Origin of the sequence: Bacillus sp. RC251 (genome assembly GCF_044908765.1) — a bacterium.
Classification (GTDB): Bacteria; Bacillota; Bacilli; order Bacillales; family Bacillaceae_G; genus Bacillus_A; species Bacillus_A wiedmannii.
The window spans coordinates 346028-403698 of sequence record NZ_JBIYDP010000001.1 but is presented as its reverse complement, the minus strand read 5'-3'; the positions used below and the strand labels follow the sequence as shown (position 1 = coordinate 403698).

The following is a 57671-nucleotide window of genomic DNA, read 5'->3' as shown; positions in this document are numbered from 1 at the left end:
GCGACCGTAGTTGCAGTAAGGATCAATTGAAATCCCTCCACGTGGTGTGAATTTCCCCCATACCTCAATGTAACGCGGATCCATTAATTTAATTAAATCATTCATAATAACGTTCATGCAATCTTCGTGGAAGTCACCATGATTGCGGAAACTAAATAAATATAGCTTTAAAGATTTACTCTCTACCATTCTTTGTTCTGGAATGTAGCTAATATAAATTGTTGCAAAATCTGGTTGACCTGTTTTCGGACATAAGCTTGTAAATTCAGGGCAATTAAATTTTACAAAATAATCACGGTTTGGATGATTGTTATCAAATACCTCTAAAATTTCTGGGCTATATTCAAATAAATATTTTGTATTTTGATTTCCTAATAAAGTTACATCTTTTAAATCTTCATCTAATCTTCCTGCCATTTTAAACATCCCTTCTCATTATACTCCGCGTTTATTTCCCCATACTAACGCATGAAGCTGTGGCAATACTTTTGCATTATTCATTTCTTTACAGTTAACCGCTTTTTCAATAAGCCACTCGTATTTATCTAATAATTTTTTAATCAACATCGTATCATCCACAGTTTTTGTATCATCATTCCCTACTTGTAAGAAGAATGGAACATCTGGATAACGTTCGTGCATCTTAACTGCATACTCAAAGTCATAATCGTCAAATACTACTACCTTTAAACTAATATCTTTTCCTGCTAGTTTCTGAATAACAGCATCTAACTTCTGAAAATCAGTATTCATCGTCGAACTTGGTGGTTTTGGAGAAATCGTTATCTCATCAATTTGAAGTAACCAATCTTGCCATTTACTCCCTTGCGTTTCGATTGCCGTCCGCATTCCATTCTCTTTTAATATAGAAAGAAGAAACTCAATATTTTTCAACAATGCTGGATTTCCACCTGAAATCGTAACATGAGAAAAATTTTCGCCACCAATTTCTACAAGCTCGTTCCAAACGTCCTCTGCTGTCATCTGTCTAATTTGTTCCTTAGCCGATCCATCCCACGTAAAAGCAGAATCACACCATGCGCAACTATAATCACAGCCAGCTGTACGGATAAACATCGTCTTTTGTCCCACAACCATTCCTTCACCTTGAATGGTCGGACCAAATATTTCTAAGACAGGGATTTTACTCATCGAGCATCCACTCCCGTCTTACTTCCGCATAACTAGTTGGCGTCTCAAAAAGACGAACAAATTCAACACGAGCTCCTTTATATTCGTTCGCACGATTATCTTTTAGTAATGCTTCTGCCATCTTTTCATAAATCCAAACGACCATGTTTTCAGCAGTCGTATTCATTGCTGGTAACGTTTCGTTTAAATAACGATGGTCTAAATAAATTTCTATTTCATTCTTCCAAATTTCTTTTATATCTCCAAAGTCAATCGCAAGACCTATTTCATTTACATATCCACTAATCCCAAATACAACTTTATATGTGTGACCATGTAAGTTTTTACATTTCCCCTCATAACAGTGTAAATGGTGTGCTGCATCAAATGTAAATTCCTTGCTGACCATTACTCTTTTATTATGATATTTGAGCTGTTTACGCTGAATATCCTTGTCCATTTTTTGCAAATTTTCTACGATGCGAAATCCAAAGAAATTATCCATTAGTTATTTGCTCCTTCGCGTTCTTGTAGGTACGTATCTAATCCTGCTTTACGAAGCTGACATGCTGGACATTCACCGCAACCATCACCAATGATTCCGTTATAACATGTTAATGTTTTTTCTCGAACAAACTCGAATGCTCCAAGTTCATCTGATAATTTCCATGTTTCCGCTTTATCAATCCACATAAGTGGTGTATGAATTACGAACGGATAATCCATGGATAAATTTAAAGTAACGTTTAACGATTTCACAAACACGTCACGGCAATCTGGATAACCACTGAAATCAGTTTCACATACACCCGTTACAATATGACGTGCTCCAACTTGTTTTGCTAATACAGCAGCAAATGATAGGAATAGTAAATTTCGTCCATCTACAAACGTCGATGGCAATTCACCTTCTTCATGTGTAATCTCCATATCCGTTCTCGTTAACGCATTTGGAGCAAGTTGATTTAATAGACTCATATCTAGCACCGTATGTTTAATTCCTAGCTCTTTCGCAATTTCCGCTGCACAATCAATTTCTAGTTTATGACGTTGATTGTAATTAAACGTTACAGCTTCTACTTCTGCAAACTGCTCTATTGCCCAAAATAAGCATGTCGTACTATCTTGTCCTCCACTAAAAACAACAACTGCCTTTTCTTTTTTCATTTCACTCATTCTCCTTCTCTACTACGAATAAGAAGAAAGAACGTTCTTGAACTGTCACAATAAAAAAACAAAACAATACCTAAAGATATTGTTGTTTCCATAGTTTTTTATAGAGGGAGTTCGCGAACCTCTCCCGTGCAATGCACGGAATTCCTTCTTTCATTGACAAAGCTTATTGTAACATATTGTATACTACCAGAAAAAATTTCTGATTTTTCCGCTATTTTTCATTTCATTTCTTTCATTTTATAGTATGATGAATTTAATGTGAGAAGAGAGGAGGCACCCCACTGAAACCCTTTATTATTTATCTCTTTCTAAATATATTATTCATCCTTGTTACAATGCTCGTATACCATTTATTTTGGAATCAAAAAGGGAAACGTTCTCCTAAATTAAATTCAGCTATATTTATTGCATTATGTTGCCTCGCTACCATACTATGTATTACTTTCGGAGCAAAAACAAATTATGGATTTCAATTTGATATGCGCCATATCGTATTAATTGTCGGTACATTAACAGGGGGCCCTATTGCTGGTGCTTCCATCTTAACTGTATTAAACATATACCGCTTCTTATTAGGGGGAATAGGTGTTTTTCCATCCCTTATCGCCTCGGTTCTACTGTTTATTGTTCTACTATTAACATACAAACTATTTAACCGAAGTTCTAATCGAATAAAAATAGCACTCGCTATCTTTTACAGTCTCATATTTGGCTTGGGCTGGGTACCTTCTTTCCTCTCAGAGGTTACAAATAGCGCCGATTACATACCCCATATTATCGTGTACGAAATATGTACAATAATTGGAACAATCCTTATTTTATATTTGCTACACATACTACAAATGCAAGTTCGTCTTCAAAACGAACTTATGAATGCCGAAAAATTCCATTTAATTGGAGAAATGGCAGCGTCCATCTCTCATGAGATTCGCAATCCATTAACTTCAACAAAAGGATTTTTACAACTCTTGCAGTCAAATACATGCACTGAGCAAGAGCGAAAATTATATATCGACATAGCCATCAACGGAATCGAACAAGCAAATCATGTTCTTACAGATTATTTAACCTTTGCAAAACCAAGTATTGAAAAAGAACAAAGATTACAGTTAGAAGAAGAACTACTACATGCATTATCGTTAATTACACCACTTGCTAATTTAGCAAATGTGCGTACACATTATATAAAGCAAAGCTCTTCTTTTTTTATCGCGGGAGAAAAACAAAAACTAAATCAATGCTTGTTAAATATTTTAAAAAACTGCATTGAGGCCATGCCAAAAGGCGGTGATCTTTATTTCACATTAGTTCCTGATCATAAGCATATTCAGTTGTATATAAAAGATACAGGAATCGGTATGGATACTGAACAAGTGAAACGTCTTGGCTCTCCTTTCTACTCAACGAAAGAAAAAGGAACTGGACTTGGAATGATGGTCGTGTTCAGTGTTGTTCAAGCTATGAACGGAAAAATCGATATTATAAGCGAAAAAGGTACAGGTACAACCTTCTTATTAACTTTTCCACTCATACAAAAAACGTGATGAAATAATCATCACGTTTTTTCTGTTCCTTCAACTAATTCAGCAAAGGCTTTCACTTTACCATGTGGTTTTTGATTTTCTTTACGTGCTTTCCACGCGCGCTCTTCTTCTTTCTTTTTCTTGGACATACTTTTCAACTCCTTCTGTTCTTTCTCCATGTAGTATTCCAAAATAAGAAAGAAAACTATGCACGTATCAAAAAAGAAGTGGTCTCCCACTTCCTTCTGATTATCGTTGCAAAATTGCGTGTTTCGCCTCTTTTAACTGCGTAAGATGTCTTTGTTCATGCAAATCAAGAAATTGAACCCACTGATACAAATTCAACTCATTAAAAATAGGATGCTTTAATCCATTTTCAAATAAATCTTTTTCATCTACCACACTATGAAGCGCGTGTAATAGTTCTTGTCGTGAATGTTCTAGTAATTGAATTCCTTGCTGTTTTTTCATTAACGTTTCTGTTGGTTCCATTTGCTGAGGAGCTTCTCGTTTATGTGTGCGATCAAGCGTAAGTTGGAGGTCTTTAAATGGAGTCGTGTTTCTTTCATTTTTTTGTAAAGCATATACAAGGGCAGATGTAACTGATTGTTCAACTAAATGCAAGTGATGCAAAATTTGAATAATACTCCATTTATCACGGCGTGGCTTTACATTCACTTCTGTATCATTTAACATTTCAATTTCTGATAATAGCGTGCTTCGAGTAGACTGTAATGAGTTCACCAAACTTTCTAAACTCACATCCATATTAGATTGAAGCATACTTCTTTCCCCCCTTTTTGTTGGTGAAAAGAGGTGCTCCTTATTAGAAACACCTCTTTAGTATTCTGAATTTTCTTTTCTTTTATTATCTCATCATTTTCTCTTTATGTCGATGTTAAACATGTGAAAAAAAGCGCATGTTTTTTACAATTTTGTGTCGTCAATCGCACGTAGCCATGCTTCAATTTCTGTAATGACACTTTTCACACAGCCTTCAGCAAATGGTGATGTTAAATTTGCAACTTCTACTAATTCCAAAAATGATTTACTTCCACCTTGTTGACACAGATTCACATAATCTTCCCATGCCTCTTGTCTATTATCTCTTGCACGTTTCCAAAATTGCAGTGCGCAAATTTGTGCTAATGTGTAGTCGATATAGTAGAACGGCGAGCTATAAATATGTCCTTGACGTTGCCAGAATCCACCGCGCTCTAAATAATCATTATCTTCATAATCACGATGCGGCAAATACTTTTTCTCTATATTACGCCATGCTGTCTTTCGCTCTTCTGGTGATGCTTCTGGATTTTCATATACATAATGTTGGTATTCATCAACAGATACACCATACGGTAAAAACAGAAGTGCTGAACTTAAGTGAGAGAAATAATATTTATCTGCATCTTCTTCAAAGAATGACTTCATCCATGGCCATGTAAAGAATTCCATACTCATAGAATGAATTTCACATGCTTCATACGTTGGCCAATTGTATTCTGGAATTTCAAACTTACGACTTTCATATACTTGGAAAGCATGACCAGCTTCATGTGTTAATACATCAATGTCGCCAGATGTTCCGTTGAAGTTTGAGAAAATAAATGGCGCTTTATAATTCTCAATATATGTACAATATCCGCCACCAGCTTTTCCTTTTTTCGCAACTAAATCTAATAAATCATTATCTAGCATGAAATTGAAAAATTCATCCGTTTCAGCCGATAACTCTTTATACATCGTTTTCCCATGATTAACAATCCAATCCGCATCTCCTTTTGGAGTTGGATTACCAGTAGCAAACTCAAAGTTTTCGTCGTAATATGCTAACTTCTCTACACCGATACGTGCTTGTTGTCGCTTTCTTAATTCCGTTGTAACGGGAACGATATAATCAAGTACTTGCTGACGATAATTCGCCACCATTTCCGCATTATAATCTGTACGGTACATTCTTGCATATCCAAGTTCAACAAAGTTTTTGAAACCTAAAGATTTGGCGATTTTCGTTCTCACTTTAACAAGCTCATCATAAATACGATCTAACTCTTCCTCATTCTCAGCTAAAAATCCGTAATATGCCTCACTTGCTACTTTACGTTCATTTCTTTCTTTCCCTTGCATAAATGGAATCAGTTGCGATAACGTTCTTTCTTCTCCTGCAAAGTCAATTTTTGCAGATGCTAATAACTGCGTATATTGTGAAGACAATTTATTCTCTAATTGTAAATCTTTCACAACTTCATCAGAGTATGTTTTCAAATCACACTCCGCTAAAGCAAATAATTGCTTTCCATAATACGCTTCTAATTCTTCACGGAATGGAGAATGAATTAACGCATTATAATACTTTGTACCATATCCTTGTACAACTGGAGAGAATTCATCAAAGAAATCTTGCTCTTCCTTATAAAAAGCATCTGTCGTATCAACAGAATGACGAATGTAACAAAGATTCCCCATTGTACCGAAGTCGTTGCGAATTTCGTTAATTGAATTGATGACTTGTTTTTGTTCTTCTACAGTTTTTACATTATCAAACTTCTCTAAAGCAACAGTAAACTTTTCTTTTAATTCTTCAATATTTGGCCGTTTATATTCATAGTCTTTAAATGACATGAACTAGCCTCCTCTCCATTATGTGCATCCTTACTATAATTCAATGCTTACTTACAAATCTCCTCTTATTCTTCAACAAAATACGGCAGATGCTGTCATAATTACATGTAAACAAAAGAGCCTTGGATTTCTTTATCCAAAGCTCTTTTGGAACATACTATTATTTTTCATATTTTCCAATCTTTTTTAATAGAGCAAGTAATTCATCCTTTTCCTCTTTCGTTAACATTTCAAAAGACTGATGTATAACTTGCTCATGCCCTGGAAAAATAGAAGCAATAAAGCTCTCTCCAGATTCAGTTAGTTGTGCATAAATAACACGTCTGTCATTCGGGCACGGAATTCTCTTTACTAGCCCCTTTTTCTCTAGCTTATCTACAACATATGTAATGCTGCCACTAGCTATTAAAATACGCTCACCAATTTGCTGAAGTGGTTGACCGCCTTTATGATATAACAGTTCTAATACAGCAAATTCAGTTGGATTTAGCCCGTTACTTTGTATAGATTTATTTGTAGTATCCATAACAGAACGATGTACACGAGATAATGCAATAAATACTTTTAAAGATTGAGAAATATCTTCTCGTTCATTATTTGATGTCATACAACTTTCAACCCTTCACTTAAATTCTCAGTAATAAAAAGAAAAAACAACTTAGTACTTCATGTAAATTCCGAATGAGTATTTACTCATTCATTTCCTCTCCCCAAATATATTATGAATGATTCTTGAATAAAAACATGACAATTTTAACATAGTTTATATATAATGATAATAAAAAAGAAGGAGTACCAAATTTGAAAGTCAAATTCCACAGCATAGTTTTATATATAGTGCTTGTTATCCTACCAACGATAGGAATTGGTGCTACATTTTATTCATATCATTCGTATAAAATGAAGCAGGAAAACAAACTATCTGCTCACACGGTTCTCTTTTTATATAGAGACTATTTAGATCATCACCTTGGTGAAGCAATTTCCGCATTAGAAATGCTCTCAAAGGTCGTAGGAACCGAGACTGGAAATATAAATGGAGTTAAACAAATTGTACATGATACAGATGGAAACGATACACGTTTTTCTGGTTTATATTACGCTACATCAGAAGGCATCATTACAATCGCATCCGAAGGCGACCGACCGCCTGTTGATGTCTCAGATCGCAAATATATTCAAGACGTATTGCAAACGAAGAAAACAACTGTATCATCAGCCATTACAGATCGTGTTCTTGGACATCAAGCTATTATGATTGCTTCTCCCATTTTCAATAAACAGAAGGAAATCTCAGGCTTATTGTTAGCAAGTTTACGCTTTGACTACATTTCAGCATCTTTAAATGCCATTAAGCCACAATATCATTTTGAAGTAACTGATAAACATGATGTAGTTTTTCTCACCGATGATAATAACGAAACAAGTGATGCGCATTCTAATATGCTTACTACCCCACTCCAAAGATTAAATTGGAAGGTCTCTGTTTCTCCATTACCTATCCATCAAAAAACTTTATATCAGTGGGTTGCAATAGAGTGTATAGCTACTTTATTTTTAATGTCTATTTTATTTTTACTTGCTCAATATATGTTGTTAAAACGTCAATCAAAACTGGAAAGACAACAAAATGAACTACAAAAAATTGAATTGGTTGGAACTTTTGCAGCTAGTACAGCCCACGAAATCCGTAATCCTCTTACCGGAATTAAAGGGCTCGTCGCTCTATTAAAAGAGAAATATAAAGATGAACAAGATCAGTTTTATTTTTCCGTCATCGAACAAGAGATAGAACGGATTAATGAAATTGTAAGCGAATTTCTTATTCTTGGAAAGCCAACTGCTATCATTGAACAAACATATGATGTGAGAACCATTCTAAATGAGGTAGCATTAATTATTCAATCTGAGGCGAATCTACATAACATTGTATTCCATTTACATTTGCCAGACCATCCTGTTCATATCCGTTGCTCAAAAGACCATATGAAACAAGTGGTTTTAAACATTACAAAAAATGCAATTGAAGCCATGAATTCTGGTGACACACTGACCATTTCCGTAACAAACAATGAAACACACGCACAATTGAAAATCACAGATACTGGAAAGGGAATTCCGAAACATATTCAAAAACACCTCTTTCATCCGTTCTTTACTAATAAAGATACTGGAACCGGTCTTGGACTTGTCATATGTAAACGAATTGTAGAGATGTACAATGGGCATATTTTTATTGATAGTATAGAAAATGAAGGAACGACAGTTCATATCGAAATTCCGTTACACCTAGTATAATTATCCTTATCCCAAAAGGGTAATTATACTTATTTCATAAAACCAGCCACAAGCATTCGCCAAAAATTACTTGATTTCCCTTCATACCCAATTTGAAAAATAGGTACCTTTATAATTGATAACCATTTTGGTGTTTGTTTTTCTTTATAACACTGGTACTGTAAAATAAGCTTGTCCAATTCTTGACTCACTTGAATTGTCTCCATACTATTTAACCCACTTGTTAAACCTAATTGAATCATTTCTTCACGTTTCATATGAATATCACGTGAAAGCTTTTCTAATGTGTACTTCCTTTTTACAGTAAACATCCATATCCCCCTTATTATACTTCCGTGCTCTCGACTTTACTTCTCCATCGGCCTTTTAACTACTTAATCATATTTGAATTTGAAGAATCAGAAATTTTAACATTTTCTCCCTGTAATTTACAAATCTTTACCCTCACTTTGAGAATTATTACAAATTATTCTATCTTTGTAAATACATTCGCAATAATAGACATTTTTTTCATCTTCTTTTTTTACAAATACCAATTAAATAGCGGATTCTCTATTTTCCATATACTTTTCTTCGACATTTTTTGTTTAATTTATATAAAAACGCAAAACATAATGATGATTGATAAAGTGAAATTTAATCATTGGGGATTTTGTCCATTCCTCACTGCTCGCAAATAGCGGGATAAAATAGAAAGGAAATATTTATATGCGCAAATATACGATTGCATTACTTATATTTACTATGTTTTTACCATCCTTCTTGTTTCCTGTTCAAGCAAAGGCCCATACAAACAAAGTCGCTATTGTCATTGATGACTTCGGCAATAATATGAAGGGGACTGATAAAATGTTATCACTTCCTATTCCACTGACTGTTGCCGTTATGCCTTTTCTCCCTTCCACAAAGGAAGATGCGATAGCCGCTCATAAGAAAGGGCACGAAGTTATTATACATATGCCAATGGAACCTATTAAAGGTAAAAAAGAATGGCTTGGACCAAAAGCAATTACAACTGATTTAAGCGACGAAGAAATAAATAACCGACTCGAACAAGCGATTCAAGAAGTACCGCATGCAATTGGCATGAACAATCATATGGGATCAAAAGTGACCGCGGACGAAAGAATTGTACGACTTATACTTGCAGCTTGTAAAAAACACGGTTTATTTTATTTAGATAGCAAAACAAATCCTAAGAGTGTTGTCCCAAAAATCGGGAAAGAATTAGGAGTGCCTATTATTGAAAATCAATTATTTTTTGATGATGTGTATACAGCGGCACATATTTCAAAACAAGCCCAATTACTTATTAAAAAACTTCAAGAAAAACCGATTATGGTAGCTATTGGACACGTTGGACCTCCAGGTGAAATTACATCACGTGTTATAGAAACTTCTATTCCTAACATTCGCGCGCATGCAGATTTTATTTTTTTATCTGATTTAGCACTATCTCCACCTCCTGTTTCAAAATAAGATTCATTACTCACACTAAAAAGGTACCAATCTGCATATAGCAAATTGGTACCTTTCCTTTTCACCTTAAATATAATCTACATGACTCACCCTGAATCCTTTTTTCTCTATTTTTTCGATTAATTGCTTTAATCTTTTTTCATTTAACTCATCTGCTATATTTACGATAACGCGGCGAATATATTGATCACCGTTATCTAGTGTAAATAATCCACCGATATTAAATGCTTTCAACAATGTCCCAAGTTCTTTAATCGTTCCCTTACAATCTTGTGTTGCAATTGTTAATATATAACCACCCGTCCGCATACCGAATGAATCTTCAATAACATCAAATATATTGGAATGCGTTAAGATACCGACAAATTCATTATAGTCATTTAGCACAGCTAAAAATGGAAGTCGACGAATAACATAAAATGCTCTAAAAAAAGAATCCTTTTCAAAAATAAATGCGGAGGAATCCCCCAGCATATGTTCCGCACTTAATTTCTCTAATCCGCTATTACACTTCTTTTCTAAAAGATCTACTTTATAAATAATCCCTATGAATTTCTTTTCATCTTCTGCTAATACAGGGATTGCTCGAAATCCCGTTTCATTCATAATGTGCAAAGCCTCTTCACCTGAATCGTTCATTTTGCAAAATGTTACTTGCTGTTTTGGCAGAAAATGATATTTAACTCGCAAAATATGTTCCTCCTTACATGTCAACATGTAATCTATATATAATAAGGAGACCTATATTTTATGAGTGAAATTATTTTTAAAACGCTTTCATTTTTTATTGACTTGTAACGACATCACAAACATTTTATATAACAGAGCTCTTTGCACCTTTTATCATTAACAACTTTACATGATAATTCATTAAATATTCTATACCCTCTAGCCATTTTTTCGCTTCTTCTGGAGTTTTCCCCCACACAATCATGCCATAATTATGAACAAGAACTACTCCTCCACCTTCAATAAAATTCGGTACATTATTTTCTAATAAATCAGCAAATTTCTTCTCATCTTCTACAATGGGAATTGTCATTTCTGTTATACCTTCTTTTCCAAAAACACGTTCCACACTACGTTTATCGAATGTTACTTCCCCTTCTTCTCCATATAACTCTGATATTAAATGACTATCTACAGTCTGCACTTGTAAAATACATTCTGCACTACTTTTTTTATAAATATCCGCATGCATAAACGATTCTGCAGCTGGTTTTTCTTCATTTTCAAATACTGGCTCACACATACAATTAACAACAATAAAGTCTTCTTCTGAAAATAACCCTTTATCTCTTCCCTCAACGTTTATTAAAAAAGTTAATGGCTCTTTTGACGTACAGAGTGATAAACTAATTTTTGTACCATAAAACCAATCACGAAGTGCCAATTCAGATTTCACATCTTTTAATTCATTCCATTTTTTTAGAAAAAATAACATTTCGTCACCCCCGGCATAATATTTATATAATGTTCGAATCCTTTCTATGTAAAAGGAGTATTTTTTGATTATTCTAAAAATTTAATTGAATTATCACATGATAACGCCTTTTTGTCAATATAGTTTCATAGCTCTTCTTTAAAATGGGCCATCCATATATCTATACTTCTGTCTATTCCCTATTTCATTTTGTACATAAAAATGCGTTATTCTTTTTAAATCAAAGAATAACGTATTTTCTCATCTTTTATTTCTTTATTGCATTATATAAAAACTGTGCATATTGTTCACGTGTTACGAAATCATCACCTAAAAAGTTTCCTTTTCCATCACCTTTTGATATATTATTATCCGCTAAAGCTTTCACATAGCCTTCTGCCCAATGATCTTTTGGTACATCTTTAAACTCTATTACTTCTTCAGCTACTTTTTCATTTACAACCTTTTGAATCACAGAACCAGTGAAGAAAATACCTGTATCATTAAATGGATCTTTCACTCCAAATTCATATACTTTCTCACCTGGTGTACTCCATTTCACTACACCATTACTATGCGTACCACCATCACTCTTCAGACGGATTTTTGTAGATACCTCACCGTCTTTTTCGTATATAGGTACTTTTACTTCTTTATTTACTTCTGTATCCTCTAAAAAGACTTTTTGGTTTTGAACATTAATATAAGCTTTCTTACTTAGTTCTATCACTGGTCTAACATCACGGATTTCATTTGCAACAAAACTTAAATATACTAACTTATTCAACCTACTAACTGGCGATAAGTCTGAAATATAATTTGCTTCTAAATCAAGTTTTTGTAAGTTTACTAGATTTGATAATGGAGTAATATCCTTTAACTCATTATTAGGTAAATCTACTTCTGTAAGCTGAGTCATTTTAGCAAGTGGTGTCACATCTTCAATTTGATTTTTCCCGATAAATAATTTATTTAATTGCTTCATTTGATCAATACCCGATAAATCTTTAACTTTATTACGCGTTAATACTAAGTCTTTTAAAGGTAATGAATATAACGGTTTAATATCTTCAATTTGATTACCTGCTGAAGTTAAGTATGTTACATTTTTTAACGCGCTTAATGGAGCAACATTCGTAATTTTATTATTTGCTAAATTCAAGTAATCTAGTTGTTCCATTTTCGCTAATGCTGTTACGTCTTCTATTTGGTTGCCTGATAGATATAAACTTTTTACATTTTTCATTTCAATGAGTGGTGCAACGTTTGTAATTTTATTATTACTCAAATCAAGCGATGCTAAATTATCCATCTTAACAAGTAGTGTTACATCTGAAAATTCATTACCACGTAAAACTAAATGATTTAATTGCTTTAAATGCGCAAAGAACAACGGATCTGTTATCTTCGCATTCGCAACTGTTAAAGATTTTAAATTTGGCATATATTTTAATCTCAGTATCGTATGTACGTTCACTAGCTGTTGCCACCGACTGGTTTGCTTCAGCTTTTAGTGCTGCTAATGTTGGAGTAGAGTATATAGCAAATGGAATTGCTAATGTTGTGGCTACTACTAGCGCCTTAATATAACTTTTTTCAAAATAATATCCTCTATCATACATAATTTTTACAATTGATAAATGTTATCAATTGTAAAAATAAATGATAATATTACATTAGGTTTATATTTCCAAAGATAAAATATAAAAAAACCCTTTAATCAAAGGGCCTTTTTACCTAGCGTATGAAGAATTTCACTTTTTTCTTTTTCATTAATAAAACCAATTTTTTGCAAAATATTTGCATACAATACAAGTTTATTATATATCCGTTCTGACATGCTTCTCCCTTCTTTCCTTCGACCAACTTTTTTTGTATTGGTAAATTATATGAAAGAGATGAGAAAATGTGTCCACTTTTTGCATACATACAAATCTTTTATCCCGCTATTTGCGGACAGTAAAACTCCCACCTCCAAAACAGGTGGGAGTTCAATTTATTTAGCAAATTGTCCATTGAATATTATGCTTTTTGACTTCCTCTTCAAAACTATAGGGCATTTTCTTATCACAAATTACATGTTGAATACGTGAAAATGCTGCTATTCGGTAATTTCCTTTTACCCCTACTTTTGTATGATCACATAAAATATATGTTTTCTCCGCTAATTTCAGCATCGTTTCTGACAGTTTCGCCTTTTCTAATTCAAAACTAGAAACCCCAAAACCAGGTAACAATCCATCAATCGAAACGAATGCTTTATGAAAATGAAATTGCTGGATTACTTGCTGCGAAATAGACCCTGACACACGTGAATGCTTTGGAGAGACTTTTCCACCAATAAATAAAACTTCACCGTGAAACATCTTTTTATTAATAGAAGAAATTAATTGTGTAGCTACTGGAAATGAACTTGTTACAATCGTTAAATTTTTACGATGAACAAGATATGGCACCATTTGAAGTGGTGTACTTCCATCATCAATCGCAATCACATCTCCATCTTCCACAAACGTTGCTGCTTTATACCCAATTCTCTTCTTCTCTTCTATATGCAGCATCTCTCGTTCTAACATTGGTGCCTCTATTCCAGCTCCCGGAAGTTGGACGGCTCCGCCATACACTTTCTTCAACTTCTTTTCACGATCCAATTCTTCTAAATAACGACGAATCGTCTCTGTTGATACAGCAAACTCTCTCGCTAACTCTGAAACTTTTACTTTCCCTTTAAACTCTACCTTCTCAAGAATGGTTCGCTTTCTTTCTTCACCTACTACAGACATAGATTCACCCCATTGATTTCTACCTCATACACTGCCTTACTTATACAAAGTTATAACTTTCTTTTTCAGTGAAAACTTCTTCATGAATATGAATACCACGCTTTTTTAGTTCATCAAAAATAATTTGTGGATTTACAAAAGCTTCCTCCGGTGTCACAACACCAACTTTGTTTACACTCCCTTTTGCGATTAACTCTGTAGCAATCCCAAATGGAATACCGACGTTTCTCGTATAAGCTCTTAATTTTTCCCATCCTACAACAGAACCATCAGATAACGGGTGTGTATGATATAATACGTGCCTTTGTTTCTCATTATTTTTCATACCTATTACTTCTACATGAAGCGCATAACCGTAAATTTCTGTTTCTTGCCCTTCTTTCGATTGCAATAAATACTTCGAAATACAATCCATAATGCCAATTTCTTTCCCATTTATGTCAACTCGATCATTACGCAATATACCATAATCATATAAAGCACGTACGAGCTGCATATTTTGCTTTGGCCAAGTTCCTCTCGTCTCTATCAGTTTGACCCCTTTATTTTCTAGTGCTTTTGCTAACGTAATCGTTTCAGAATGCGGTATTATATACTGCGTTTCCTTACCATAAGGCGCCGGTAAATCAATTTCTCTCGGACGCGCAAACGGCGGTACTTGCTTAAACTCACCATCTTCATATACTGTACGCGATGGTAAATGTGGATCATATTCATATGTCGTTGTTTCTGTAATTGATGCAGAAAAAGCAATTGGACGGTACGAGCCATGACTTACACGTACTGACTCTACAGTATCTAGCTGATTTGCTGCATGCATTGCCATCATTTGCGTTACACCTGGCGTCATACCAAAACCAGGTAAACACGTTTTTTCATTTTGAGCAAATATAGAATGAAATTCATTTTCTTCACCAAATCCATTCAAATTCACACCGTGACAACCTGCTTCTGCAATACATCGAGTAGACAATCCATTTAACTTAATTGTCGTACCGTCCATTACAATGTCATAACCTTTCATTTTTGCAACCGTATCCTCGTGATTCGTTACATCTACTTTCACAAAATCAACACGAGGATCGTTGAGCCATTCTACTACTTTCAGGCCCTCTTCTTCATTAAAATCAGCTACTGTAATCGCCTCAAAAGATGAAAATTGCACTAAATCTAAAATTGCTTCACGACAAATTTTACCTGCTCCACCTAAGCAAAATACTTTCAACCTATAACAACTCCTTTAGCGATACTATCAACTAAGCGATTGATATCTGCCTCATGTACATCACCGATATTTCCAATGCGGAATGTATCTACTTTTGAAATTTTACCTGGATAAATAACAAACCCATCACACTTTAATTCATTATATAACTGCCCAAAATCGAACCCCTCTTCTGGATAAATGAAGGATGTAATAATAGGCGATTGATATTTTTCATCTACTAGTGGCTTAAATCCGATTTCTCTCATTCTATTCACTAATATTTTTTGATTGTTATAATATCGATTGTAACGTGCTTCTACTCCGCCCTCTTTTTCTAATTCAAGTAGTGCTTGATAAAAAGCGTGTACAACATGTGTAGGTGACGTAAAACGCCATTTCCCATTTTGATGTTCCATCGTTTCCCACTGATCAAATAAGTCTAATGATAATGAACGTGCCTGCCCTTTACATTTCACCAATTCATCGCGCTTCGCAATAACAAAGCCAAATCCAGGAACCCCTTGAATACATTTATTCGCACTACTAATTAGAAAGTCAATTTGCAACTCAGCGATATCTATTTCAATACCACCAAAACTACTCATTGCATCAACCAGTGTTACTTTTCCGTATTGCTTCCCTAATTTACATACATCTACAATTGGATTGATAATACCTGTTGTTGTTTCACAATGAACAACTGCAATATGTGTAATCTCTTTATCTCGTTGCAATATCTTTTCTACTGCTGCAATATTAGTGGGCTCCCACTCTTCTGTTTGACTGACCACCACATCTATATGTAACATCTCTGCCATTTGTACAATTCGCTTACCATACGCACCATTTGTACATACGAGCAGCTTTCCATTTTTAGGAACGACAGATCCAATCACTGCTTCAACTGAAAACGTACCGCTTCCTTGCATGAGAACAGTTGTATATGTCTCTTTTTCCTTCGTTGCTAACGATACAAGCTTAGCTCTTACCTCTTGTACCATTTTGTTATATTCAGCATCCCACGTACACCAATCGTATAACATAACTTCTTTTACTGTTTTGGTTGTTGTTAATGGTCCAGGCGTTAATAATAAATAGTGATTTTCAGTCATGATCCTATTCCCCTTTTATGAAATAATAAGTTCTTGTTTCTCGATATGTTCCATTACGTTTTCGAGTTCCTGCATCGTTTCTATCGTAAAGTGCGCCCCATTTTCAACGAAACGATTGCGAACTACTTCTATTTTTTCACGAAGTTCTACCGGATCCATATTCTCCACTTCCTCTTCAGTTAAGCCGAGTTCGCTACTGCCGAGAATTACACCCACTGTCCACATACCAGCATTTCTTCCCTCTTTCATATCTGATACTGTGTCTCCAACTTTTATCATATGATTCATTGGATATACACCAAGCTCCATCGCATTTTTATAGCACATCCACGGATACGGACGACCTGCTGGAACATCATCTGGTGTTACAAGAAAATCAGGTTTATACCCTTGTAGTGCTGCTTCTTTTGCTACAATATCCATCATTTCTCTCGTATAACCAGTCGTTGAACCAATTTTAATTCCTCTTTCACGTAAAGAAGCAATCACTTCTTTTACTCCATTAATCGGCGACGCATAGCGCGGTAAAATAGCGAAGAGAATCTTTTCGAATTCTTCATACATCTCCTGAATGTCTGCTTCTGTTGGTAATTGTCCGAAAATACGATTCCACTCACTCGCAATACGAGGCATCTCTGTTAATGCCCTAACATGATCAATTTTCAATAATCCCATTGGCTTACGGGCTTCTTCTGCAGTAATTGCCACACCACGTTTATGGAAAATCTCCATAAATACTTCCAGTGGTGCAAAACATCCGTAATCAACTGTTGTACCTGCCCAATCAAAAATAACTGCTTCTACTTTCATCCAATCCATCACCCTTCTTATTTATCCCGCGTTAACGGGCAGTAAGATTTCCCCCTCAAAATTCGGCTGGAGCAAAAAAGTTAAGTGGGAGATCAACTGCCCGTAAACGCCCGATTGGTTCAACTAATAATCAGTGGGGGAGGAACACCCCCCCCACTGATTAAAGTTTCACTTTATCTTTTTTGCCATTGTGACGTTCGGTTACGAAGTGCTTTCGTTCCCCATTCATATACAACTCTCACTACAATATTTGTAACAACAATAAGTACACTCATTGCAGCTGCTGGTGCTACATTTCCTGCATCGTCCATATTTACAATTGATACGGCAGCTAGTTTAAAATCAGCTGCATACAGGAATACAACTGCTGAGACAGTTACCATTGAATTTACGAAGTAGTACATTACCATTTCTAAAATGGCTGGTAAACACATCGGTACCGTAACTCGAAAAAATGTTTTATAAAACGGTATCCCCATCGACTGTGAAACAAGTTCAAACTCTCGATCTAATTTCTTTAAAGCTGTCGTTGCCGTAACAAATGTTACAGAATAAAAATGAATGATATTGACTAGTACTAGCACAGCAATTGTTCCGTATAGAGAATGGAACGGATTCGTTACGGAAAGTCCAAAGATTTGTATTGTTGGTTGACTAAAGAAGAAGACGTAGCCTAACCCAAGTACTAAACCTGGTATCGCTAAAGGGACGATAGAGAAAAAGTAACCTGCTTTTCGGAAAAATTGTAGCTGATCTATTTTCTCAATCGCATAAGCGAACATAAATGTTAAAACCGCTCCAATAACCGCAGTAATTGCTGAAACAATTACGCTATTTTTAAATGCTTCAAGTCCATCTCCTGTTAAACTGGAAAAATTAAAATGCTCAAATGTAAAGCTCATATTATATGGCCATACTTTCACACTTGCAGCAATACCAACTGCCACAAATAATAGAATGATCATAAGCGTTACTACGCTACAATATACGAACGAAATAACATCTCGTTTCTTATTATTTATTATTCTGTAAGGTACTGATTTGGAAGATAAGAGATTCGCCTGCTTTCTTTGCGTAATGCGATCAACTGCAAAGGCAAATATAGCTGGGATTAATAAAATCATTCCGACAGTTGCACCCATCGGCATATTTTGCTGCCCAATTACTTGCTTATATACGTCAGTAGCAAGTACATTATATTGCCCACCAACAATTTTTGGTGCCCCAAAATCAGTGAAACTAAGTGTAAACACAACGAACATCGCACTAATTAATCCGTACTTTACACTAGGTAAAGTAACAGTGAAAAATTGCTTTGTTTTACTCGCTCCTAACATATTAGAAGCTTCATATAAACGATAATCAGAGCCTTGAAAAGCAATTAATAATATAAGAAATGCTTGCGGAAATGTATACATGACTTCAGCCATTACAATTCCTACTGGTCCATATAAAGGGATTTGTATCCCTTCAAACAAACCAAACATTCCTTTCGTTACTAACCCTTGATTACCAAATAAATATGTAAGTGCGATACCATGCATCATCGTTGGTGCGAATAATGGTAACAACGCAATATATTGAAATACACGCTTTCCAAACACATTCGTACGAGCGATCGTATAGGCGTAAGCGAAAGCAAGTGTCACTGCAATAATTGTTGTCGCACCCGAAATCCATATCGTATTTTGTAATGATTGAACTAGCGTTGGTGTTGTGAAATATTTACTGAAATTCGCAACACCAATGAAAGCTCCATCTTTATCATAAAAAGCTTGTGAAAACAATTGTAATAGAGGTAATACAAGCATGATCAAAAACGCGAGAAGCATACCAATAATTAATAGTCTTTGTATCCACTCTTCTTTACCGATACGTCTCTTAATCTTTTTTTTCGTACTTTCTACCTTAAAATCTTCTAACATCTCCATCTATACAATGACCTTCTTTCCATATGACAACATATGATTTTCTGAGAAAGAGATTTGAATCGGCTTTCCTTTTCTAATTGCGGTTGCTTCTACTTCTGATGCCAATATATCCACTACAATTTTCTCGTTATAAAGATGTGTTTTTTCTTCTACGACCCGCACTTCCGTCCGATATACAGATCCGCGAAATTCCATGCTTTCCACAACCGTTTTAATACCATCCTTTTGTACAACTGTTACATGCTCAGGACGAATTGCATGTTCTTCATCGTTTTTCGAAAAGAAATTAATAGAACCAATAAAATCTGCCACAAATGGATTGGCTGGTCTTTGATAAATCTCCTCTGGTGTGCCAATCTGCATAATTTCCGCATGATTCATTACAACAATTTTATCGGCCATCGTTAATGCCTCTTCTTGATCATGCGTAACCATAATAGTTGTTACTCCTACTTTTTCTTGCAAATCACGCATTTCTCTACGTAACTTTTCACGCACTTTTGCATCTAAAGCAGATAATGGCTCATCGAGTAACAAAATATCCGGAGACAGAGCGAGCGCACGTGCAAGTGCTACTCGCTGCTGTTGTCCACCAGACATTTGAGCAGGATATTTATCTTTTACATTCAGCAAATCTACAAGTTCTAACGCCTCTAGCGCTTTCTCTTTTACTTCTGCTTTTCCATATTTTTTTGTCTTTAAGCCATATTCAATGTTTTCAAGTGCTGTTAAATTCGGAAATAATGCATACGATTGAAACACCATTCCGAAATTCCTCTTTCCAGGAGGTAATGCTGTAATATCTTTTCCATCCACAGCGATACTACCTGTTGTTGCCTCTTCTAGCCCTGCTAAAATTCGAAGCAATGTTGTTTTCCCACAACCACTTGGGCCTAATAAACATACAAACTCATTTTTTTTCACAGTAAAAGAAATATCTTTTAACGCTGTAAATGCATCAAACTGTTTTTGAATGTGTTGAATTGATAAATATTCGCTCATTTTTTCTCTCTCCCACTCACTTACTTTTTCGGTTCTGCTTTTTGGCCAAACTCTTTTTCCCATTTTTCTAAAATTTTGTCACGATTTTCTGCTGCCCATTTAAAGTCATTCTTTTTGTATAACTTTTCTGTCACATCTTTAGGGAATCCATCTGGAAGTTTATAATCATTTTTAATTGTCGCGAATCCATTTTTCTCGAAGTATAACTTCATTACATCATCAGTAATTGCCCAATCTAAAAATGCTTGCGCTAATTTTTCATTTTTTGCATTATCTTTTTTAATAAGTGCGTTCGCTTCTACTTCCCAACCTAATCCTTCTTTCGGCAATACAACTTCAACTGGTGCACCTTTTTGTTTCTCTTTCAAAGCACTATAAACCATTGATACGCCAACTGGATATTCACCTGCGCCTGCTAATTTCGCTGGTTTTGAACCTGAATGAGTATAAGTTGCCATATTATCATGAAGTTTCTTCATGTAATCCCAGCCTTTATCTTCACCCATAATTTGTAACCATGCAGAAACTGTTAAAAATCCTGTCCCAGAAGAAGCTGGATGTGGCATAACAAGCGTTCCTTTATATTCTGGTTTCGTTAAATCTTCGTATGATTCTGGCATCGGTAAATTTTTCTTCTTTAATTCTTCTTTATTTATAGCAATCCCCGTCATAAATGCCGTATTACCTACCCATTTTTCTGGTTGCTTATCATCTTTAAATTGCGGAAGAACACGATCCGCTCCTTTTGGAGAGTATCCTTTTAACATATCTTTTTTATCTAAAGCTAATAGACTAGACGCTGCTGTTCCCCATACAACATCTGCTTGTGTATTTTTTCCTTCAGCTAGCAATTTCGCTGTAATAACTCCAGTTGAATCACGAACAATGTTCAGTTTCACATCTGGATATTTCTTTTTAAAAGAATCAAGATAAATTGGTACAAGTTCTTCTTCAATCGCTGTGTAAACAGTTAATGATCCAGATAATTTATCATCCTTTACTTTTGCCCCAGCACTTTCTTCTTTCTTTGCACCACACCCCATTAATAACGAAAATACCATTCCAGTTGCTACAGCTTTAAAGATTGTTTTTTTCACTGTCTCTCTCTCCTTTTATAAATCTTATGTACAACTCTAATATAAACAACTAGTGTAAAAGCAGTATTAAACCAACATTAATCTTTTGTTTGTTGTTTGTTTTTGTGTAATACGTTGCTACTTCTATGTTTTTTCGCATTTTTCTGCTAATAATGAACACTAAATTTACAAATAATTAAAAAAACCTTTATAATCCCACAAAAAAATGAGGCGTTTGTAAAAAACGCCTCATTTTTGTTTACCTTTTTTTGAATTACGATTTGCATACTTCGCGCTATTTTCTCCTTCATACTCTAATGCAAATTCTGCATCTGGTAAGCTTTCTTTCGGAGTTTTATTATTGTTGATTGCCGCATTTTGTTTTACTTTTCTTTTTACCAATACATTCACCTGCTCTCAAGAATTCACTTTCTACTCTAGTTTGAAACAACATTAAATAATTATTACTGGCAAGTGTTAACAAGTACATAAAGCCGCTAGATGGAAATACTACCTATGAAAAAAACATTAGAAAAGGGGCGATTATTTTGAAGAAGAAAGATAAAATCCAGTCACCAATTTTAGATGAAACGCTCCCGCATCAAATGAATTTCCCATCTTTTAAAGGAACAGGAAAGAAGATGCAACAACCTTTCATAAATCAATATGACGTCGTAATCGGAGACAGTAAATATGATTCCGAGAATAGTCCACTTCACAATTGGACTGATGAAGTAGACCCTGCCATTATGGCTGGAGAAGAATGGATTCATCCTACAAATGATATTGGGTGGATTTCAGAAGAAAATCAAGAGTTGCTAAAAAAAGAAGTGGATAATAAGAATGAGGCTTTTATGCATCCGCAATTTGGCATTAACGACTAAAAAACCATTCTACCTCACATAGGTAGAATGGTTTCATACTATCCAATAATAATTCTCTCTTTCGGGTATTTATAGCGAGGTGGCTGTTCTCTTCCCCCACTAGCCAGTATAAATGTTAAAATACCGACACGCCCAATAAACATAAGTACAATGAGTACAAGTTTACCAACAGTTGTTAAATCTGGCGTAATACCTGTCGATAGCCCTGTCGTTCCGAAAGCAGAACACACTTCAACAATTAAACTCATAAGCGGTACATTTTCCGTAATAGATAAAATAAAGAGTGCTGTGGCACATAATAAAATCCCCATCGTCATAACGACAGATGCTTTTAGCACGTCTTCTTCATGTAACTGGCGTTTGAAGACTCTAACCGTTCTTCCGCCTCTTGCAAAAGTGTATAACGATAATATACTAACAGCAAATGTTGTTGTACGTATTCCGCCCCCAACCGAACTTGGAGATGCCCCTATAAACATTAATATACTCATAAATAAAAGCGTCGGTTGTGACAATTCACGTATATCCATTGTAGCAAGTCCACCGCTTCGCGTCGTCACAGATTGGAATAATGTATAGAAAACTGTTTCATGCCATGACTTTCCTGCTAAAAATTGATTTCGTTCTAGTAAAAAAATCATAATGGTTCCAACGATAACGAGGGCAAAAAATGTTGTTGTCGTCAATTTTGTAAATAACGAAAAGCGGAATAGTTGCTGTCGCCTTTTACTAAAGAATTGCTTTATTTCCATTAACACCGGGAAGCCAATCGCTCCTAAAATAATAAGTAACATATGAATCATTTGCACAATATAATCTTTTTTGTACGGAATTAATGATTGTCCAGTTAAATCAAATCCGCCGTTCGTAGTTGCACTAACAGCGGCAAAGAAACCGTGAAAATAAGCTTCTTGCCAAGTTGGAAAATAAAGTAGAAATCTTGTACCTAATAGTATCGCTCCGATAAGTTCTATCGAAATAATTACAATTAAAATAGAACGCATCAGTTCTACAAGGCCTGATAAATTCCCTTGATTATGGTCTGCCATAATGAGTCTTCTTCTCTGCAAACCGATCTTTTTCCCCGTTATAATCCAAACAAATGTACCAAGTGCCATAATTCCTAAGCCACCTAATTGTAAAATAAGGGCTAACATAATAATTCCTGCCGTAGTAAATGTATCTGAAATCGTAACAACAGACAGTCCCGTAACACTTACCGCACTAACAGATGTAAAGAGGGCATCGATAAATGTCCATTTCACACCAGACTTCGTAACAAACGGGAAACTAAGCAATATCACCGATACAACTACTGCTAATAAATAAAACAAAACAATGAGTTGTACAGGACGTAATTTTTGTAAAAACTTTTTTATATCTCTCATTCCATCACTTCGCTACCTTTTTTTCTATCGATTAAATAAAGAAAAATCTTCACTTTCTTTATTTGTAAATAACTGCTCAAATAATTTGGCAAATACCATTCCATACACAGTTCCATTACCTCCATACGGCAATGCGTAAAATAAATTATGTATCTCTTTGTCTTCTTTTAAAATAGGGAGACCATCATGACTACCGCCAAATGCTGCCGCCCAATAGTACTCTGCCTGTATATTCTTATACTGCGGGAACATCTCTTTTACAATGTTAATAAGGATATCACGCTTATGCAATAATTTCGTATCACCAATTGTTTGAATTTGCATCGCTTCATCTAATCCGCCTACAATAATACGATTTTGATACGTTCGAAAATATAAGTAAGGCCGTGCTGTTTCCCAAATTAATGATTGTTCATGCCAGCCTTCAAATGAATCTACCTTATTTGTCACCACTGCATATGATGTTTCCACCGTTGTATTTTTTTCTTTCTTTCCGAAAAGTGCTTCATAACCTGTCGCCATAATAATATTCTTTGCTACAATTTGATTTCCTGTTTTCGTGTAACAAATTAAATCATTTTGGCGTTTTTTTATATGTATGGCCTCTGTATGCTCAAGTATAGTAGCTCCCATTTGATTTGCTTTATGCAAAAGGCTATGCGCTAATAAATACGGATTCACTTCGGCATCACCATGCGTATATAACGCTGCTTGTTTTATAAATGAATACTTCTTCTTCATATGTGAATCGGTAAAATATTCAACCGGGAATCCATAATGGCGTAACGTATTATATTCTTCTTGTAAAAACGATACATCCTCATTTCTACTTGCATAATACAAACTACTTCGCGGAATAAACTGGGGATCAATATCGAGAGTCGGTACAACTTGCTCCATTGTTCGTAGCGCTTCGTAACAAAGCTTATATGCTCGTACCCCCTTTTTTTCACCAAATGTATGGATAAGTGAGGTTAGCGATTTATCATGAAGAAATTGTAGTAAACCTGTATTAGCAGCTGTGCTACCACATGCGATTGCTCGTTTTTCAATGAGCGTAATACGCATTCCAATTTTTGCTAACGAATATGCTATATGAGCACCTGCTTCTCCGCTTCCGACTACAAGCACATCACATATCATATCATTTTCTAATGATGGATAACAAGGTATAGAAACTCCTGTATTCCAAAACAACTTACCAGTCATAAGTTTCATAATTATACTCCTAAAATATAAATTTCTCCTTTCTATCTTTTGTTATTTCCCATAAAAAAATCCAACTAACATACGCTAGTTGGATTTTTTATTTTTAATTAGAACGCTCCTCCAGCCAATTTCCAACCGTCGGATATGTTTGTTTTACCGCTGTTCCACCGTAAACGATCGACATATGTCCCGTTGGTAAACAAACATATTGTTTATCTGTGCTAGAAATATGGTCTAGCAAAGCTTCTACTTGGCATGGCAGGGCGATATGATCACGTTTCGCAGAAATATTTAAGACATTCGCCTTAATATTTGCAAGGTCTACCTTTTGTCCACGAATAACGAGTTCACCTTTCACTAATTTATTATTTTGATAAAAATCACGAATCCATTGTCTATACGATTCACCTGGGAATGGAATACCGTCACCAACCCACTTTTGAACTAATTTCCAGCTTTCGACGAAGCGCTCATTTTCTGAACGATCAAGTAAAGCGACATATGGACCTACAAAGTTTGTAATTGGTTTTAACATCTTATTTCCGAAATCAATCATTTCTGGCGGAATATTTCCGAATGTATCAACCGCTTTATCTAAATTGAAGTATTTCTCATCTAATAAAGGACCGTATAATCCTGTTTCAGAGAAATCAAAAGGACTTGTCATAAAGATTAAGTTGCGAATTGGCATGTGTGGATGAAGTGCTGCATAAATAGAAGTTAGCGTTCCACCCATGCAATAACCAAGTAAAGAAATCTCGTCCGATTTCGCAGTTCTCATTACTTTCTTCACTGCTTTTGCAATATAATCAAACACGAAATCATCAAATTTCAAATGACTATCTTCTAAACCAAATGTGCCCCAATCAAGCATATACACATCAAAACCACGATCTACTAAATATTCCACTAAACTATTTCCTGGAGTTAAATCCATAATATACGGTTTATTAATAAGCGCGTATATTAATAAGATTGGAACTCTCTGTGTTTTTTCTTGTTTTGGAATGTAACGATACAGCTTCGTTTTATTCTTCGTCCAAATAACTTCTTTTGGTGTTAAACCAACTTGTGGTTCTGGTTCGCGTAATAAAACTTCGCTCGCTCTTTTCACACGGCGATATGCTTTACGATATTCTTCTGGGTACAACTCCAATTGCTTTTCCCATTCCGTTACGAATGTAGTCATTTTTCTATCTCCTTTTCGGTCGATTTATTTCTAAAAAAAGAAGTGCATTCCTGCTATGGATATGCACTTTTTTCTCAATTCATTACATGTATAATCCACCGTTAATGTTTAATTGCTGACCTGTGATATATGCACCGTCACGGCATAGGTATACTACACCTTTTGCAATTTCATCAGCTTGACCAAAACGTTTTTTCGGGATTTTCGCAACGATTTTTTGACGTACTTCTTCTGGTACTTCTGCTACCATTTCAGTATCAATAAATCCTGGGCAAATTGCATTTACAGTTACATTTGTTTTTGCAAGCTCTAATGCTAATGATTTTGTAAATCCTAACATACCTGCTTTTGCTGCAGAGTAGTTTGTTTGTCCAAATCCACCAGCTTGGCCAATAATAGAAGAAATACTAATGATTCTTCCTTCTTCTGCTTCCGATATGTATGGAAGTACCGCGCTTGTTGTATTAAATACACTGCTCAAGTTCACGTCAATTACGCGCTCCCAATCTTCACGATTTAATTTTTTGAATGTACGATCTCTTGTAATACCAGCATTATTAACAAGAATATCAACTTTACCAAAATGATTCACAGCTTCTTCTACAAGTCTGTTTGCATCTTCTACTTTCGAAACATCCGCTTGAACTGCATAAACGTCATGTCCTTCTTTTCCTAATTCATTTACTAAGTTTTCAGCTGCTTCTTTACTGCTGTTATAGTTAATAACTACTTTTGCTCCCTCTTGTGCTAATGCTACTGTAATTGCTTTTCCAATTCCTTTTGCCCCACCTGTTACGATTGCTACTTTGCCATTTAATTGAACCATTTCTTTTCCCCCTTAAATGAATTTGTGAACGATTGTTATGAATCATTTTGGTACTCATATGAATAGAGTCCATATATTAATTATGTTTCGTTGTTTATACATGAAAAAGAGATTCTCCCTTTCCCTTTTACACGTTATAAACAAACGCTATTATCATTTTTTATTTTCCGGCTTATTCGCAGGTTTTACTTCTTCTTTTGCAGGTACTTGTAGTTTCGCTAGTACTGCATTTTGCTTTTCTAGTAACTCTAAAATTTGATCAACTTTCGTTTCTAGCGTGCGAATATCTTGTTTTACTTTCGTAACATCACGCTTTAATGTAGGAGCTTGTCCTAATGAATCCACTTTCTCTTCTAGAATTTCCTCAATGTTATCAACTTTATTTTCTAAATTGATAACAAGCGTAGCTACTCTAGCGATATCCTCTCTCGTCGGCACATTCACCTGTTCTAAATAATTTTTTGTCGTATCATTTAATGCTTTTTGATAAAACAAATTCAAATCTAGAACGCTGCCCATCCAAGCAGAATATTCTTCTGTTTTAATTGTTTCATTGAGCGCTTTTCCCCAAAATGTTTCGGTTTGTTCATAAGCATTTTTCCATGCTTGCAATGGATCGAATTTTTGATCAATCACTTCGACTACACTCCCTTTTTCGTTTTTGAAACAATTCAACCTATTCACTATTTTCTAATATTCTGAATAAAACTTCAAGTCTATATTTTATTTTTCTTTATTTTCCAATAAATGTGTTGACATTAAAAACAGATAGGTGTAAATTGCACTTATAAGCAAAAAAATTCCATCTAACTGATTCATGAGGTGATGCACAATCATGCTACATAATGAACCAGAACACCCAGAAAGTTTGGAAAAAAACCAAGCGAAACAACCAAACTCCATGCCCAAAAACTTCTTAGTTCCTTTCTTACTTCTCTGTCTAAAAGACTGGAGTCTTCATGGTTACAAACTCATTCAAATGCTAATGGACATCGGCTTTTCTTCTGTTGACCAAGGTAATGTGTATAGAACATTGCGCAAGTTAGAAAAAGAAAATCTCATTTCTTCCACTTGGGATACAAGTGAAGGCGGGCCAGCGAAACGAATTTATTCTTTAACAGAATATGGAGAGCAATATTTAACAACATGTGCAACTTCTTTTGAACATTATCAAAATATGTTGCGGACGTTTTTTACGTTATACACCAATGCATTCTTTCCATTTTCTACTTCTCCAGAAAAGGATGAAAAGGATTCTTCATCTTCACCTGGTGGTACAGCAGAGTAATCTGCGTTCACAATATGCAAAAAAACATTTGGAGGTCAAACAATGGAAACTAAGCCATACGAATTAGTCGATGCATTTTGGAAAAACTGGTCTCAATCTCTTTCCCTCTTCTCTTCAGCTGGGAAACAATTAGAGCAACTTACTTTAGAAACTTTAAAACAACAACAAGACGCTTTGCATAAATTAACATCAGGAGTAGATGAACTAGAAAAAGAACTACAACAATTCACTGCTCAGTTCAATAACCAATATACAGATTACGTGAAGCAATTAACTGGAAACTCCTTAAATGATCAAATTAACGAGTGGCAAGGGAAATGGAATGAACTTTCTAATCAAATGCACCAACTGACTGTTTCTCCTACGAAAACATCTTTGTCTATTCTTACTCAAACTAGCGGTCAATTTGAAGAAACAACAAAACAATTTATTGAACAACAACAATTACAACGTGAAGAGGTTCAAAAACAGTTAGAAGTTTTTTTGGGAGAGTTCAAGTCCAAACAACTAGAACTCGCAAAGCAGTTCGAGGAAAACTCAAAAAATTTATTTACTTCCATCAAGTAAGAAAAATGTGGGAGCTAACTGCAGCACAAACAAAACTCTTTCTTCCTCCTACTACATCAAGATGGCTAGCATTTTTCGATATGGAAAAGAAGGAGGCCAAAATGAATCCATTTCAAGAAGCACAAACTGTTCCGGAGCTTCGTTATGATGAGATTCAAGTCGGTGATCAAGCATCCCTTACAAAAACTATTACGGATGAGGACGTTATTAATTTTGCAAAATTAACTGGAGATGTGAATCCTATTCATATTTTAGATTCTTTTGCAAAAACGACAATGTTTAAAGAACGTATTGCTCATGGCATGCTCGTTTCCAGTTTCATTTCGACGATTCTTGGAACGAAACTCCCTGGCAAAAACACGATTTATTTATCTCAAAACGTTTCATTCCGTGCTCCTGTCAAAATCGGTGATACACTTCGCGTTGTGGCAGAAGTCATTAAAAAACGAGACGATAAAAAAATCATTACGTTGCAAACAAACATATATAATCAATCCGGTGATATTGTCGTGGAAGGTACAGCGACAATACTGAAAAAAGAGTAGCAAATTTGCTACTCTTTTTTCTATCCAATAACTTCTAATCACACCGATTACTTCCGCGTATGAGTACGTCGTTTCCACATAAAATAACGTTACCAGTTTAGATAAGTATTTAGCTGAATTGGACTACTCATAAGGATGTGTATCAACATGGTAAAAACAAACAAATTACTAGTTCCAGGTGCAGAACAAGCGCTTGAACAATTTAAATATGAAATCGCACAAGAATTCGGTGTTAGCTTAGGTTCTAATACAGCATCTCGTTCTAACGGTTCAGTTGGCGGTGAAGTAACGAAACGACTAGTCGCTTTAGCTCAACAACAATTACGTGGATAATACAATAACCTATGGCTTAGAGGCAGATATTCTCTGCCTCTTTCTATTTTTAACATACATAATCGTGCTTTTTCACATACTAGTAAGAGCAAACTGAAAGGAACGATATGTGACATGAAACGGATTAATATTAGCATGAGTCCTCCCCGTGTTCTTACTTTGTCTTTTATTATGTTATCAGTTATCGGTACATGCTTATTAAAACTACCAATTGCTACAACAACTTCTATTTCATGGATCGACGCTTTATTTACAACAGTTTCTGCTTGTACTGTTACTGGGCTTGGTGTTGTAGACACCGGAAAAGTATTTACTTTGTTTGGACAGTGTGTCATTTTAACGCTTATACAAGTAGGGGGACTTGGCATTATGAGCTTTGCCGTTTTAATTGCGATTATGCTCGGCAGAAAAATTGGTCTTCAAAACCGAATTTTACTGCAACAAGCGTTAAACCAAACGAACATTGGTGGTGTCATTCGTCTTGCCAAAGCATTATTTTTATTCTCTTTTACAGTCGAATGTATCGCTACTTTGATTCTTTCTTTTGAATGGGTACCAAAATACGGGATTGCTAAAGGGATCTATTATAGCTTTTTTCATTCGATCTCTGCTTTTAACAATGCTGGTTTTTCTGTGTGGAGCGATAATTTAATGTCCCATTCTCATAGCATTCTTGTCAATCTCGTTATTTCCTCCCTCATTATTTTAGGTGGAATTGGTTTTACAGTAATCGTAGATATAAAAAGAAAGAAAAATTTTAAAAACCTTACATTACACTCAAAACTTATGCTCTCTTCTACTCTAATCGTCAATATTATTGCGACTGTTTTTATTTTTATATTCGAGTTCCACAATTCCCTTTCTATGAGAGGATTTACCCCATTTGAAGAAGGAATGGCCGCTTATTTCCAGGCGGTTTCAACTCGTACTGCCGGGTTTAATACAGTTGATATTTCTGCATTATCAAAGCCTTCCCTACTATTAATGATGCTCCTTATGTTTATTGGCGCTGGTAGTGCTTCAACCGGCGGTGGAATTAAGTTAACAACATTTTTAATCATGTTTTTTGGGGTATTTAAATTTTTACAAGAACAAGATGATATTGTCGTTTTTAAAAAATCTATTAAAGATACTCTCATTGTCAAAGCATTGACCATCACTATTATTTCCATTTCATTTATCTTTTTTGCTATTTTAATTTTAAGTATTACTGAGCGAGTTCCTCTATTGATAAGTGCTTTCGAAGTATTTTCAGCATTTGGGACTGTCGGTCTCAGTATGAATTTCACACCACACTTAACTATGATCGGAAAAGCTATTATCATCTTTATGATGTTTTTTGGGAAAATGGGACCTTTAACATTGGCTTTTTCATTTGCACGTAAAAAGAACCGAAAAATAAAATATCCGAATGAAGATATTTTAACAGGTTGACAACCGTATACATTATCCATATAATGAGAGTACAATAGCATATCTCCAAAGGGGAGTAGCGTCCAAGAATATTTCTTGGAAACAAAGTCGTCATTACGTAGAACTTAGTTCTTCCGGCTTTGTTGGCATTTTCATTACATATGTCTAGCAAGACCTTTGCCTATTAACGGCAGAGGTCTTTTTTGTATTAATTTCCAAATTCTTCCAAAGTTAATAGGCAGGAGTATGGGGAAACTAAATAGTGGGGAAATTCTTCACTTATTTAGTACTTATAGAAATGAGAGGAGAATGTACATGGATGTATCATTATTATTGGAGTATGGTTGGGTATTACTCATCCTAATTGCACTAGAGGGGATTTTAGCGGCTGATAACGCTCTCGTTCTTGCAATTATGGTAAAACATTTACCAGAAGAAAAACGAAAGAAAGCATTATTTTACGGATTAGCGGGGGCATTTGTTTTCCGATTCGGATCGTTATTTATGATCTCGTTCTTAGTCGACGTATGGCAAGTGCAAGCAATCGGTGCCATTTACCTTATGTTTATAGCTGGTAATCACTTATTTAAAACGTATGTTAAAAAGAATACGGATGAAGAAACAGAAGAAAAAGAAGCAAAGAAAAAACAAGAGAACTTTTGGTGGACTGTATTTAAAGTTGAGGTTGCTGATATCGCCTTCGCAGTTGATTCAATTTTAGCTGCAGTTGCGTTAGCAATGACTTTACCAAAAACAGGATTAGGTACAATTGGTAGTCTTGATACTGGGCAATTCGTTGTTATCTTTGTAGGTGGACTTATCGGGTTAATCATCATGAGATTTGCAGCAACTGCTTTCGTACAAATCTTAAAACGTAAACCAGGACTTGAAACTGCAGCATTCTTAATTGTAGGTTGGGTTGGTGTGAAACTAGCAGTTTATACATTAGCACACCCTGCATTAAATGTAATTCCGCATTCATTCCCAGAATCTACACTATGGAAGCTTACATTCTGGATTATATTAGTCGGAATCGCAGTTGGCGGTTGGTTCTTCTCGAAAGAAGTAGAAGTAAAAGTAGAAAAGAATTTAGACGAAAAAGCGCTGTAATTACAGCGCTTTTTCTTTTTCCCTTCCCCTCTCAATGTCCAGAAAAAATTCTATTATACTACCATTTGTAAGCGTTTTCTTAATATATGTATGTCCTTTTTGTGAAACATTGCACAAACTTATTGAAACTAAGAACAATTCCATGTACTTTATTCATATAAGGAGTATTTATAGATGATGTACTAAAGGAGCGTATTACTCATGCTAGAGCAAGGAATAGATTATGTTGTCAAACTGGCTAAGAGCAAAAAACAAATGCTAGATACAAACCCGATGCAATATTTCATTCGTGCCGCACTTGCGGGTATTTATATCGGTTTTATTATTGTACTATGTTTTAAATTAGGTAACTTTTTTCACATTGCAGATTCACCGGCAACTTATTTAGCTGCTTCTATGTTTTTCGGAATTGCCCTCGTACTTATTATATATGGCGGTGCTGAATTGTTTACTGGAAACACAATGTACTTTACTGTAGCAACTTTAAGAAAAGAAACAACGATTTCTGATACACTTCGTAACTGGGTCGCTTGTTATGCAGGGAATTTAGCTGGCGCTTTATTCTTTGCCTTACTATTTTATGCAACTGGAATTTTCGAAGCAATTGATCACGGCCATTTCATGAATAAAGTAGTAGAAGGAAAAATGAATACACCTACAATGCAATTATTCTTTAAAGCAATTTTATGTAACTGGCTTGTATGTCTTGCGTGTTTCTTACCTTCTCAAGTTAAAGGTGATACAGCAAAAATTATGATGATGATGCTACTCGTTTTCACATTCTTCTTATCTGGTTACGAGCATAGCATTGCAAACTTATCACTGTTTGCTCTATCTTTAGTTTCACCGCATCCGGAGACAATTTCTTTTGCAGGTGCTATTCATAACTTAATTCCAGTTACAATCGGTAACATTATTGGCGGGTCCGTCTTTGTCGGCATGGTATACCATTACTTAACAAAGAAAGTACCTGACGTGAAACAAGAAGAAACTGAATTAGTAGCGGCTCAACAAGAAGAAATCATTCCGTTACAAGCACATATGAAACATTAAAAACTCCAAAGTAAAACTTTGGAGTTTTTAGCTCCCCACATATTTAACAACAAGGTGCCGATTAATTTCGCCTTCTTCCTTTCCCTTATTAATTCTCTGTTTCATCTTGTGCATACCGATGACATCATTCGTATGAAGGTGAATTTCATTTACATATAAACCCTCTTTACAAAAAGCCTCTACAAAATCTAATCCATTTCTTTTCCCCCATCCCATATTAAAATCAAGGGAAAGAATATTCACATCATAATCCCGAACCATTTGCAAGGCACATTCTACTGTAGTGGCGGGCACATACCCGTACGGACAACTTCTTTGATCATCCATATATACATTCATGTTCTATCCTCTCTCTATTTTGTATACGTGAACAACATATAACATATTGCCCCAAGGCTAATAAAAGGACCGAACGGAATTTGGCTCCTCATTTTCATACGTTTTAATACTATACCAACTCCAAAGAAACAAAGACTAAAGCAAGATGCTAAAAATAAGATCATAAAAATCCCTTTCAGTCCCACTATAAATCCAAGTAACGAAAGTAATTTTATATCTCCTCCACCAAGCCCTTCTGGATATATCTTTTGCATGCAATATAACAAAATGAATATAACGCCACTACCAACTATACTATCTGTCCAAGTCACTAACGGCACAAAAACACATTCTAAAATGAGTAAACAGGCAAACCAAGCTAAAATACGATTGGGGATTAACATATATATGTAATCTGTAACTGAAATAATAAGAAGGAGAGAAAAAAGCGATAAAATGATGATAAGCTCCCGTTCCACCCCAATCATATATACAGTAAGAAGAAACATCATTCCTGTTACAAGTTCAAATACTACGTACAAAATTGAAATTTTCCTCTTACAATTCGTACAACGTCCTCTTTGTATACAAAAAGAAATGATTGGAATCAATTCTTTTGGCTTTAGCACATACTTACAATAATGACAATGTGAACGCGGGATAATGATAGACTCACCAAGTGGTACTCTCATCGCAATTAACATAAAAAAAGAACCAAACACCATCCCCACTAACAATGCATATAAATAAGTGAACATCCCTTCCTCTCCTTTCCAGAAGAACATAGCAAAAAAAGGAGAGAAATTCTACTCCATATTATTTCTATTCTATTAAAAAAGCAGGCCATTTTCTGGCCTGCTTTCCCCTCTTTTATACGATGAAATATACTGCTTTTAATGGTCCGTGTACTCCGACAACAAGATTCATTTCAATATCTGCCGAGTTACTAGGTCCTGTAATAAAGTTAATACAAGATGCTACTGCCTCGCCATTTTCTACACGTGTGTTCATATCCTGAACTGCTTGTGTAATACGAGGCACAAGTGTTTCACGTGGAATAATAGCAAAGTATACAGTCGGTAAAAAGTGTAAAGAACGACCTTGGCCTTTATGACTTTGTACAACAATCGTACCAGATTCAGCTAAAGTATAATCACTAAATGCGATTCCAATATTCGCTCTTTCTGCGATACGCATATTCTCTTCTTTTTTCTCAGGATCCCATACATTCACTTCAACATTTTGCTTTGGAAGCTCTTCTTTAAATAAAGAAGTCAATCCATAAGAATCAAAACGTTCGTCTGCCGATAACATAATAGGTCCCCCGCCGTTTTCCACGATTACTTTTTGAATATCTTCACGTAAACGGTCGTTTGTCGTTTCCACTACAGTTGTATGAATGTTTGTACATTGATTTTTAAATACTTCTAACAATTCTTCTTTTGAATAATCTTTTAGCGTTTCTACATTCACATTACTTTTCCATGCTGGACGCTTTACGCCTTCCGTTTTCCGCTCACGTCCAAGTTCTTTTGCAATATTATCTAGAAAGGACTCACGGTTTTGAATTAATCCTGTCATTATTTGTCCCCGCCTTTCTTATGATCTTTATACCAATCACGGAATCGTTCTTTACTTGGAGCCGGGAATTCACGAATATCTGTCCAGTTTTTAAGTGGCCCAACACCTTTTGATACACGGTTGCCCGATGTAAATGGACTCATTGCTGCTGGCGCCATTTTTGATCCCATTTTATATAAAGCTGCTGAAGATGCACCCATACTAAACATTTTCATTGCTAATTTTTCTGCAAGTGGTGCACGTCCTTCTTGCTCAACAATTACTTGACGATGTTTTAATAATAAATCATGCAATGGTATTTTTACTGGACAAGCTTCTGTACACGCTCCGCATAAACTAGAGGCATATGGAAGCTCTTTGTAATCATCGTATCCACCTAAAAGTGGTGTTAATACCGCACCGATTGGTCCTGAGTATATAGAACCATACGAATGTCCACCAACGTGACGATATACAGGACATACGTTAACACAAGCAGCACAACGAATACATTGCAATACTGAACGGAATTCAGACCCAAGAATTTGAGAGCGGCCATTATCAACAACAACTAAGTGGAATTCTTCTGGTCCATCTACTTCCTCTTCTTGGATTGGTCCCGCTACAGTTACATAACTTGTTAATTTTTGCCCTACTGCACTACGACATAGTAAACCAACTAAAACATCTAATTCTTCCATTGTCGGAACCATACGTTCCATACCCATTACTGCAATTTGAGTTTTCGGAATCGACATAACAAGATCGGCATTACCTTCATTCGTTACTAAACAAAGAGAGCCAGTATTTGCAACTGCAAAGTTACAACCTGTCACACCAATTTCTGCATCCATAAATTTCTCACGAAGTTGTTTACGAACAAACTTTGTCATTTCATATGGATCATCAGAATTTTCATAGCCAAGCTTCTCTTTAAATACATCACGAATTTGCGTTCTGTTTTTATGAAGTGCGGGCGCAATAATATGTGAAGGTGGATCGTTATCTACTTGCAAGATATACTCTCCTAAGTCACTTTCTAACACTTCACAACCAATCTCTTCAAGGGCATGATTCATACTAATTTCTTCAGTTACCATTGATTTTGATTTTACAACTTTCTTCGCTTGTTTCTTTTTTGCAACGTCTTGAATATACTTTGCTGCTTCCTCTTTCGTTTTCGCAAAGTACACATGTCCGCCTCTTTTTGATACATTTTCACTTAACTGCATTAAGTAATAATCAAGATTTTCTAACGTATGTTGGCGAATTTGTTCACCTAGTTCACGCCACTCTTCCCAGTTTCCTAATTCTTCCGCTGCTTTTAAGCGATTCGTATATAAGCGCGTTTGCGCAGAAGATACTGCTCCGCGCATAAAAGAATCTTGAATTCCATCGCCAACGCGATCATTAAATTTTTTCTCACTGATTTTCATAGACATAGCTTATGTTCCCCCTTCATGAGCGACTATTTAGTACCTCAGCAATATGCATTACTTTTATTTCTTTTCCTAAACGCTCAATACGTCCGCCAATGTTTAACAAACACCCACAATCTGCACCGATTAAATAATCAGCACCTGTTTCCATTGCACTATCTACCTTCTCATCTACCATTTGCTCAGAAATTGGAGTCATCTTCACTGAAAACGTTCCCCCAAACCCACAACAATTTTGTTCGTTTGGCAGTTCTCTCACAGTTAATCCTTTTACGTTTGATAATAAAATTCCTGGTGCCTCTTTTACTCCAAGCAGGCGTGTCATATGACAAGATTTATGAATAGTAGCTATCCCTGGTAAGCTTGCACCAACATCTGTCACTTTTAAAACATCTACAATAAATTGTGTAAATTCATATGTTTTATCAGCAACCTTTTGTGCACGTTTAGCCCACTTCGGATCATCTTTAAAAACATGCGGATACTCATGAAACATTGTCGCACAAGAACCAGATGGTGTAACGATATATTCTGCATCTTCGAAAGTTTCAATCATATGTTTCATCGCTTCCTTTGCTGCTTCTACATGGCCGCTATTATAAGCAGGCTGACCACAACAAACTTGTGCTTCTGGAAATTCAATTTCACAACCTAAACGCTCCAACACTTCAACTGTTGCTTTGCCGACGTTTGTTTCAAACATATCGACTAAACAAGTAACAAATAAAGTAACTTTCATAATTATTACTCCCCCTTTTTACAACTCCACCAACAAACATATGGTCATCAGATGACTAAGGAAAGAAGAAGTAGGCTCAATCATGGCCTATCCTCTCCCTCTTATAAAGAAAACGCTCACTTAATCTTTCTCTATTTTATCAAAAAATTTGATTTTTAAAAGATTAAATTACGAATTTATATCGTTTTTACCTGTGACAATATGTTCTACATTTGTTAAATGATCTAGCATTGCTTGCTGCGCTAATTCTACATCTTGCTTTAACACTGCATCATATATAACTTGATGCTCTTCTATAAGTCGTTCTGATGTTGTTTGTTCACCATATAAAATAATGCGTCTTGATTCACCAATCGTTTCAGCAATCATCTCTGAAACGTGATTCATGAGTTCAAGCAAAATGTTGTTATGCGAAGACTCCGCAATTCCCATATGGAACTGAAAATCTGCTTTTTCGCCAGCCTTTTCATCTCCAATGCTCTTTACCATTTCATCTAACCAATGCTTCATATTTTGCAAATTATCTTCCGTACGTTTTGCCGCAGCTGCTCGAACTGCCCCCACTTCAAGCACCTTTCGTACTTCTAATAAGTTTAAAATATCTTCTTTCTTCATTAATAATTTATTGTTTAATGATTTTGTTAATGAAGAAGAATCGAAATTCTTCACATATGTACCTTCTCCTTGTTTCATCTCAATTAAGCCCATTGCTCTTAGCGCACTTAGCGCTTCACGAACAGCAGATCTACCCACTTGAAACTGCTCAGCTAATTGATGTACAGGAAGTAGTTTGTCACCAGGTTTTAACGTACCATTTTTAATCATTGTTAAAATAGCTTCAGATACTTCTTCGTAAATCTTTTTCGGTTTAATAGATTTGTACTCCAGTTAAATCACCTCAGTATCTTCCAAACAACAATTGAAACGATTTATAAGAACTTTGCATCATAACTATTTTAGAACGAATTGGTAAGAAGTACAAATGTTTTGTTCATAAAATCGTCAAATTTTTAATATTTATTTGATATTAATTTATATTTATTCCTCTATTCATTGCACTCATGAAGAAAAGCATGTCCTTCACGTTAGAACATGCTTTCTTCAACTTGTATTTTCAATTTAATACTAACCGTCGTTCCATGCCCTTTTTCACTTTCAATTCGCCACTGTCCATCATGTATATGAACAATTTGTCTGACAATGGCAAGGCCTAAACCTGTTCCACCATGTTGACGACTTCTCGCTTTATCAACGCGGTAAAAACGTTCACCAAGATTTTCTAAATGCTCTGTTTCAATACCGATTCCTGTATCTTTTATGTTTAATTCACAGTAATCATCTATCTGCCTGAGTGTTATCACAATATCCCCATTTTGATTTGTATACCGTATCGCATTATCTAACACGTTATGAAGCACTTGTTGCATACGATCCTCATCAATCATTACAATGATTTCTGGATTTAAATTTGTTGAAATACGAATTTTCTTTTCTATAAACTTAATCTCATACGTATCTAACACATCTTCAATCAGTTGTGAAAAAACGATAGGTTGTTTCTTTAACGGAAAATGTTCACCTTCTAATTGTGCTAAATCTAATAAATCATGAACGAGACGCTGCATACGACCCGCTTCTTTATGAATGAGCTGTGTTACTTTTTCCTGCTGTGGTCCCTTCGCTACACCATCTAAAATAGCTTCACTATATCCTTTTATATAACTAAGTGGTGTTCTTAGTTCATGCGAAACGTTAGCTAAAAATTCCTTACGCTTTACGTCTTCTGTCTCTAAAGAATTTGCCATTTTATTAAATGCTTTTCCTAATCGTCCAATTTCATCTTCGGAAGAAATTGTAATCCGTTCTGAGAAATCTCCCGTAGCCAAATGATTGGCAACTCGTTCCATTTGCGAAAGCGGTCTCGTAATAGCAATAATAATCTTTCTACCAATCCATATTGTCAGTAAAGTCATAGCAAGTGCTAATGGCGCTAAAATAAGGCCCATATCATATATTAAGTCTTTTATACTTTTTAAAGGAATATAAGAATATACAATGCCAACTAACTTTTTATTTTCTAAAACAGGGATGACAACCCCCATAATATTTCGGTCAAAATGTTCCTCATACCCTATTTTTGTCACAGTTTTTCCATCTAATAATGCTTGCCTGTCCCCTTCACTTATAAGAGAATGATGATGCACATCAAAAGGTAAACACGCGCTTAAATCACGCGGATTAGATACGAAAAGAACATCTGAACTAGATATTTGATCAAATGCTCTTACTTTCTCTTCAAAAGTTGCTATTCCTTCACGCTTATCATATTGCGCAGCAAGACGTTTCCCTTCCATTACTAATGAATCTTTTAAATTATCAACGTATAGTTTTTCATACGAGTATAAAGATACAAAATAAAGAAAGGAAACTGTTACACATACTGCACATACTACTGTAAGCCAAAGCTTCTGTACCATCGTAAACATACGTTACACCTCAAATTTATAGCCTACACCCCAAACCGTTTGAATGTAGTTTCCACTTTCTCCAAGCTTCAAACGCATCGTTTTCACGTGCGTATCCACTGTTCTTGTACTTCCGGCATAATCATATCCCCATACCTTTTCCAGCAATTGTTCCCGGCTAAATACTTGTCCCGTATGTTGGCAAAGAAAATAGAGTAAATCAAACTCTTTTACTGTAAGAGAAATCGACTCACCATCAGCCTCAATCTTCCTACTTTTTTCATTAATAAGTATCGGTCCAAACTGAATCTCTTCTTGTTGCTCTTGCTTTGTATAACGTCTTAGCACAGCTTCCATACGAGCAATTAGTTCTCCAGGACTAAAAGGCTTTACAATATAATCATCTGCTCCCATACGCAAGCCATTCACCCTATTCCACTCTTCACCTTTTGCTGTTAAAAATATAATTGGTACATCCGACGTTTTTCTAATTTCTTTACAAACTGAAAGTCCATCCATCTCTGGCATCATAATATCTAATACAACGAAATCATAATGATCAGTCTCTAATTTTTTTAGAGCCTCTTTTCCATTTTCAGCTTCTCCCCACTCGTATCCGAAATTATCTAAGTACATTCCAACAAGCTGCCTCATATCACTTTCATCATCTACAACTAGCACCCTATATTTATTCATTGTCCTTCCCTTCCCTCTCTATGAGTTGAAACGGCCCTTTTCCGACTTTAATTGTTTGTTTTATTTTCAAGCTCTTCATATCCATGACACACACTTCATCACTATCATAGCTTGCTACGTATCCTTCTGCTCCGCTCTTCAAAAATGCAAATGGATTCGATCCTACTTCTACAGAAGCCACCTCTTTATACGTGCTAACATCAAACTTTCTAAGCGTATTCGAACCGTGACTTAATGCATATACATTCTTATTATCCTTCGTTATATTCACAGGCATAAACGGAGCATGTAAAGAACGTACCATTTCTCCGCTCTGCAATGAATACACTAATACTTTTTCATTGACTTGATTTCCATCACCATGTCCGCCAATCCATATTTCTTTCCCATCCGGGCTAATTGTCGCTCCCGTTGATGCTGGGGGAATCATAAAGGATTGTATCACTTCTTTTTTCTTTGTATCAATGGTCGTTAGCTTCGTATCATAAAAGTTTAATACAGATAACTGGTTATCGTGCTCTACCATCGTAATTGGTCCTTTTCCTGTTGATACACTCCCTGTCTCTTTCCCTTTTATCGTAAAGAACCTTACCTTTTGGGCAGTTTGATCGGCAGCAAATAATTGTTTTTTATCCTCGGATACAATCACATTTACAATGCCTTTTCCCGTTTTATATTTGTCCACTTGCCTTCCTTCTGCTAGTGAATATACATACATGTACTCTAACTGCTTGCCATATACAAGTATGTCCTCACCGTTTGGAAGTAGTGCAACTCCTGCCATTGGCTCATTAAGTTCCCATGTCGTAATTAACTTTTTAGTTTTTTCATCAACAAAACTAATACTACCTTCTTTTATATTCGTTGTTATAATAACACTTTTATCTTTAGCAATCGGTGTATATGAACTTCCTTGACACCCTACTAATAGAAATAAAAAACAGAGAAGAAAAACATACTTTCTCAAAAGATTCCCTCCATCTTCGGATGATTTCGTTATAATTGTAAAATAACAAATAAATGTGTGGAAAGTGTGAAATTTTCCTTTCTTACTTTATTTACATATATAATGTACAACAAATAGAATTTGAGGTGTGCAAATTATGCTTTTTCCTGATTTAGCGAATAAAATTGTACGAGAAGTACGCAGATTAATTAAAGAAAATATCATTATCATTAATATACAAGGCGTTATTATCGCAAGTACAGATGTAGAAAGAATCGGCCAATTTCATGAAGGTGCACTCCGATGCGCGAAACAAAAGAAAACTGTCATTATTACAAAAGAAGATGAACGACGTTTGCAAGGCGTAAAGGCGGGTATGAACCTCCCCTTACTATTTCATGACGAAGTAATTGGTGTCATTGGAATTACAGGCGAACCTGAAAACATTTCACAATACGGAGAAATATTACGTAAAATGACCGAACTACTCATTCACGAAAACTACTTTTTAGAACAACTGGAACTTGAACACCGTTCTTATGAAGCATTTGTCTTTGATTGGCTTCAAAATACAGACTGGTCTCCAAGCTTTCTCGATCGCGCAAAAACACTTGGTATTGATTTATATAAGAAGAAACAACTTATTTTGTTCTCTATCGATCAAAATGACACGATGCTTCAGCGTAAGATTTGGCAACACGTACGCAATCTATTAACAAAGGAGCATCTATTTGTTCGTTGGGGAAATGATCGATTCATTTTATTTACAGCCACAAACTCCAAAGAGCAAACGTATCAATTTTTAAAAAGATTAAAACAAGACTGTGAAACTTTGTTTTCTATTCCTTTATATATTGGGATTGGACAATCCGTTACACCAAGCAATATGAACTTATCGTACGAACAAGCATTACAAGCTCTTTCCGTATCACTTGAAACGAAAAAAATTGTATTTAATGAAGATTTACGTTTAGAAATGTGCTTACAAGATATTTCTGCTGAAACGCGGGAACAGTTTCTAAGGCGTACTATCGAAAACTTACTATCATCTCCTGAGCTTATGCACACTTTACGCTTATTTATTGATTATAACCAATCCTATAAACAAACAGCTGAACAATTACATATACACATTAACACATTGCATTACAGACTTAAAAAGATTGAGGAGCATACAGGACTTGACCCGAAACAATTCAAAGACTTAAACATTTTATACTTCTCGCTCCTCTTATTAGATAATCAGACAAAAAAGAATGATAAAAAAGATTAATCTTTAGATGATTATACATAGAAAGAATCCCCCAACTTTTTTATCATTATAATGAAAGCACTGTTACAACGTTTTTTATGATGACTAAATACGTTAACAGTTTGAGGGGGATTTCCAATGTTAGAAAAGCAAATTATTCATTCATTCGTATCCATTGTTGGCGAAGATAATGTAGATACATCCAATATGGGGCGTTTAACGTATAGTTATGATGCCACTCCAAACTTCCAAGCAATGCCTGATGCAGTCATTGCTCCTCGTAATACAAATGAAGTAGCTGAAGTGTTAAAAATATGTAACACTCACAAAATTCCTGTATATGTTCGTGGTTCTGGAACAAACCTTTGCGCGGGGACATGTCCACTTGAAGGCGGTATCGTCCTTATCTTCCGCCATATGAATAACATTTTAGAAATTGATGAAGAGAATTTAACAATTACTGTACAAGCTGGTGTAATTACACTTGATATTATTAAAGCGGTAGAAGAAAAAGGTTTATTTTATCCACCAGATCCAAGCTCGATGAAAATTTCTACAATCGGCGGTAACATTAATGAAAACTCAGGTGGATTACGCGGATTAAAATATGGCGTAACACGTGATTATGTGATGGGTCTTGAACTTGTCTTACCAAATGGCGATATTATTCGTACTGGCGGTAAATTAGCAAAAGATGTAGCCGGTTACGATTTAACTCGTTTATTTATCGGTTCTGAAGGAACACTTGGCGTCGTAACAGAAGCAATATTAAAACTTGTTCCTATGCCTGAAACGAAGAAAACGATGCTTGCACTATATGAAGATATTAATGAAGCTGCACGTGCTGTTTCTTCTATTATTGCAAATAAAATCATTCCAGCGACACTTGAGTTTTTAGACCAGCCGACAATTGAAGTAGTAGAAGAGTTTGCACAAATCGGTTTACCAACTGATGTAAAAGCAATTTTATTAATTGAACAAGACGGTCCACCTGAAGTTGTCAATCGAGATATTGAAAAAATGGCTAACGTTTGCCGCTCTATGAATGCAGTCGATGTTCGCATTGCAAAAGATGAAGCGGAAGCAGATGCGCTTCGGACAGCTCGCCGTAGTGCACTATCAGCACTTGCAAGATTAAAACCTACTACAATATTAGAAGATGCAACGGTACCACGCTCACAAATAGCTCCGATGGTTGAAGCTATTAATGCCATTGCAAAAAAATATAATATTCCTATTTGTACATTTGGGCATGCTGGCGATGGCAACCTACACCCAACTTGTATGACAGATGCTCGTAATGAAGAAGAAATGCACCGAGCTGAACAAGCTTTTGCTGAAATATTTGCGAAAGCAATTGAACTTGGTGGCACAATTACTGGTGAACATGGTGTTGGTGCGATGAAAGCTCCTTATTTAGAAATGAAATTAGGTAAAGAAGGTATTGCTGCCATGCAAGGAATTAAACAAGCCTTCGATCCAAATAACATTATGAACCCTGGCAAGATGTTCGCGAAAGACACTCGCAAAAGAGTGGTGGTTGAGCGATGACAACATTAAATAAAGAAAACATTCAAAAAGAATTTAAAGAAAGATTAAGTGAAGATGAACTACTAAACTGTATGCGATGCGGTTTCTGTTTACCTACTTGTCCTACTTACATTCAATCTGGATATAAAGAATCACATTCACCACGAGGACGTATTGCATTAATGAAAGCGGTCGTTGACGGTTTAATTGAACCAGATGAAGATGTTGAAAATACATTGAATGTTTGCCTTGGCTGCCGTGCCTGTGAACCTGTTTGTCCATCAGGTGTAAATTACGGACATTTATTAGAAGAAGCTCGTGATATTATAAATCAAAACAAAAAGTTCTCGGTGCCAGTGAGAGCCGTTCGTAAAGTCGTTTTTGAAGGGCTCTTCCCGCATCAAAATCGAATGAGAACATTAACAGGGTTAATCGGATTTTACCAACGTTCTGGTTTACAAACACTAACACATAAAATGGGTATTATGAAGTTATTCCCTGAAACACTTGCAACAATGGATCTCGTTTTACCAAAAGTCCCTAAAATGAAAGCAATGAAAGATCGTCCTGCATTTTTACCTGCTGAAAGTACAAAAAAGAAACAAGTTGCATTCTTCACAGGCTGTTTAATGGATACGATGTTTTTAGAAACAAATAACGCAACGATGAAACTTCTTCAGTTAGCTGGTTGTGATATCGTTATTCCGAAAACACAAAGTTGCTGCGGTGCATTACATGGGCATGCTGGTGAAAAGAGCGGAGCGAAAGAATTAGCGAAACGAAATATAAAAGCATTCGAAGATTTAAATATCGACTATATTATTACGAATGCAGGTGGTTGCGGAGCTTATCTCGTAGACTACGATTATCTTTTAAAAGATGATCCACAGTGGGCTGAACGCGCAAAGCAGTTTGTTTCTAAAATTAAAGATATTACTGCTATTCTAGTAGAACTAGATTTCCATAAACGAAATGACTTACGACTTCCATCGCAAATTATTACGTATCAAGACTCTTGTCATTTACGCAATGTTATGCGAACATCTTCAGAACCTCGTATGTTACTAGAAGCAATTCAAGGCGCAACATATCGTGAAATGAAAGATGCGGATCGCTGCTGTGGTTCTGCTGGTATTTACAATATTGTTCATTCAGAACTCTCCATGGAATTTCTAGATTATAAAATGGACTGTGTACATGAAACAGAAGCAGCAACTATTGTTACTGCAAATCCAGGTTGTCTACTACAAATGAAATTAGGCATTGAACGAGAAGGACTTTCTCATAAAATGAGAGGAATTCACATTGTAGATTTATTATTAGAAGCAATTGAAACCAACTCGTAATAACTCGTAACATACGTAATAATAGGAAAACGGCTATCTCCTTCGTCTATGTAAAGAGATAGCCGCTTTTTTGTCCGCTACAATATTAAAAGTATGTTACTTTATTATAAAAAAGAACAACAGATACATTACAGTTTTGTAAAAATCAATCCAGTATATTCCTAAAAAAAACTCTCAAACCATTGATACAATAGGATTCTTCATTTTCCGTTTAGGTAAATTCATCCAAAATACCCCTCTTAAAACCAAGTATAAAAATGCTGAAAATTCCTTTTATACTCTATGTTTCTCTTATTTTTCCTCTTTTCCCCTCTTAGGATAAATTAGGTAATTTTTAAGTCTATGAATTTTTTTCCATCTTTTTTCTCACAAAATCTATGCTACGATGAATTTGTCAGTCAGACAGGCTGTCAAAAACAAATCGTGTGAAAACAAATTAAAACTTTATATAGGGGGACACACATCATGAAAAAGCGTGTTTTATTATCTGTAGCTGCTGCAACGGCTCTTACTTTAGGAGTATCTTCTCTAGATGCACAAGCTGCAACAGTACAACCATCTAACGTAAAGGTTCAAAATATTCAGCATTCAAAAGTGATGATGAAGCAAATGAACCAACAAGAATTACAAGCATTCTTACAATCTATGGGCGTGGAATCATTAGCACAATGGCAACAAGGAAACTTCCAACCAAATTGCATTATTCCTGGTCAACAACCAACTGAAAATGTTGTAACTGAGCAACCAACAGCTAAGCCAGAAACTCAAAAGCCTGCTGAGCAAAAACCAGTTGAACAAAAGCCTGCTGAAGAAGTTCAAAAACCAGAAGCTCAAAAACCTGCTGAAAACAACAATACTCAAAAACCAGCTGAACAAAAACCTGCTGAGCAAAAGCCTGCTGAAGAAGCAAAATCTTTAAGCGAATTCGAACAACGTGTTGTTGAATTAACAAACGCTGAACGTGCAAAACAAGGCTTACCAGCACTAAAAATTGATACTGAATTAAGCAAAGTAGCACGTGTTAAATCTGAAGATATGCAGAAGAATAACTACTTTGATCATAACAGCCCTACATACGGGTCTCCGTTTGACATGATGAAGAAATTTGGTATTTCTTATACATCTGCAGGTGAAAACATCGCTCAAGGCCAACGTACACCTGAAGAGGTAGTACAAGCTTGGATGAACAGTGCTGGACACCGTGCAAACATCTTAAATAACGGCTTCACTCACATCGGTGTTGGCTATGTAGAAAGCGGCAACTACTGGACACAACAATTTATTACGAAGTAAATAGATTAAAAGAGTCTTCTCATAATGAGAAGACTCTTTTTTATGTTTCATAACTTTCTATTATGTATGAGTATAAAATGTAAAACATGAACAAAATAGAACCACTACTTATTACACTAAGTAATACATAAAACCCCCACTTCAAGTTCAAAAATAATGAAAATAATATACTACATGCCATCATTTGAAAAATCCGCCTACTCACTAAACGGATCTTTTGTAATTTGATTGGGTCTTTTTCCGTACTCTGAACTTGTTTAAACAACTTACTAAGCATAAAAAGAAACATACTAATCCCAATTGTTAGTCCTGTTTGAAAGGATATCATACTTCCAAAATTAATAAAGAGAATGAGCATATGGATAAACAACATAAATAAAGTAATCGTCTTTAGAAATCCACTTATAATGACATGCTCGCCTTCATTAAACTTATATATATTATGTGAAATAATATACATCAATCCATGTAAAAAAATAAGAAAAAAAGGAATAAATGCTATAACAACTTGTTTACTCATAAAATCGTTCGGCCCACCATTTTCATCCCAATGTACAGCCATCTCATTTGGTAAATATGGATAGAGGCATAGAGTAACTAAAAGACAAACGAAAAATATTCCTAGTATGTATTTATATTTGACCAAGCAATTCTCACCTCTCTTTTCTCTTAACGGCTTCGCTTCTTTTAGAGAAATTCCTGCAAGAATCTACTTTTCTCAAATTTAAACTTACACTTTACGCATTCATTCTTTGAAATTCTTTCATTGTATCATTTAATTTTGCGGGGAATGGTACATCCACTTCGATCTCTTCTTTCGTAATTGGATGTAAGAAGTTTATCTTCATCGCATGTAATGCTTGCCTGGACATATATTGCGTTTGTCCACCATATAATACATCCCCAACTAATGGATTACCATGATAGCTCATATGAACACGAATTTGATGGGTTCTACCTGTTTCTAATTGTAACGTTACGAACGTAACATTTTGGTTTTTAAAATACTTCTCTACTTTATAAAATGTGATAGCTTGATCTCCCTTTGGAGAAACACGTCGTCTCGTCGCATGATGGCGATCTCTTCCAATAGCTGCGTCAATTGTTCCTTGCTTACCTTTTACTTTCCCTTCCACAAGCGCCGCATATGTTCTTTTAATTTTTCGTTCCATTAATAAACGATCCATAATTGCACCAGCAATTCTATGCTTAGCAAACACGACACCACCTGTCGTATCTTTATCTAACCGATGAATATGACGAACCTTCGTCTCTAAACCTTGCATTTGAAAATGAAAAGCAACAAGGTTTGCAAGTGTTCCCATCCCACCTTTTTCCGCAGGATGCGTATCCATCTTCTCAGGCTTATTTACGATGAGTACGTGATCGTCTTCATATACTACATCTAATTCACCATATTCAGGCTCTACATCGTATTCTTCTTCGATAAACATATGCACTTGTAACTTATCGCCTTCTTTTAAAAGCTCATTCCATCTTCTCTGTTCTCCGTTAACGGTAATACCTTTTTCCATACGAAGCTGATGTAACAACTTTTTCGGTATTTCCCATTCTATTTTTAATAACGAATCAATACTTATGCCATTCCATTTCGCTGGAACAGTAATTTCGCACCATTCGCCCTTCTTCTTCGTTTCCATACTGTATCACCTTATTTCTATTGATTCTCTCATTGTAACGGAAAACACAATTTGATGCACCGTCAAAAATAGAGGCCAGTCTTATAGTAGACTGGCCCCCTCACGCTCTACGCCGTTTCATTTCCTGCAATACTTCTTCCGCTTTTTGCTCATACGATAAATCTTTAAAGAAGTCCGCCAATCTTTTATAATCATTATACGTATCTAATAAGTCATCAATTTTTTCTACTTTCATCACTTGTTGTTTTTGCTTCATTTTTACTGGATAACGATAGCCCGATACTTCTTGTATTTTGTAATACTCATCCTCTACTTGAATGACCTTTACAAGTTCCTCCTCTTCCGCATCCATCGTATACCCATCAAAATCTCTAAGCAATTCATAAATGATATGAGTCCATTCATCTTTTGGATAAAATCCTTTTTCTAACCGATAACCGACAATGCGATACATATGCCCATCGTTTTCTGCAAACTGTACTGTATCATTTAGCTTAAACTTAAAATAACGAAACATTGCCTTCACCTACTTATATGTAATGTTCTTATCACATACTATTTGCAAAATGTAGGTCTTGCTATTCATAAAAAAATACTCATCTATAAGATGAGTATTTTTTACGATGATTTTTCTCTTTTCTTTCGAAATGGTAACCACCAGTTCCAATCTCCAAACAGTTTCATTAAACTTGGTACAAGCATAAGACGAATAATTGTTGCATCAAGGAATATTGCTAATGCAACACCAAGCCCCATTTGCCGTACTGGTAAAATATCAGTAAAGGCGAACGCACCTGTTACAACAATCATAATTAACGCAGCTGATGTAATGATCCTACTTGTTGACACAAGTCCTTCTAACGTTGCTTGATCATTATCTCCTGTTTCTTCATATAACTCATGAATACGTGAAATAAGAAAAACTTCATAATCCATACTAAGCCCAAATACGAGACCGAAAATAAAGATTGGTAAGACAAATAGAACAGGACTCGCTTCTAAACCAAAATGCCCACCTTCAAATAACCAAACAACAATTCCAATTGTTGCGCTTAAACTAAGTATATTCATAATAATCGCCTTAATTGGAATGAGTATAGATCGGAATGCAAATAATAATATAACAAAGGTCGATCCAAATATAACAGACATACCAATTGCAACTTTATCTTTAATTTCATCTTCTAACTCTTGTTGGAACGTTGTCATCCCGCCTAAATAATACGTAACATCTGTTTCTTTATACTTTTGTTTAAAATCACGAACCCACTGTTTAGCAGTTTCAGTACGTGGTTTTGTTTTCAAAAAGATTTCTATCGTCGTCTTATTTCCTTTCGTATACGCTTCAAATATAGGAGCTAGTTTCGCCGCTTCTGGCGACTCTAACATTCCAGCAACTTGATCTGCTTTCATACGAGTTAACCCGTCGTATAAGCTTCTAACTTCATATACTTTCTTATCATCTTTTAACTTTTGAACGACTTCTTCTATCTTTTGTAAACTTTCTTTTTCTTTCATATCTTTTTTCGTCTCTACCACTAACGTAACATCAGCGTGTTTTTTTGCAGTTTTATTAAATGCCTCTTCGTACTTCTCATATGCAATTCTTGTATCACTTTGTTTAGGTAGAGCTTCTACGTCAGGGAACTGCAAATTAGCTGTACGTAACGGTAATAAGCAGATAACAATAAATGTTGTAACAACAATAATCATTGCGATTGGATGTTTCATTACAAATTGTGCAAATTTACGCCACGCCTTTGCCGGCGTATGTGCTACTTGATTCTTTTTTAATATTCGTTTCCCAATTAATGATAATAGCGCTGGAAGAAGCGTGAGTGAGAATAAAATACTCATAATCACAACAATCATTCCGCTAATTGCGACAGACTGAATATAATCGATTTTAAAGAAAAACAAGCCAGATAATCCAACAAATACACATAATCCTGAAAATACGATAGCGCGCCCTGCTGTTTGATATGTAATTGCTATCGCTTCTTTTACCGTTCGCTTTGCAACTTCCTCTCGAAAGCGATTTACAAATAATAGTGCAAAATCAATAGATAGCGCAAGTCCAATCATCGGTGCAACATTTAACACAAAGATAGATAGTTCCTTATCGCTACCTATAAAGTATAATATGCCCATCGTACTAATAACACTAAGTGCCCCATTTACAATTGGTAAAATAGATGCCAAAAGACTACCAAATGAAAATAGTAATACGAGAAATGCAATTGGTAACCCAATCATCTCTGCTACTTTTAAATCATTTTGCGTTCTTTCATTAATCTCTTGATTAATTTTTGGAAACCCTGTAGGCGTTACTTTTAATGCGGCATTACTTTCCTTTTCGATTTTATCAGCAAATTGCAATGTCTTTTCCATTCGTTCTTTATTTGTTTTCCCGGAAAATAAAATTGTCGCATAGCCGATATCATCTTGTAACATTTCTTTATTTTGCACTGGGTGATGGAAAGATTCATATGTCTCTTTCTCTTGTACATTCTTTACAATTCCCTCTACTTGCTTTTGAAATTCCTCATGTGAAACACCCTTATTTTTTTCAAAAACGAGTAGAAGTGTGTCTTGAGACCTCTTAAAATCTTTATCTAAAATTTCTTTCGTTTTTTGATAGTCCCCTTCCGTTTGGAAACCATCACCGCCTAATACTCCCGGCAGCTTTGGGGCGAAAATACCGAGTGCGATCGCAACCAATAGTAATGCTACAATTACTGTATAACGAAACTGATACAAAAAAGCTCCTAATTTCCCCCACTTATCTACTTTATGTACATTTGTTTTCACACATTTTCACCTACTTTAAATAATTCAATTGTCATTTATACTGTATCACATCTTCGTACAAACAAAAAACGTCTGGAAACACTATAATGATAGTTTTTCCAGACGTTTTTTATCCCGCTTTATTAAGTCCCAATCTCTTGGTAAGTAAACGATGGCAGTAAATCGCCATAATTAACAAAATACCACCTACGCAATAACCAGCTAAAATATCAGTTGGATAATGTACATTTAAAATAACTCTACTTAATCCAATCGATACAATTACAATTCCCATCAAAATCGTTATAACATATTTCCCCGTTACACTCTTCAAATTTGCCCCAATGATATAAGCAAGAAATCCGAATGTCATAATAGATAACATTGCATGTCCACTAGGGAAGCTATACCCAAGCGCATCCAACGCTTCATTTAACGATGGGCGCTCCCTTTTCACAATTTCTTTTATCCCTTTATTAACAAGATGTGTTATTAAAATGCCCATTGGATACACGATCATCGCAGCATAATAACGTTTTCTCCAAAAAACAAGTAAACTTATAGCCAGCGTAGTTACGATCCCGATAGCAGAACCTAATTTTGTATAGTGTGAAAAAAATGTAAGCGAACCTTCTGTTTGTAATCCTTTTACTAATGCTCGGACATATGTATCCATCACTGTAACGCCACCCGCATGTACGCGCCAAGCAACAATGCCAAATACAGCAAGTAATAAAACGATACATACTACCTCATATTGATGTAACTTCTTGTTCAAACGATTTCCTCCTACTATGAAAAAATGCGATTTCTACTTTAGAAACCGCATTTCCTTACTTATTTACCTTTTGTTTTTAACTCTGTCCAGTAACGATCATAGTCTTTTAGCTTATCGTCTACATCAACAAGCCATTCTGTACGATCTAATTCTTCTTTCGTTAAGAAGATCATATGATTATCACGATATTCTTTACTATGAAGAGGATGAGCTTTTTCATTAGGATTACTGTATCCAATTGACTCGTAGTTTTTCACACTTACTTTTTCATCTAATAAGTAGTTCATAAACTTCTCTGCAAGCTCTTTGTTTTTTGCACCTTTTGGAATTGCTAACGTATCAGCCCAAATTGTGCCGCCTTCCTTTGGTACAACGTACTCTACATCTTTATTATCTTTTGCGATAAATGCTGCATCTCCAGACCAAACTGTTCCGATCCAAGCATCTTCTGTAATGAATTTTTGTTTAATATTATCTGTATCAAATGCTAATAAGTTTGGAAGCAGCTTCTTTAAATCATCTGCTGCTGTCTTTAACTGTGTATCGTCTTTCGTGCTGTTTGAGAATCCATGCTTCTTAAGACCCATACCTAACACTTCACGAGAATCATTTAATAAAGTTACATGCCCTTTATATTTCTCATTCCATAGGTCAGCCCAGCTTGTAGGAGCTTCTTTTACATACTTTTTATTGTATGCAATACCTGTTACGCCCCAAGTATATACTAAAGAATATTTATTCTCTGGATCAAACGCCGGTGTTTTGAAGTTAGAAACCATATTTTCGATATTCGGGATATTCTTTTTGTCTAACGGCGCTAATAAATCCATTTTCGCCATTGTTTTAACCATGTAATCAGACGGCTGAATTAAATCATACTTCGCGCCACCTGCTTGTAATTTCGCAAGCATTTCTTCATTACTTGCATACTTATCATAGTTAATTTTCACGTTATATTTCTTTTCAAAATCTCTTAGCACTTGCTCATCAAAATTGTCAGCCCAGCTATAAATGTTTAACTCTTCTTTCTTTTCACCACAACCAGCAAGTACACCAGCAACAAGGCTAAAGCTAATTGCTGCGCCGGCTAATCTTTTCATTAATTTCATCGGTTTATTACCTCCTCGTACTTTCTATATCGTTCGTATTATAAAGGAAGGTGTCCTCCGGAGTTTTCTTCACCATCTGCACCTTTGTTACGGAAGATTTCAGATAGAACCATTAATCCTACGATAGCCACAATTAAAATTGTAGAAAGTGCATTAATTTCTGGTGATACTCCGCGCTTAACCATACTGTAAATGTATAATGGCAATGTTGTTGATCCTGGTCCTGATACGAAGAAACTAATTACAAAATCATCAATTGATAATGTGAATGTTAATAATGCGGCTGAAATAACCCCTGGTGCAATTGCTGGGAACGTTACATAACGAAACGTTTGCCACGGCGTTGCTCCTAAATCATTCGCAGCCTCTTCTAAATCACGTCCCATACCAGAAAGACGCGCTGCTAAAATAACGACAACAAATGAAATACTAAATGTAATGTGCGCAATAATAATTGTTATTTTGCCAAGTTCCATACCTAATTGACTAAATAAGATAAGTAAAGATAATCCCATTAAAATATCAGGAATTAAAATTGGTAAATACACAAGACCGTTAATAGCCCCTTCATAGCGATATTTATAACGATGTAATGCAATCGCGAAAATCACACCAAGAACTGTCGTTACAACCGTCGTTACGATCGCAATCGTCATACTATTTACAAACGCATCAATAACATCTTGCTTTTGAAATAAATCTGTATACCAATGGAATGTAAAACCTTCCCATTCCGCATTAATGCGAGAATCATTGAAGGAATATACCATTAAAACCATCATTGGAAAATACAAGAACAATAAAATTAACCAAGAATAAGAAACTAAAAACTTCTTCATCTTTGCCTATTCCCCTCCGTTCCCATCATATTTATATACTTTCGTTGCACGATAATATAAGTAAATTAACAGAACAGAGAATAGAACAACAATCATAGATAACGCAGATCCAAACGGCCAGTCACGCGCTCCTAAGAATTGATTTTGAATTACGTTTCCGATTAACGCTACTTTCGATCCACCCATAACGTCTGATACAACAAACATTCCGATAGAAGAAACAAACACTAAAATAGAACCAGTAGCAATCCCTGACATCGTCATTGGTACTGTTACATTCCAAAATGCCTTTGCTGGTGTTGCTCCTAAATCATAAGCTGCTTCTAGCTTACGCTTATCAAGCTGCTCAATCGCTGCATACACCGGTAAAATCATAAATGGTAATAAAGAATAGACCATTCCGAGTATTACAGAAGGTGTGTTATATAGTAAATTTAAAGGTTCACTTATAATACCTAGTTTCAATAGCAATGTGTTTACAAGACCTTGTGAACGTAAAATAACAATCCATGCGTATGAACGAACAAGGAAGTTAATCCAAAACGGGATCGTTGCCAATAATAAAAGAATTGAACGGTATTTGCGATCAACAATTGTAATTGTATAAGCAAATGGATAACCAATTACTAAACAGATTACTGTTGTAATAACTGCAATCTTAACAGTTTCCCATAACGTTCCCATGTATAGTGGATCGAACACACGAGCTATATTCTCTAACGTAAATTGCATTTCCACTGTCCCATATGCCCCGCGCTGCATAAAGGCAAATGCCAATACAAACAGAAGGGGAATTAGGAAGAAGATTAACAGCCACGCGACTGTCGGTAGTGCGAGTAATTTCCCTTTTTTCAATTTAAGGTCACCTCGTCCTCTTGCTCCCAGCCTACGTATACATTATCTCCAATGCTCCACTGCGCTGCTTCTTCAGCAGTTTGATATGCCATTAGTAATTCTGATGTTTTCTCGTCACGTACATACAGCTTTTCCATATTTCCAACAAACTCAACGTCTTCAATATGTCCAAGATGGTATTCTTTTAAAATCGGCTCTTCAACCGAACGTACTTTTACGTTTTCAGGGCGAATTGCTACATAGCCTTCCCCGTTTTTCACAATATTATTTTCACCGATAAATGTCGCAACGAACATTGTTTTCGGCTTATTGTAAATTTCTTTCGGCGTTCCAATTTGTTCAATATGTCCTTTATTCATAACGACAATACGATCACTCATGCTCATCGCTTCTTCTTGATCGTGCGTTACGTATATGAATGTAATTCCTAAATTACGTTGTAAGTTTTTCAATTCACGTTGCAAATCTTTTCTTAACTTAAAGTCTAACGCCCCAAGTGGCTCATCTAGTAATAATACACGCGGGTTATTTACAATCGCTCTCGCAATTGCTACACGCTGCTGCTGTCCACCAGAAAGCTTTGCAGGTTTACGATTACGGAACTCAAGTAACTGCGTTAAACGCATTGCCTCTTCAGCACGCTCTTTCTGCTCTGCTGCCGGTACTTTCTGCATTTTCATACCGAAACAAATATTTTTCTCCACATTCATATGTGGGAATAGCGCATAATGTTGGAACACTAAGTTCATATGACGCTTATATGGTGGCAAATCGTTAATCTTTTCATCATCTAATAAAAGATTCCCTTTAGTTGGCGTTTCAAAGCCTGCGATCATGCGAAGTAACGTTGTTTTCCCGCAACCACTCGGCCCTAAAATCGTTAAAAATTCCCCTTCTTTAATGTCTAAAGAAAGAGGTGGGATAATCACTTGATTTCCAAAATGTTTTTCTACTGCTTCAACTTTAATAATCTTTTTCATTTTCCCGTCCTATCTACCTTAAATTTTAATTTTTATATTCATGAATAAATATTTATGTTCTATAGACTATTTTTTGTTTCGATCCAAACAAAAATGGTTGTTTAGCGTTCTCTTCTATTCTTTATGTAGTATGTTTGATTCATTTTTGCATGATACACATGTCGAACAGAAAAACCCCTTCCATTACGAAGGGGCTATTATCATACGGCTACGCCTACTGATAAACACCATCATCATTTTAACAACTTTCGTATGAATTTTAAAGCACTTTTTGTAGAAGAGTAACGAATTTTCATATCGAATGCCGTAGATTGGGCTAAAATGCTTTTATAATGTGAAAAAGTCCGAAAACTTTCTTCCCCATGATAACTACCTAATCCACTACTTCCAACACCACCAAAAGGTAAATATGGCGTTGCAAGATGATAGACAACATCATTAATACAGCCTCCGCCATATGAAATATTACTTGTCACTTTCTTTTGTACTTCTTTATCTTCAGAAAATACATATAACGCTAACGGCTTCGGATGTTGCTGGATTGTTCCAATTATCTCTTCTATGTTGTCGTATTCTACAATTGGTAAGATCGGACCAAAAATTTCATCTTCCATAACAGTACTTTGCCATGTAACATTTGTTAACACTGTTGGTTCTATATGTAAAGTTTCTTTTTTATAGTTCCCACCGATTACCGTTTTACCATCTTTCAAAAATGAACATAAACGTTCAAAATGACGTTCAGTCACAATTCGTACATAATTGTCATTGTTTAGTGGATCTTTTCCATACTGCTCCGCAATTTCGTGTCGTAATGCCTCGATTAACTGTTCTTTCACCGAAGCATGCACATACATATAATCAGGCGCTACACACGTTTGCCCTGCATTTAAAAACTTACCCCAAACAATTCGTCTTGCTGTTACATCTATTTTTGCATCTTTATGTACAATGCATGGGCTTTTTCCCCCAAGTTCTAACGTGAGTGGCGTCAACCGTTTCGCTGCTGCTTCCATCACAACTTTTCCAACACCGACACTACCTGTAAAGAAAATATAATCAAACGGTTCCTTTAACAATTCCGTACTCTTTTCTACACCGCCTTCTACTACCGCTACAAGCTCTTCTTGGAATAATTGCTCTAACATCCTCGTAAGTACTTTGGAAACGTTTGGCGTTAACTCTGAAGGCTTTAAAACAATTGTATTTCCAGCCGCCAACGCTCCTACAAGAGGTGCAATTGCTAATTGAAACGGATAGTTCCACGGTGCAATAATAAGTGTCACACCGTACGGTTCAGGAACTACTTTCCCCTTTGATCCAAAATGAGTGAGTGCTGTTCGAACCCGCTTCGGTTTACTCCACGATGAAATATGCTTCAATTGAAAGGAAATTTCTTTTAATACATATCCAACTTCCGTTGTAAACGACTCATGAACTGACTTATTTAAATCTAATTTCAATGCCTGAAATATTTCTTCTTCAAAACTCTGAATGCCTTCATAAAGCTTCTTCAAATTATTCTTTCTCACTTCTACACTTCTCGTATGGCCATTATAAAAATATGCTTTTTGTTTATTTACAATAGAAGAAACACTCATTCATTCACCTTCTCCCACTATTTTTATCCAATTCTTTCATTATTTATATAGACTTCATATATAATAAATTTCTATTCGTAAAGTTACATTATATAT

58 protein-coding genes, 2 pseudogenes and 2 riboswitches (1 of these 62 cut by a window edge) are annotated in these 57671 nt (G+C 35.5%); of the genes and pseudogenes, 15 read left to right on the top strand and 45 right to left on the bottom strand.

What is annotated here, in order from left to right; genetic code table 11:
- The 4 genes in view from queF to queC are tightly spaced (at most 18 nt apart) and all read right to left on the bottom strand, a layout consistent with a single transcriptional unit that may run on beyond the window.
- Positions 1-417, bottom strand: the 5' portion of a protein-coding gene (queF, locus tag ABH961_RS02090) for a preQ(1) synthase (RefSeq protein ID WP_000918895.1). The gene continues 81 nt to the left of window position 1, outside the view; the window shows 417 of its 498 coding nt (coding positions 1-417); it begins with the start codon at positions 415-417; the stop codon falls past the left edge of the window.
- 18 nt (positions 418-435) lie between these two features.
- Positions 436-1152, bottom strand: a complete 717-nt coding sequence (queE, locus tag ABH961_RS02085) for a 7-carboxy-7-deazaguanine synthase QueE (protein ID WP_098077831.1) — start codon at positions 1150-1152, stop codon at positions 436-438.
- Positions 1145-1636, bottom strand: a complete 492-nt coding sequence (gene queD / locus ABH961_RS02080) for a 6-carboxytetrahydropterin synthase QueD (RefSeq protein WP_000368411.1) — start codon at positions 1634-1636, stop codon at positions 1145-1147. The genes queE and queD overlap by 8 nt, the downstream gene beginning before the upstream one ends.
- A complete protein-coding gene (gene queC / locus ABH961_RS02075) occupies positions 1636-2298 on the bottom strand; it encodes a 7-cyano-7-deazaguanine synthase QueC (protein WP_000711595.1) in 663 nt (220 codons plus the stop codon). Before queC ends, queD begins: the two co-directional genes overlap by 1 nt.
- Positions 2299-2391: 93 nt before the next feature.
- Positions 2392-2435, bottom strand: a riboswitch (PreQ1 riboswitch).
- A gap of 207 nt (positions 2436-2642) precedes the next feature.
- Between queC and ABH961_RS02070 the strand changes: the two genes are divergently transcribed.
- On the top strand, positions 2643-3851 hold the full coding sequence (locus ABH961_RS02070) for an ATP-binding protein (protein WP_098077829.1): 1209 nt from the start codon (positions 2643-2645) through the stop codon (positions 3849-3851).
- An 11-nt stretch (positions 3852-3862) separates the two neighbouring features.
- Here the strand turns inward: ABH961_RS02070 and ABH961_RS02065 are convergent, their stop codons facing one another.
- The 4 genes from ABH961_RS02065 to ABH961_RS02050 all read right to left on the bottom strand — a co-directional run bounded on the left by ABH961_RS02065 (position 3863) and on the right by ABH961_RS02050 (position 7059).
- Complete coding sequence (locus ABH961_RS02065) at positions 3863-3979, bottom strand: DUF6254 family protein (protein WP_000038254.1); 117 nt, start codon at positions 3977-3979, stop codon at positions 3863-3865.
- A gap of 100 nt (positions 3980-4079) precedes the next feature.
- Positions 4080-4613 (bottom strand): DinB family protein, encoded by a 534-nt coding sequence (locus ABH961_RS02060; protein WP_048545002.1) that lies wholly within the window; start codon positions 4611-4613, stop codon positions 4080-4082.
- A 144-nt stretch (positions 4614-4757) separates the two neighbouring features.
- Positions 4758-6452: a M3 family oligoendopeptidase gene (locus ABH961_RS02055; protein ID WP_075308615.1), complete on the bottom strand. Its 1695-nt coding sequence runs from the start codon at positions 6450-6452 to the stop codon at positions 4758-4760.
- 160 nt (positions 6453-6612) lie between these two features.
- Positions 6613-7059 (bottom strand): MarR family winged helix-turn-helix transcriptional regulator, encoded by a 447-nt coding sequence (locus ABH961_RS02050; protein WP_000203344.1) that lies wholly within the window; start codon positions 7057-7059, stop codon positions 6613-6615.
- A gap of 194 nt (positions 7060-7253) precedes the next feature.
- Between ABH961_RS02050 and ABH961_RS02045 the strand changes: the two genes are divergently transcribed.
- Complete coding sequence (locus ABH961_RS02045; protein WP_098047505.1) at positions 7254-8750, top strand: DUF3149 domain-containing protein; 1497 nt, start codon at positions 7254-7256, stop codon at positions 8748-8750.
- Between the two features lie 29 nt (positions 8751-8779).
- Here the strand turns inward: ABH961_RS02045 and ABH961_RS02040 are convergent, their stop codons facing one another.
- A complete protein-coding gene (locus ABH961_RS02040) occupies positions 8780-9061 on the bottom strand; it encodes an aspartyl-phosphate phosphatase Spo0E family protein (RefSeq protein ID WP_000495532.1) in 282 nt (93 codons plus the stop codon).
- Between the two features lie 397 nt (positions 9062-9458).
- Between ABH961_RS02040 and ABH961_RS02035 the strand changes: the two genes are divergently transcribed.
- Entirely contained in the window at positions 9459-10229 is a 771-nt protein-coding gene (locus ABH961_RS02035; protein ID WP_046958227.1) for a divergent polysaccharide deacetylase family protein, read from the top strand.
- Between the two features lie 66 nt (positions 10230-10295).
- Here ABH961_RS02035 and cbpA read toward each other — a convergent pair whose 3' ends face one another.
- The 12 genes and pseudogenes from cbpA to ABH961_RS01980 form a co-directional block, all read right to left on the bottom strand.
- On the bottom strand, positions 10296-10919 hold the full coding sequence (gene cbpA, locus ABH961_RS02030) for a cyclic di-AMP binding protein CbpA (protein ID WP_048545012.1): 624 nt from the start codon (positions 10917-10919) through the stop codon (positions 10296-10298).
- A gap of 124 nt (positions 10920-11043) precedes the next feature.
- Entirely contained in the window at positions 11044-11673 is a 630-nt protein-coding gene (locus ABH961_RS02025; RefSeq protein ID WP_048545015.1) for a class II aldolase/adducin family protein, read from the bottom strand.
- 247 nt (positions 11674-11920) lie between these two features.
- Positions 11921-12019, bottom strand: a pseudogene (locus tag ABH961_RS30035) (S-layer homology domain-containing protein); the annotation flags it as partial.
- A gap of 6 nt (positions 12020-12025) precedes the next feature.
- Positions 12026-13274, bottom strand: a pseudogene (locus ABH961_RS02020) (leucine-rich repeat domain-containing protein); the annotation flags it as partial.
- Between the two features lie 378 nt (positions 13275-13652).
- Entirely contained in the window at positions 13653-14435 is a 783-nt protein-coding gene (locus ABH961_RS02015) for a DeoR/GlpR family DNA-binding transcription regulator (RefSeq protein WP_048545017.1), read from the bottom strand.
- A 40-nt stretch (positions 14436-14475) separates the two neighbouring features.
- Positions 14476-15660, bottom strand: a complete 1185-nt coding sequence (locus ABH961_RS02010) for a saccharopine dehydrogenase family protein (RefSeq protein ID WP_048545019.1) — start codon at positions 15658-15660, stop codon at positions 14476-14478.
- The gene (gene phnW / locus ABH961_RS02005; protein WP_000138234.1) at positions 15657-16754 is read right to left on the bottom strand and encodes a 2-aminoethylphosphonate--pyruvate transaminase; all 1098 of its coding nucleotides are present in this window, start codon (positions 16752-16754) and stop codon (positions 15657-15659) included. Before phnW ends, ABH961_RS02010 begins: the two co-directional genes overlap by 4 nt.
- A 15-nt stretch (positions 16755-16769) precedes the next feature.
- Positions 16770-17564, bottom strand: coding sequence for a phosphonoacetaldehyde hydrolase (gene phnX, locus ABH961_RS02000; RefSeq protein WP_048545023.1), 795 nt, complete (start codon positions 17562-17564; stop codon positions 16770-16772).
- A 173-nt stretch (positions 17565-17737) separates the two neighbouring features.
- Entirely contained in the window at positions 17738-19495 is a 1758-nt protein-coding gene (locus tag ABH961_RS01995; protein ID WP_141501639.1) for a putative 2-aminoethylphosphonate ABC transporter permease subunit, read from the bottom strand.
- Positions 19496-20497 carry a putative 2-aminoethylphosphonate ABC transporter ATP-binding protein gene (locus tag ABH961_RS01990; RefSeq protein WP_048545027.1) on the bottom strand — a complete coding sequence of 334 codons (1002 nt, stop codon included), beginning with the start codon at positions 20495-20497 and terminating at the stop codon, positions 19496-19498.
- Positions 20498-20517: 20 nt separating this feature from the next.
- Positions 20518-21594 (bottom strand): putative 2-aminoethylphosphonate ABC transporter substrate-binding protein, encoded by a 1077-nt coding sequence (locus ABH961_RS01985; RefSeq protein ID WP_000750887.1) that lies wholly within the window; start codon positions 21592-21594, stop codon positions 20518-20520.
- A 228-nt stretch (positions 21595-21822) separates the two neighbouring features.
- A complete protein-coding gene (locus tag ABH961_RS01980; protein ID WP_000240799.1) occupies positions 21823-21975 on the bottom strand; it encodes a hypothetical protein in 153 nt (50 codons plus the stop codon).
- 146 nt (positions 21976-22121) lie between these two features.
- Between ABH961_RS01980 and ABH961_RS01975 the strand changes: the two genes are divergently transcribed.
- Positions 22122-22457 (top strand): DUF3905 domain-containing protein, encoded by a 336-nt coding sequence (locus tag ABH961_RS01975; RefSeq protein WP_000725963.1) that lies wholly within the window; start codon positions 22122-22124, stop codon positions 22455-22457.
- Between the two features lie 38 nt (positions 22458-22495).
- Here the strand turns inward: ABH961_RS01975 and ABH961_RS01970 are convergent, their stop codons facing one another.
- The 5 genes from ABH961_RS01970 to phaR all read right to left on the bottom strand — a co-directional run bounded on the left by ABH961_RS01970 (position 22496) and on the right by phaR (position 27705).
- Complete coding sequence (locus ABH961_RS01970; RefSeq protein ID WP_001204694.1) at positions 22496-23845, bottom strand: TrkH family potassium uptake protein; 1350 nt, start codon at positions 23843-23845, stop codon at positions 22496-22498.
- A 24-nt stretch (positions 23846-23869) separates the two neighbouring features.
- The gene (locus ABH961_RS01965) at positions 23870-25063 is read right to left on the bottom strand and encodes an NAD(P)/FAD-dependent oxidoreductase (RefSeq protein ID WP_098047509.1); all 1194 of its coding nucleotides are present in this window, start codon (positions 25061-25063) and stop codon (positions 23870-23872) included.
- Positions 25064-25157: 94 nt separating this feature from the next.
- Positions 25158-26243, bottom strand: a complete 1086-nt coding sequence (phaC, locus tag ABH961_RS01960; RefSeq protein ID WP_000206842.1) for a class III poly(R)-hydroxyalkanoic acid synthase subunit PhaC — start codon at positions 26241-26243, stop codon at positions 25158-25160.
- A gap of 82 nt (positions 26244-26325) precedes the next feature.
- Positions 26326-27069 (bottom strand): acetoacetyl-CoA reductase, encoded by a 744-nt coding sequence (locus ABH961_RS01955; RefSeq protein WP_000250411.1) that lies wholly within the window; start codon positions 27067-27069, stop codon positions 26326-26328.
- A 153-nt stretch (positions 27070-27222) separates the two neighbouring features.
- Positions 27223-27705 (bottom strand): polyhydroxyalkanoic acid synthase subunit PhaR, encoded by a 483-nt coding sequence (gene phaR, locus ABH961_RS01950; RefSeq protein WP_000566954.1) that lies wholly within the window; start codon positions 27703-27705, stop codon positions 27223-27225.
- 199 nt (positions 27706-27904) lie between these two features.
- Here phaR and phaQ point away from each other — a divergent pair, with 199 nt between their 5' ends.
- The 7 genes from phaQ to ABH961_RS01915 all read left to right on the top strand — a co-directional run bounded on the left by phaQ (position 27905) and on the right by ABH961_RS01915 (position 33378).
- The gene (phaQ, locus tag ABH961_RS01945; RefSeq protein ID WP_000903018.1) at positions 27905-28357 is read left to right on the top strand and encodes a poly-beta-hydroxybutyrate-responsive repressor; all 453 of its coding nucleotides are present in this window, start codon (positions 27905-27907) and stop codon (positions 28355-28357) included.
- A 42-nt stretch (positions 28358-28399) separates the two neighbouring features.
- On the top strand, positions 28400-28924 hold the full coding sequence (phaP, locus tag ABH961_RS01940) for a polyhydroxyalkanoic acid inclusion protein PhaP (protein WP_000448583.1): 525 nt from the start codon (positions 28400-28402) through the stop codon (positions 28922-28924).
- 101 nt (positions 28925-29025) lie between these two features.
- The gene (locus ABH961_RS01935; protein ID WP_001067917.1) at positions 29026-29469 is read left to right on the top strand and encodes a MaoC family dehydratase; all 444 of its coding nucleotides are present in this window, start codon (positions 29026-29028) and stop codon (positions 29467-29469) included.
- Positions 29470-29616: 147 nt separating this feature from the next.
- On the top strand, positions 29617-29802 hold the full coding sequence (locus ABH961_RS01930; protein ID WP_000241212.1) for an alpha/beta-type small acid-soluble spore protein: 186 nt from the start codon (positions 29617-29619) through the stop codon (positions 29800-29802).
- A gap of 114 nt (positions 29803-29916) precedes the next feature.
- Entirely contained in the window at positions 29917-31236 is a 1320-nt protein-coding gene (locus ABH961_RS01925; protein WP_048545032.1) for a TrkH family potassium uptake protein, read from the top strand.
- 38 nt (positions 31237-31274) lie between these two features.
- A riboswitch (yybP-ykoY riboswitch) is annotated at positions 31275-31440 on the top strand.
- Between the two features lie 90 nt (positions 31441-31530).
- Positions 31531-32325: a TerC family protein gene (locus ABH961_RS01920; RefSeq protein WP_048545033.1), complete on the top strand. Its 795-nt coding sequence runs from the start codon at positions 31531-31533 to the stop codon at positions 32323-32325.
- Positions 32326-32526: 201 nt separating this feature from the next.
- Positions 32527-33378 (top strand): formate/nitrite transporter family protein, encoded by an 852-nt coding sequence (locus ABH961_RS01915; RefSeq protein WP_048545034.1) that lies wholly within the window; start codon positions 32527-32529, stop codon positions 33376-33378.
- A 27-nt stretch (positions 33379-33405) separates the two neighbouring features.
- Here ABH961_RS01915 and ABH961_RS01910 read toward each other — a convergent pair whose 3' ends face one another.
- From ABH961_RS01910 to ABH961_RS01870, 9 genes are all read right to left on the bottom strand, one after another.
- Complete coding sequence (locus ABH961_RS01910; protein ID WP_098077826.1) at positions 33406-33717, bottom strand: cyclic-phosphate processing receiver domain-containing protein; 312 nt, start codon at positions 33715-33717, stop codon at positions 33406-33408.
- Between the two features lie 14 nt (positions 33718-33731).
- Entirely contained in the window at positions 33732-34454 is a 723-nt protein-coding gene (locus ABH961_RS01905; protein ID WP_098077823.1) for a prepilin peptidase, read from the bottom strand.
- Between the two features lie 112 nt (positions 34455-34566).
- Positions 34567-35277 (bottom strand): LutC/YkgG family protein, encoded by a 711-nt coding sequence (locus ABH961_RS01900; protein ID WP_000147203.1) that lies wholly within the window; start codon positions 35275-35277, stop codon positions 34567-34569.
- The gene (locus tag ABH961_RS01895) at positions 35277-36698 is read right to left on the bottom strand and encodes a LutB/LldF family L-lactate oxidation iron-sulfur protein (RefSeq protein WP_000061936.1); all 1422 of its coding nucleotides are present in this window, start codon (positions 36696-36698) and stop codon (positions 35277-35279) included. Before ABH961_RS01895 ends, ABH961_RS01900 begins: the two co-directional genes overlap by 1 nt.
- A 16-nt stretch (positions 36699-36714) precedes the next feature.
- Positions 36715-37434 carry a (Fe-S)-binding protein gene (locus ABH961_RS01890; RefSeq protein WP_000869144.1) on the bottom strand — a complete coding sequence of 240 codons (720 nt, stop codon included), beginning with the start codon at positions 37432-37434 and terminating at the stop codon, positions 36715-36717.
- A 168-nt stretch (positions 37435-37602) separates the two neighbouring features.
- Positions 37603-38292: a FadR/GntR family transcriptional regulator gene (locus tag ABH961_RS01885; protein WP_255256195.1), complete on the bottom strand. Its 690-nt coding sequence runs from the start codon at positions 38290-38292 to the stop codon at positions 37603-37605.
- Between the two features lie 227 nt (positions 38293-38519).
- On the bottom strand, positions 38520-39920 hold the full coding sequence (locus tag ABH961_RS01880; RefSeq protein ID WP_000494801.1) for a sensor histidine kinase: 1401 nt from the start codon (positions 39918-39920) through the stop codon (positions 38520-38522).
- 3 nt (positions 39921-39923) lie between these two features.
- On the bottom strand, positions 39924-40595 hold the full coding sequence (locus ABH961_RS01875; protein WP_098077820.1) for a response regulator transcription factor: 672 nt from the start codon (positions 40593-40595) through the stop codon (positions 39924-39926).
- The gene (locus tag ABH961_RS01870) at positions 40588-41562 is read right to left on the bottom strand and encodes a YncE family protein (protein WP_001234162.1); all 975 of its coding nucleotides are present in this window, start codon (positions 41560-41562) and stop codon (positions 40588-40590) included. The genes ABH961_RS01875 and ABH961_RS01870 overlap by 8 nt, the downstream gene beginning before the upstream one ends.
- Positions 41563-41698: 136 nt before the next feature.
- Here ABH961_RS01870 and ABH961_RS01865 point away from each other — a divergent pair, with 136 nt between their 5' ends.
- The 4 genes from ABH961_RS01865 (at position 41699) to ABH961_RS01850 (ending at position 46962) form a co-directional block, all read left to right on the top strand.
- On the top strand, positions 41699-42814 hold the full coding sequence (locus tag ABH961_RS01865) for a CdaR family transcriptional regulator (RefSeq protein WP_088062558.1): 1116 nt from the start codon (positions 41699-41701) through the stop codon (positions 42812-42814).
- A 117-nt stretch (positions 42815-42931) separates the two neighbouring features.
- On the top strand, positions 42932-44344 hold the full coding sequence (gene glcD / locus ABH961_RS01860) for a glycolate oxidase subunit GlcD (protein ID WP_046957068.1): 1413 nt from the start codon (positions 42932-42934) through the stop codon (positions 44342-44344).
- On the top strand, positions 44341-45669 hold the full coding sequence (locus ABH961_RS01855) for a (Fe-S)-binding protein (RefSeq protein WP_048545043.1): 1329 nt from the start codon (positions 44341-44343) through the stop codon (positions 45667-45669). Before glcD ends, ABH961_RS01855 begins: the two co-directional genes overlap by 4 nt.
- 465 nt (positions 45670-46134) lie before the next feature.
- The gene (locus tag ABH961_RS01850) at positions 46135-46962 is read left to right on the top strand and encodes a CAP domain-containing protein (protein WP_098047512.1); all 828 of its coding nucleotides are present in this window, start codon (positions 46135-46137) and stop codon (positions 46960-46962) included.
- A 40-nt stretch (positions 46963-47002) separates the two neighbouring features.
- On the opposite strand, the gene ABH961_RS01845 is transcribed toward ABH961_RS01850, so the two are convergent.
- The 10 genes from ABH961_RS01845 to ABH961_RS01800 all read right to left on the bottom strand — a co-directional run bounded on the left by ABH961_RS01845 (position 47003) and on the right by ABH961_RS01800 (position 57575).
- The gene (locus ABH961_RS01845) at positions 47003-47608 is read right to left on the bottom strand and encodes a DUF1648 domain-containing protein (RefSeq protein WP_060489453.1); all 606 of its coding nucleotides are present in this window, start codon (positions 47606-47608) and stop codon (positions 47003-47005) included.
- Between the two features lie 91 nt (positions 47609-47699).
- Positions 47700-48623, bottom strand: coding sequence for an RluA family pseudouridine synthase (locus ABH961_RS01840; protein ID WP_048545049.1), 924 nt, complete (start codon positions 48621-48623; stop codon positions 47700-47702).
- A 100-nt stretch (positions 48624-48723) separates the two neighbouring features.
- Positions 48724-49140: a hypothetical protein gene (locus tag ABH961_RS01835; protein ID WP_000490295.1), complete on the bottom strand. Its 417-nt coding sequence runs from the start codon at positions 49138-49140 to the stop codon at positions 48724-48726.
- Positions 49141-49241: 101 nt separating this feature from the next.
- Entirely contained in the window at positions 49242-51434 is a 2193-nt protein-coding gene (locus ABH961_RS01830; RefSeq protein WP_098077817.1) for an MMPL family transporter, read from the bottom strand.
- 109 nt (positions 51435-51543) lie between these two features.
- The gene (locus ABH961_RS01825; protein ID WP_098077814.1) at positions 51544-52191 is read right to left on the bottom strand and encodes a phosphatase PAP2 family protein; all 648 of its coding nucleotides are present in this window, start codon (positions 52189-52191) and stop codon (positions 51544-51546) included.
- A 59-nt stretch (positions 52192-52250) separates the two neighbouring features.
- A complete protein-coding gene (potD, locus tag ABH961_RS01820; RefSeq protein ID WP_000772499.1) occupies positions 52251-53300 on the bottom strand; it encodes a spermidine/putrescine ABC transporter substrate-binding protein PotD in 1050 nt (349 codons plus the stop codon).
- Positions 53301-53338: 38 nt separating this feature from the next.
- On the bottom strand, positions 53339-54139 hold the full coding sequence (potC, locus tag ABH961_RS01815) for a spermidine/putrescine ABC transporter permease PotC (protein ID WP_046958247.1): 801 nt from the start codon (positions 54137-54139) through the stop codon (positions 53339-53341).
- Between the two features lie 6 nt (positions 54140-54145).
- On the bottom strand, positions 54146-54994 hold the full coding sequence (gene potB / locus ABH961_RS01810) for a spermidine/putrescine ABC transporter permease PotB (protein ID WP_000715495.1): 849 nt from the start codon (positions 54992-54994) through the stop codon (positions 54146-54148).
- Entirely contained in the window at positions 54991-55974 is a 984-nt protein-coding gene (gene potA, locus ABH961_RS01805; protein ID WP_000720323.1) for a spermidine/putrescine ABC transporter ATP-binding protein PotA, read from the bottom strand. Before potA ends, potB begins: the two co-directional genes overlap by 4 nt.
- A gap of 233 nt (positions 55975-56207) precedes the next feature.
- Positions 56208-57575, bottom strand: a complete 1368-nt coding sequence (locus ABH961_RS01800; protein ID WP_098077811.1) for an aldehyde dehydrogenase — start codon at positions 57573-57575, stop codon at positions 56208-56210.
- Positions 57576-57671: the final 96 nt, after the last annotated feature.

What these genes read in the sequence shown, in the direction of transcription:
- ABH961_RS02060 (WP_048545002.1), bottom strand. Translation starts at nt 4,613, where the DNA reads ATGCTTCAATCTAATATGGATGTGAGTTTAGAAAGTTTGGTGAACTCA.
- ABH961_RS02065 (WP_000038254.1), bottom strand. Translation starts at nt 3,979, where the DNA reads ATGTCCAAGAAAAAGAAAGAAGAAGAGCGCGCGTGGAAAGCACGTAAA.
- ABH961_RS02050 (WP_000203344.1), bottom strand. Translation starts at nt 7,059, where the DNA reads ATGACATCAAATAATGAACGAGAAGATATTTCTCAATCTTTAAAAGTA.
- ABH961_RS01965 (WP_098047509.1), bottom strand. Translation starts at nt 25,063, where the DNA reads ATGAAACTTATGACTGGTAAGTTGTTTTGGAATACAGGAGTTTCTATA.
- ABH961_RS01930 (WP_000241212.1), top strand. Translation starts at nt 29,617, where the DNA reads ATGGTAAAAACAAACAAATTACTAGTTCCAGGTGCAGAACAAGCGCTT.
- ABH961_RS01915 (WP_048545034.1), top strand. Translation starts at nt 32,527, where the DNA reads ATGCTAGAGCAAGGAATAGATTATGTTGTCAAACTGGCTAAGAGCAAA.
- glcD (WP_046957068.1), top strand. Translation starts at nt 42,932, where the DNA reads ATGTTAGAAAAGCAAATTATTCATTCATTCGTATCCATTGTTGGCGAA.
- phaC (WP_000206842.1), bottom strand. Translation starts at nt 26,243, where the DNA reads ATGACTACATTCGTAACGGAATGGGAAAAGCAATTGGAGTTGTACCCA.
- ABH961_RS02055 (WP_075308615.1), bottom strand. Translation starts at nt 6,452, where the DNA reads ATGTCATTTAAAGACTATGAATATAAACGGCCAAATATTGAAGAATTA.
- ABH961_RS01935 (WP_001067917.1), top strand. Translation starts at nt 29,026, where the DNA reads ATGAATCCATTTCAAGAAGCACAAACTGTTCCGGAGCTTCGTTATGAT.
- potC (WP_046958247.1), bottom strand. Translation starts at nt 54,139, where the DNA reads ATGAAGAAGTTTTTAGTTTCTTATTCTTGGTTAATTTTATTGTTCTTG.
- ABH961_RS01850 (WP_098047512.1), top strand. Translation starts at nt 46,135, where the DNA reads ATGAAAAAGCGTGTTTTATTATCTGTAGCTGCTGCAACGGCTCTTACT.
- ABH961_RS01890 (WP_000869144.1), bottom strand. Translation starts at nt 37,434, where the DNA reads ATGAAAGTTACTTTATTTGTTACTTGTTTAGTCGATATGTTTGAAACA.
- ABH961_RS01865 (WP_088062558.1), top strand. Translation starts at nt 41,699, where the DNA reads ATGCTTTTTCCTGATTTAGCGAATAAAATTGTACGAGAAGTACGCAGA.
- ABH961_RS01970 (WP_001204694.1), bottom strand. Translation starts at nt 23,845, where the DNA reads ATGAGAGATATAAAAAAGTTTTTACAAAAATTACGTCCTGTACAACTC.
- potD (WP_000772499.1), bottom strand. Translation starts at nt 53,300, where the DNA reads ATGAAATTAATGAAAAGATTAGCCGGCGCAGCAATTAGCTTTAGCCTT.
- ABH961_RS01800 (WP_098077811.1), bottom strand. Translation starts at nt 57,575, where the DNA reads ATGAGTGTTTCTTCTATTGTAAATAAACAAAAAGCATATTTTTATAAT.
- ABH961_RS02040 (WP_000495532.1), bottom strand. Translation starts at nt 9,061, where the DNA reads ATGTTTACTGTAAAAAGGAAGTACACATTAGAAAAGCTTTCACGTGAT.
- potA (WP_000720323.1), bottom strand. Translation starts at nt 55,974, where the DNA reads ATGAAAAAGATTATTAAAGTTGAAGCAGTAGAAAAACATTTTGGAAAT.
- ABH961_RS01855 (WP_048545043.1), top strand. Translation starts at nt 44,341, where the DNA reads ATGACAACATTAAATAAAGAAAACATTCAAAAAGAATTTAAAGAAAGA.
- ABH961_RS02070 (WP_098077829.1), top strand. Translation starts at nt 2,643, where the DNA reads ATGCTCGTATACCATTTATTTTGGAATCAAAAAGGGAAACGTTCTCCT.
- ABH961_RS01995 (WP_141501639.1), bottom strand. Translation starts at nt 19,495, where the DNA reads ATGGAGATGTTAGAAGATTTTAAGGTAGAAAGTACGAAAAAAAAGATT.
- ABH961_RS02025 (WP_048545015.1), bottom strand. Translation starts at nt 11,673, where the DNA reads ATGTTATTTTTTCTAAAAAAATGGAATGAATTAAAAGATGTGAAATCT.
- ABH961_RS01925 (WP_048545032.1), top strand. Translation starts at nt 29,917, where the DNA reads ATGAAACGGATTAATATTAGCATGAGTCCTCCCCGTGTTCTTACTTTG.
- ABH961_RS01880 (WP_000494801.1), bottom strand. Translation starts at nt 39,920, where the DNA reads ATGTTTACGATGGTACAGAAGCTTTGGCTTACAGTAGTATGTGCAGTA.
- ABH961_RS01895 (WP_000061936.1), bottom strand. Translation starts at nt 36,698, where the DNA reads ATGTCTATGAAAATCAGTGAGAAAAAATTTAATGATCGCGTTGGCGAT.
- ABH961_RS01910 (WP_098077826.1), bottom strand. Translation starts at nt 33,717, where the DNA reads ATGAATGTATATATGGATGATCAAAGAAGTTGTCCGTACGGGTATGTG.
- queE (WP_098077831.1), bottom strand. Translation starts at nt 1,152, where the DNA reads ATGAGTAAAATCCCTGTCTTAGAAATATTTGGTCCGACCATTCAAGGT.
- ABH961_RS02035 (WP_046958227.1), top strand. Translation starts at nt 9,459, where the DNA reads ATGCGCAAATATACGATTGCATTACTTATATTTACTATGTTTTTACCA.
- queD (WP_000368411.1), bottom strand. Translation starts at nt 1,636, where the DNA reads ATGGATAATTTCTTTGGATTTCGCATCGTAGAAAATTTGCAAAAAATG.
- ABH961_RS01900 (WP_000147203.1), bottom strand. Translation starts at nt 35,277, where the DNA reads ATGACAGGATTAATTCAAAACCGTGAGTCCTTTCTAGATAATATTGCA.
- ABH961_RS01840 (WP_048545049.1), bottom strand. Translation starts at nt 48,623, where the DNA reads ATGGAAACGAAGAAGAAGGGCGAATGGTGCGAAATTACTGTTCCAGCG.
- phnW (WP_000138234.1), bottom strand. Translation starts at nt 16,754, where the DNA reads ATGACTGAAAATCACTATTTATTATTAACGCCTGGACCATTAACAACA.
- ABH961_RS01875 (WP_098077820.1), bottom strand. Translation starts at nt 40,595, where the DNA reads ATGAATAAATATAGGGTGCTAGTTGTAGATGATGAAAGTGATATGAGG.
- queC (WP_000711595.1), bottom strand. Translation starts at nt 2,298, where the DNA reads ATGAAAAAAGAAAAGGCAGTTGTTGTTTTTAGTGGAGGACAAGATAGT.
- ABH961_RS01835 (WP_000490295.1), bottom strand. Translation starts at nt 49,140, where the DNA reads ATGTTTCGTTATTTTAAGTTTAAGCTAAATGATACAGTACAGTTTGCA.
- phaP (WP_000448583.1), top strand. Translation starts at nt 28,400, where the DNA reads ATGGAAACTAAGCCATACGAATTAGTCGATGCATTTTGGAAAAACTGG.
- ABH961_RS01955 (WP_000250411.1), bottom strand. Translation starts at nt 27,069, where the DNA reads ATGGTTCAATTAAATGGCAAAGTAGCAATCGTAACAGGTGGGGCAAAA.
- phaQ (WP_000903018.1), top strand. Translation starts at nt 27,905, where the DNA reads ATGCTACATAATGAACCAGAACACCCAGAAAGTTTGGAAAAAAACCAA.
- ABH961_RS02015 (WP_048545017.1), bottom strand. Translation starts at nt 14,435, where the DNA reads ATGTCTGTAGTAGGTGAAGAAAGAAAGCGAACCATTCTTGAGAAGGTA.
- phnX (WP_048545023.1), bottom strand. Translation starts at nt 17,564, where the DNA reads ATGAAAGTAGAAGCAGTTATTTTTGATTGGGCAGGTACAACAGTTGAT.
- ABH961_RS01990 (WP_048545027.1), bottom strand. Translation starts at nt 20,497, where the DNA reads ATGAGCGAATATTTATCAATTCAACACATTCAAAAACAGTTTGATGCA.
- ABH961_RS01920 (WP_048545033.1), top strand. Translation starts at nt 31,531, where the DNA reads ATGGATGTATCATTATTATTGGAGTATGGTTGGGTATTACTCATCCTA.
- ABH961_RS01905 (WP_098077823.1), bottom strand. Translation starts at nt 34,454, where the DNA reads ATGTTCACTTATTTATATGCATTGTTAGTGGGGATGGTGTTTGGTTCT.